Source organism: Dactylosporangium sp. CA-092794 (genome assembly GCF_050948465.1).
GTDB lineage: Bacteria > Actinomycetota > Actinomycetes > Mycobacteriales > Micromonosporaceae > Dactylosporangium.
Map to the genome: position 1 here is coordinate 5553939 of NZ_CP192044.1, position 56478 is coordinate 5610416.

The window sequence follows — 56478 nt, forward strand, 5'->3', positions numbered from 1 at the left end:
GCTACACCGGGGACGACGGCAGTTTCGCCCGGGCCGCGCTGCGCTGCCGGGGTCGGCGAGTGCCGCCGCAGCGGCCCGGACGGCGGGGTCATGTGCGGCTGCGGCCCCGCGAGCACTACTCGCTCCCCTGGCTGCCGCTCCTCGCCCGCGGCCGCCCTCGCGCCGGACCTCACCGCCCCCGGCCACGGCCTGACGTTCAAGGCCGCCGACGCGGAACGCTTCCTGGTCGCCTCGGCGAGCTGAAATCGGATGCGGGCGTGTCGGCCCCGCCGCTATCGTGTGGGCCGTAGTCCGGGTGTGAAGGGAGATCGACAGATGAGGCAGTTCCGCACCGTCTCGTCCACTCGATCTCGCCCCGGAGGAAGTGCTTGTTCAGGAGTGTCGATCCATTCCGTCCTGCGGTAGCCGAAGCCCCGCCGGCCACCGTTCCCCGCTATCTGCGGCACCTGCTGCGCCCCCTGTGCGGCGTCGTCGCCGCCAGTCTGACGCTCGCCGTGGTCAATGCCGCCATCGACCTCTGGCTCATCGCCTACGCGGGCCGGCTGGTCGACCTGCTCGGCGCCGGCTCGCCCGGCACCTTCTGGACCGGCCACGGCCGGGAGCTGCTCGGCGCCGCGGCGCTGGTGCTGCTCGTCCGGCCGGTGACCCACCTGCTGCGCGAGGCGATCGACGACATCGCCCTGAAGCCGCACGCGCTGACCCTGACCACGTGGCGGGCCCACCGGTACGTCTCCCGGCAGTCGGTCGGCTGGTTCCGCCGCGACCTGGCCGGCCGGATCGCCACGTTCGTCCGCGACGGCGGCGCGGCCGCGACCGGCTGCGTGTACAACACGGTGCACGCGCTGGCGTACATCGCGGCGTACATCGCCGGATCGGCCTGGCTGATGGCCGCGTCCGACCCCCGGCTGCTGCTGCCGCTGGCCGTCTGGCTCGGCTGCTACGCCGCCCTGATGTGGTACGTCGTCCCCCGCTACCGGCGCGCCTCCGCCCGGTATCAGGCGGCGAACTCGGCGCTGACCGGCCTGCTGGTCGACTCGTACGCCAACGTCGACACCCTGGCCCTGCTCGCCGACGGGGCCGCCGAGGAGCGCACCGGCCGGCGGATCTTCGCCGCCGCGCGCCAGGCCCAGCTCGGCGTGCAGCGGCTCGAGGTCACGATGAACGCCGCCATGGTCGCGCTCAGCGGCATCCTGCTGGTCGGCCTGGCCGGATACGGCATCGCGCTGTGGCGCTCCGGCGCCGCCCCGCTGGGCCTGGTCGCCGCCGCGCTCGCGCTCAGCTTCCGGATCACCTCGCTGGCCGAGTGGCTGCTCGACGCCGTCTCGTCGCTGTTCGGCGCCGTCGGCGCGCTCCGCCAGGCGCTGGGCACCATCGCCCAGCCGCTCGACGTCGCCGACCGCCCGGACGCCGCCGCCCTCACCGTGACCGCCGGCGCGATCACCTTCACCGGCGTCAGCCACCACTACGGCCGCGGCGCCGGCGGCCTGGACCGGCTGTCGCTGCGGATCGCCCCCGGCGAGCGGGTCGGCCTGGTTGGCCGCTCCGGTGCCGGCAAGTCCACGCTGGTCAACCTCCTGCTGCGGTTCTACGACCCGGAGTCGGGCGCGATCGAGATCGACGGCCAGGACATCGCCGGGGTGACCCAGGAGAGCCTGCGCCGGCAGATCGCCATGGTGACCCAGGAGGCGGCGCTGCTGCACCGCACGGTCCGCGAGAACATCGGCGGCGGCTCCACCGCCGCCGTCGACGCCGCGGCCCGGGCGGCCGCCGCCGACCGGTTCATCGCCGCCCTCCGCGACGCCGACGGCAACACCGGCTACGACGCCTTGGTCGGCGAGCGCGGCGTCCGTCTCTCCGGCGGGCAGCGGCAGCGCATCGCCCTGGCCCGGGCCCTGCACCGCGACGCGCCGATCCTGATCCTGGACGAGGCGACGTCGGCGCTGGACTCCGAGACGGAGGCGGTCATCCAGGAGTCGCTGGACCGCGTGATGGCCGACCGGACGGTGCTGGCCATCGCCCACCGGCTGTCCACCATCGCCCGCATGGACCGCATCGTGGTCCTGGACGCCGGCCGGATCGTCGCCGAGGGTACCCACGAGGAACTGCTCGCCCAGGGCGGCCTCTACGCCACCCTCTGGACCCACCAGTCCGGCGGCTTCCTCGGCGCGGCCCAGTGATCCGCTACGGGCTTTCACGCCGGGTGAGCACCAGGGGGGCGTCCTCGGTGATGGCGACCGTGTGCTCGGAGTGGGCCGTGCGGGAGCCGTCGGCCGACCGGATGGTCCAGCCGTCGGGGTCGTAGACGATCCGGTCGGTCGTGCGGGCGAACCAAGGCTCGAGCGCCAGGGTCAGGCCCGGCCGGAGCGTGAGGCCGCGCCCGGCCCGGCCCTGGTTCGAGACGTGGGGGTCCTCGTGCATGGTGCGCCCGATGCCGTGGCCGCCGAACTGGGTGTTGACCGGGTAGCCGTAGTCGTGGGCGACCGCCGAGATGGCCGCCGAGATGTCACCCAGGCGGTTGCCCGGCCGCGCCATCCCGATCGCCGCCTCCAGCGCTTCCTCCGTGGCGCGGACGATCCGCACGTCCTCCTCGGCGGCGGTCCCGACGATGACCGTGCGCGCCGAGTCGGCCGCCCAGCCGTCGATGCTGACCGCGAGGTCCGCGCTGAGCACGTCGCCGTCCTGCAGCGTGTAGTCGTGGGGCAGGCCGTGCAGGACGGCGTCGTTGACCGACAGGCAGATGACGTTGTGGAACGGGCCGCGCCCGAAGGACGGCGCGTAGTCCCAGTAGCACGACTCCGCCCCGCGCCGTTTGATCATGCCGCGCGCGTGGTGCTCCAGGTCCAGGAGGTTGACGCCCACGTCGGCGAGCCGGCCGACCTCGGCGAGCACCTCGGCGACGAAACGCCCGGCCACGTGCATGCGTTGGATCTCCGCAGGCGTCTTCAGCTCAATCACGGTTGGTATAGTAATACCAATCCTATCCTGAGGTCAGAGGTAGCTGACGCCGGTCAGTTCCTCGGCCGCCGCCCAGAGCCGCTTGCCGACGGCCGGATCGGCCGCCTCCTGGCTGCGCCGGGCCTCGGTGACCCGGCCCCGCGTTTCGAAGAGCCCGGAGGGACCGAAGAACTGGCCGCCGCGCACACCGGGCTCGGTCGCGGCGAGCAGCTGCGGCAGCGCGCCCTGCTCCACCGGCTGGGTGGCCAGGAGGCCGGCCCACGCGATCAGCCGGCCGAACCGGCCGCGGTGCTCCCAGGCGCGCGGGGTCAGGTTGGTGCGGGTGAGACCGGGGTGGGCCAGCACGCTGAGAATCGGCGATCCGGCGGCGCGCAGGCGGCGGTCCAGCTCGATGCCGAAGATCGTGGTGGCCAGCTTGGACCGGCCGTAGGCGGGAGAGGCCCGGTAGTCACGCTCGAACATCAGGTCGTCGAAGTCCAGGTGCGCGTTCTTGTGGGTGATCGAACTGAGACTGACCACGCGGGGTTTCCGCCCGGCGGTCAGGTTGTCCAGCAGCAGGCCGGTCAGCGCGAAGTGGCCCAGCAGGTTGGTGCCGATCTGCAGCTCGAAGCCGTCGGCGGTGGTACGGCGGGGACCGAGCAGTACCACACCGGCGTTGTTGACCAGCAGGTCGATCGCCGGGTGGTCGGCGGCCAGCTTCGCGGCGAACGCGCGCACCGAGGCGAGCGAGGCCAGGTCCAGCTCGCGCACCTCGACGACGCCGCCGATGCGGCGGGCGGCCTCCTCGCCGGCGGCGGTGTTGCGGACGGCGAGCACGACATGGGCGCCGTGGCGGGCCAGCTCGGTCGCGGTGACCAGGCCGAGGCCCGAGTTCGCGCCGGTCACGACGGCGATCCGGCCCCGCTGGTCGGGGATGCGGTCGGCGGTCCATGCGGTCATGTGCTGCTCCTGGGGACATCGTTGTGGTAGAACGACGACGTTAGGAGCGATACGGGCCGGTTCGGTCGTACTTGGTTGCCTAGGTCTGCCGGACCTACCGTGGGCGCCGAGCGAGGCGGCACACTTGCGGGTATGACCCATCCGTATGCCCGTGAGCTCGGCGATTTCCTGCGCGCCCGGCGCAGCCGGCTGCGTCCGCGCGACGTCGGCCTGGAGCCGGGCGGCCGGCGCAAGGTCTCCGGGCTGCGGCGCGAGGAGCTGGCCCTGCTGGCCGGGCTGAGCACCGACTACTACCAGCGGATGGAGCAGGGCCGGGAGGTACGTCCGTCCGACGACGTCCTCGACGCGCTCGCCGACGCGCTCGGCCTCGACGACGAGGAGCGCCGGCACCTGTTCGCCCTGGCCCACGCCGCCCGCCGGCCGATGCCCGCCCGGGTGGACCACGGCCCGGAACGGGTGCCGGACAGCACCCGGCGGCTGCTGCGGGTGATGGACACGCCGGCGGTCGTGCTCGGCCGGCACCTCGACGTGCTCGACTGGAACCCGATGGCGGAGGCGCTGCTCGGCCACCCGGACGACTACCCGCCCGACCGGCTCAACATGCTCCTGCTGCTGTTCGACGACCTGCTGACCGACGAGCGGCGCTGCCCGGACTGGGAGCGGCAGGCCTTGAACTACATCGGCATGCTGCGCGCCGCCGTCGCCGTCGACCCCACCCATCCCCGCGCCACCGCGATCGTCGGCGAGCTGAGCATCCGCAGCGCCGAATTCCGGCGGCTGTGGGCCCGGCACGACGTCCGCGAGTCGGTCAGCGGCACCAAGACCTTCCGGGTCCCCGAGGTCGGCGACATCCTGCTGGACTGGGACACCTATCCGCTACCCGGCAACCCCGGCCCGGTCATGCTGGTCTTCACCGCCGAGCCGGGCACCGCCGACGCGGACCGGCTGCGGCTCCTGGGGTCGTTGCACGCGACCCGCTCGGCGCTCGCAACCAACGGGCGGGGAGACCGCCTGGACCAGAGCGCCCGCCCCTACCGTACGGTCTAGCGCAGCTCCGCCGCCCGGCCCGTCACGGGCGCTCCAGCGTCAGCGTGCCGGTCGCGATGCGGCGGCTGGCGACGTCCACCTCGAGCTCCAGAAGGTCTTGCCGTTGGCGCCGGTAGGCCCGGTCGAGCGCGGCGCGCCGACCGGCGAGCGCGGACGCCGCCGCCGGGTCGGACTCGGCGCCGAGGCGTTCGGTGAGCAGCCGCGCGCGCCGGTGGGACACCGCGCTGAGGCGGGCCAGGCGACGCTCCGCCAGCGCCGCGTGGGCCTCGGCCGCGGCGTCCGCCGCCTCCCGCCGTGGTCAGCGCCGCCGAACTCGGCGATCCGATCGACGGCCTCGACTACCTCGGCGGCGGCCGGCTCGTCACCGAGACCGACTCGCAATGCTGCTGGCGCTGGGCCGTGCGGCTCCGACGGCCACGATACGACGGCGAACCGCTCTTTGACCTACCAGACGCACTGCCAACCGGCCTCGACGAAGACCCACTGAGTCTGGATCATCGACCCTGACGATCAGGATCCGTCCGAGAAGCTGTACGCCGACCGCTTCTCCGCGTACGTTCTGACGTCGGTCTGGACGGCTCAGGCGTTCGGCAAGGACTCGTTCTTCACGGACGACTTTCGCTTGCCACGACAGGCACTCGATACGCTGCGACAGCGCTACGTCGAACTTCCCACGACATTCGCCTGGGCCGGCAACCAGCCCTGCGACGCGGTGTACCGCTTCACCGGCTCCGCTAGTATCATGATCGCAGTTCGGGACGAGACCGCCCTGTACACCTTCGTGACCACGGACAACAAACAAGAGCTTGCCAAGATCCGAGCTGTCCTCGAATGGTGATCCCGGCCGCCACTGAGCATCCGGACGAGGCCCCCGTTCGCGCGCCCTGGCCGGCCCGGCCGATCGGCTTCGGCCAGCCCGCAGGTCCACCGATGGCTACGCTCTGGCGGTGATTTCCGTAAACCGCGCGACGGGTGGAGGGCAGGTGACGGAGCCGCCGGTATGGCTGCTCGACGTCGACGGTGTTATCAACGTCGAGCGGCCCGGCTGGGGTGGCGCGCCGCGGAACGGTCGAGCCGTCGCCGAGGGTATCGAGTGGCCGATGCGGTGGGCTCCGGCGCTGCGTGCCCGAATCCGGCGGTTGCATCGCGACCGGATCGTCGAGGTGCGCTGGTGTTCGACGTGGTGTGCGTGGCCGGGCGAGTTGGAGCGGGTGTTCCGGCTGCGGTTTGCCCGGGCGTTCGGGGTGGTGCCGGACGCCTCGGCGGCGAAGCTTGCCGCGGCGCGTGCGGTGCTTGCCGGCGGGCGCCGTCTCGTGTGGACGGACGATGCCGAGGTGCCCGAGCAGGGTGCGGTGTTCGAGGAGCTGACCGCTCACGGGCGCGGGTTGCTGATCCGCCCTGACGAGGAGTGCGGGTTGCTGCCGGTGCACCTGGACGAGATCGCGGCGTTTGCCCGTTCGGGGCCGGATGCGCCAGCGACGCGGCGGCCGCAGGAATCCTGACCACGGAGGAGTTCCAAGCCAAGCAGCAGACCGGCGGACACAAAGTCTCCGTGATCATGATGCTTGCGATGGCCGCGGGGCGGGTTCTTCATGATCGCGGAGAGCTGTGGTACCTAGGGGTACATCAACGCTCCGTGATCATGAAAAACCGTTGGTGCCGGCGGTGAGTTGTGCATGATCGCGGAGACTTCTCGTCGCTGCGCCGCGGGCGGCGTGGTGCCCTATGGGCGGCGCACGCCCATGGGGCGCACGCATCTGCCGCATCAGCCGTCGCCGGATGTGTGGATTCGTTTGGGTTCCGCCCCGAGGTGTCGCCGGTGGGATTAGATCCAATTCGGTCGATACATGGGAGGTAGGGGATGACGACGAGATTCTGGCGGCGTGCCGGGGTGGTGCTGGCGGCGGCGGTGCTGACGCTCGGCGGCTCGCTGTTGAGTGCCGGGCCGGCGCAGGCCGCCAACCCGCCCGGCTGGGACGTCTGCGCGGAGGTCGACACCGGATCGGACCTGTGCATGTTCAACTACAACCCGCCGGAGAGCTGGCCGGACGGCTTCGCGCCCGGCGGCTCGAGCTACCGGGGGCGGTGCTGGAACGCCGGCACGGGGTTCATGCCGGGGAACAACACCACCAGCTACGTGGTGAACCACAGCAGCTTCACCTTCTTCATCTTCGACGGCGCGAACTGCACCGGCAGCGTGCTCACCGCCTTCCCGAACTCGGCCTTCGGCATGCCGGCCGGCTGGAACGACAAGCTTTCCAGCGTCGAGTTGTGCTGCCCGATCGAGGCTGTCACGCCGGCCGGCGTGGTTGCGCCGGCGTCGCTGCGACCGTAGGAGAGGAACACCATGAAACTCGGCAAGACCGCGATTGCGGCGGCCGTCGCTCTGGGCGCCATCGCCGCGGGCGCCCTGGACGCCTCGCCCGCGTCGGCCTCCATGGCCGACTGCACCAACTATCCGGAGACCATCTGCATGGTGGAGAACGCCGACTGGACCGGGCGGGTCTGGCGGCAGTACCCCGCTCAGATCATGGGCTGTCGCCCGATGAGTAACGACAACTTCGACAACAAGGCGTCGATCATCTACAACAGCGTCACGTACGAGGTCGGCCTCTACGTCTACGACCGGTCGGACTGCACCGGCACCAACCGGTACTTCGGGTCCAACTCCGGCGCCACCCTCACGACCGACTGGTGGAACGACAAGGTGAGCTCCATCCGGATCGTGCTGTTCTGAGCTCCATCCGCGCCGCGCGCGGCCGTCCCGTCGTGCGTGGACAACACGAGGTGCCCCCTCCGGCATGGAGGGGGCACCTTCGCGTGGGGTCTTCCGCTCCGCCAACCGAGCCTGTAGGTTAGCCTAGCCTAACTTAGCGGGCAGGGGTTCACGTCGCGCGGGCCGTTTGGTCCGGAACCCTTGCACCGCATGTCTTTTGCCGTTCGCGACACGGGAGAGCCGCCACGATGAGCGCCGTTCCACGCCGGGCTGTGGTTGTCGTCGCGGCCGTGCTGGCGCTGGCCGGGTGCACGGCACACGCGGCGCCGGGGCCGGGGCGGGCGTCGGACGCCGGGGTCGATACCGCCCGGGTCGCCGAGCTGCCCTGGTCGCAGGTGACGCCGCTGGCCGACCCGAAGGCCTACAGCGGTCCGTCCACCGCGCACCTGACCGACGCCGACATCGTGCCGATCACCGCCGACGCGAGGCCCGTGCTGCCCGCGACGGTGACCGACAACCAGGGCACCCGGGTCACGGTCACCAGCGTCGAGCGGATCCTCGCCCTGGACCTCTACGGCACGCTCGCCGCCACGGTGTACGGCCTGGGCCTCGGCGACCGCCTCGCCGGGCGGGACCAGTCCACCGGGTTCCCCGCCGCCCGTCACCTGCCGCTGGTCACCGGCGGGGCGCACGTGCTCAACGCCGAGGCGATCCTCGCGCTGCACCCGACGGTCGTCCTCACCGACACCACGCTCGGGCCGTGGGACGTGATCCTGCAGCTGCGCGACGCCGGCGTGCCGGTCGTGGTCACCTCGTCGCGGCGCGGCCTGGCCGGCGTCGGGGAGCTGACCGGCCAGGTCGCCGCCGCGCTCGGCGTGTCCGCGGAGGGGGAGCGGCTCACCGCCCGGATCGGTGCCGAGATCGACGCGGTACGCGCCCAGATCGCCCGGATCGCGCCCGCCGCCCCGGACCGGCGGCTGCGCGTCGACTTCCTCTACGCACGCGGCCAGGCCGGCGTGTTCTACCTGTTCGGCCGCGACTCCGGCGCCGACTCGCTCATCGACGCCCTCGCCGCCGTCGACGTGGCCACGCAGGCCGGGCTGGCCGGCTTCACGCCGCTCAACGCCGAGGCGCTCGCCACCACCCGGCCCGACGTGATCCTGATGATGACCGCCGGCCTGGAGTCCGTCGGCGGGGTCGACGGTGCGCTGAAGCTGCCCGGCGTCGCGCAGACCCCGGCCGGGCAGCACCGCCGGATCGTCGACATGAGCGACTACCAGATCCTGTCGTTCGGGCCGCTGTCGGCCCGGGTCCTCGACGCGCTGGCCCGCGCCCTCTACGCGCCCGCGTCGGTGACCGTCTCGGGAGCCGGGCAGTGACCGCCGCCGGCCCCACCACAGACTCCGGGACGGTCGGCACCGACCTCCCGGCGCAGACCCCGGGCGGGTTCGAAGCGACGCGGCCCGCCCGGGCCAGACCCAGCCGGTCCGCCTGGACCCGGACGATGCTGTTCACCGCCTTGGCTTTCGCGCTGGTACTGGTGAGCCTGCTCTCGGCGGCCTCCGGGCAGTACCACATCCAATTCGGCGACGTCGCCGCGTCGGTGCTGCACCGGGCGAGCGGCCCGCTCGGCCTCGGCCACCCGATCCCGGACCCGTTCGCGGAAGCGACGCTGTGGCAGGTCCGGATGCCCCGGGTGGTCATGTCCCTGCTGGTCGGGGCGGCATTGGCGGCCGCCGGCGCGGTCATGCAGGGCGTGTTCGGCAACCCGCTGGCCGACCCGGGCATCATCGGCGTCTCCTCCGGCGCGGCACTGGGCGCGGCGGCCACCATCGCGGCCGGCGTCACCGTGCTCGGCGAGTTCACCGTCGCCGGAGCCGCGTTCGTCACCGGGCTGGTGGCGACGCTGCTGGTGTACCGGCTGTCCCGGGCCGGCGGGCGGGCCGAGGTGGTGACCCTGGTGCTGACCGGCATCGCGGTGAACGCCGTGACCGGCGCCGGGCTCGCGTTCTGCACGTTCTTCACCAGCTCCTCGGCCCGGGACCAGATCGTGTTCTGGCAGCTGGGTTCGCTCAACGGCAGCCGGTGGACGTTCGTGGCCGCCGCGGGCCCGTTCGTCGCCGCGGGCGTGGCCGGGGCGCTCGTCTGCGCGCGCCGGCTCGACCTGCTCGCGCTCGGCGACCGGGCCGCCCGGCACGTCGGCGTGCACGTCGAACGGCTGCGGCTGGTGTGCATCGTGCTGGTCGCGGTGATGGTGGCCGCCGCGGTCGCCTTCTGCGGGATCATCGGCTTCGTCGGCCTGGTGGTGCCGCACCTGATCCGCATGGTCACCGGCCCCGGCCACCGGGTCCTGGTTCCGGCCGCCGCGCTGGGCGGTGCCGTGCTGCTGGCCGCCGCGGACCTGGCCGCGCGGACCGTGATCGCCTACGCGGACCTGCCGATCGGCATGCTCACCGCGCTCGTCGGCGGCCCGTTCTTCTTCTGGCTGCTGCGCCGCACGCGCAGCCGGGCCGGGGGCTGGGCATGAGCGGCACCGGCCGCGGGCGGCGAGAGCGCGCGGCTGCTGCGCCGCACCCGCAGCCGGGCCGGGGGCTGGGCATGAGCCTTCCGGTAGCGGTCGATGTGGGCGAGGTGGCGCTGCGCGCCCGCGGGCTGGGCGTGCGGGTCGAGGGCCGCTGGCTCCTCCGCGACGTGGACCTGGACCTGGCCGCGGGCGAGGTGCTGGCCGTGATCGGCCCCAACGGCGCCGGCAAGTCCACGCTGCTGTCCCTGCTCGCCGGTGACCTGCCGCCGAGCGCCGGTTCGGTGGATCTGGCCGGTTTGGTGGTACACCGGGCAAGCCCGCTGCGGCTGGCCCGGCGCCGGGCGGTGCTGCCCCAGCGGCCGAGCCTGTCGTTCCCGTTCACCGTCGCCGAGGTGGTCGCGATGGGCCGGGCGCCCTGGGCCGGCACCGGCGCGGAGGACGACGACGAGGAGCTGATCGACCGGGCGATGGCCGCCGCGGACGTGACCGCGCTCGCGCATCGGCGCTTCCCCACGCTGTCCGGCGGCGAGCAGGCGTGCGCGTCGTTCGCGCGGGTCCTGGCCCAGCACACCGGGGTACTGCTGCTGGACGAGCCGACCGCCGCGCTGGACCTGCGGCACCAGGAGCTGATCATGTCCACGGTCCGGGCGTGTGCCGACGCCGGCCTCGCCGTGCTGGCCGTGCTGCACGACATCCCGCTCGCCGCCGCCTACGCCGACCGGATCGCCGTGGTGAGCGAGGGCCGGCTGGTGGCGCACGGCGCGCCCGCCGAGGTGCTCACCGAGTCCCTGCTGGAGCGGGTCTACCGGGTGCCGGTCGACGTGTTCCACCACCCCACGACCGGCGGGCTGATCGTCGCGCCCCGCCGGGCCCACGCCGCGCCGACGACAGGAGCGCCCCGATGAATCTCGTCCGCTCCGGGCTCGTGGCCGCCCTCGCCGTGCTCGCCGTGGCCGCGCCGCCGGCCGGGCCGGCGTGGGCGGCCGGCGCCCGGGTGGCGTTCTCGCCCGCGACCCTCGACCCGGACTACGCGACCACCCTGCAGCTGCAGGGCAGCGGCTTCCAGGCCGTCAAGGGCGGGTTCGGCGGCGTGTACGTGCTGTTCGGCACCGTCAGCGGCAGCTGGCAGCCCAGTAAGGGCGGCACCAGCGGCGCCGACTTCCGCTACGTGCAGGACGAGGAGACCAAGGACAACCACGGCTACCAGCGGTTCGTCTCCTTCGAGGACGGCGGCACCCTGTACGCCGCCAACGGCGGCATCGTGCACCCGGACGGCACCTGGTCCACGACGCTGATCGTGCCCGGCGCCACCTTCCCCGCCCGCGGCCGCAACGGCGCGGTCGAGCAGATCGACTGCCGGAAGGTGAGCTGCGGCATCATCACCATCGGCGCCCACGGCGTGGTCGAGCCGCGGAACGAGACGTTCACCCCGGTCACCTTCGCGGCCCCCAAGCAGCCGGCGCCGCCCGCCACCACGCAGGCGCCGGCCGCGGCCCCGCCGCCGGCCGCCGCTTCCGCGGAGCCGTCCGTCCCGGCCGCGGCGGATCCGTCTCCGGTCGCGACGAGCGGGACGTCCGGCACGGCGGGCTGGTGGTTCGCCGGCGCCGCGGCCCTGGTCCTGCTCGGCGTCGCCGGTGCCCTCCGCCTGCGCCGGCGCACGCCACCGGCCGGGAGTACCACCCCATGAGGCGGGCCGGCCCGCTGGCCGTGGTGGCGCTGGTCGTCGCCGCGACCGTCGCCGTCGCCGCCGCGGCCTCGCGGGCGGCGGATGCCCGGGCGATCACCGACGCCACGCTGACCTGGGCGCTCAACGACACCGCCAGCGCCGGGGCCCACTTCGGCGGCTGCAACTTCCTGTCCGCCGGCACGGCCGGCGACGCCGGCTCGCCCGGGCTGTGGACGCGGGCCGACCCGGCGCCCGGCTACGCGACCCAGGCGGGCCACGTCGTGGTCGAGAAGCCCGACACCGCCGGCGCCTACCGCCGGCCCACCTGGGACACCCGGTGCACCGGCCCGGACGGCGCCACCGCGCTGACCACGACCACCAGCAGCAAGACCCGGGTCCGGATCGGCGGCGGGAGCGGCACCCTCGACCCGTCCGCGCACACCGCCACCATCGCCTGGACGGGGTCGTTCACGTCGGTGCTGTACGGCGGCCTCGTCTACTGGACCGCCAGCGACCCGGTCCTGACCGTGCGCGCCGACGGCACCGGCACCCTGCGGGCGACCCTGAGCGGCTACGGCACCTCGCCGGCCGACCCGAGCCGGTGGGTGGCGCTGGCCCCGGCGACCGTCACGCTGGCCACCCTGACCGGCATCGGGCTCGCCGGCAGCGGGTTCACCGCGAGGCCGGACTACCGCGGGGTCGCGGTCACCACCGACCCCGCCGACAACGCCCAGCTGCGCACCGGCGCGGACTGGGGATCGTTCCCGCAGGACTTCGTCGACTTCCAGCACCGCACGGGGGAGTCCTCGTACTGGTACTCCTCCGGACTGAGCGATGCGACCAAGGTGGCGGCTCCGCTCACCGTCTCCTACTCGGTTCCGGCCGGCCCGAGCCCGAGCCCGAGCCGGTCGCCGTCGCCGAGCCGGTCGCCCAGCGCGGCGGTGACCACCGGCCCGGCCTCCTGCGCGCTGACCGGCGGGGTGCGCGGCGGCAGCCTGACGTGGGGGTTCAAGAAGAGCTTCCGGGCGTACGTCGCCGCCGGGTTCCCGGCCAACCGGATCGCGGCGAGCGGCGGCGCGACGATCCTGGACGAGGACCTCGCGGTGAACGGGGCGGCGGGCAGCGGCGCCTACCGGTGGCCGTTCGTGTCCAGCTCCGCCTACACGTCGCCGGACGTCTTCAGCGTGCAGTACGGCGGGTCGGTCGAGTTCTCCTACCCGGCGCACTTCTTCGACGTGACGATCGCCAACCCGAAGGTCGTCGTCAGCGGCGCGGCCGGGGTGCTCTACGCGGACGTGTCGCTGACCGTGACCCAGCCCGGGCAGCCGCCCGCCACCAGCGCCCACGCCGCCGAGGCGCTGGCCACGATCGACCTGGCCGGCACCGGCCCGGTCAGCGACGGCACCGGCATCCGGCGCGTGCTGCACACCGCGATCGCCGACGTGGACTCGTTCTCCTTCAACGGCACGCCGTTCTACACCGCCGGCGAGGCGCTCGACGACGCCACCGTGCTGCTGTCCGGCTGTACCACCGCCACGGGCACCGCCGGTACCCGATCCGCGGGAACACCACCCAGCGCCACCCCGGGCGCGACCGGCCTGGTCCCCGCGCTCAAGCGGAGGCCCACCCCGTCGGCCACCGGTGCCCCCGCCGCGGTGCCGAGCACCGCCGACCCCGGCCCGCAGCCGCTGATCCCGTCGCTGAACCCCCGCCCGGACGCCCGCGGCGCCGACCGGCCCGCCGCCGGAACGCCGGCCTGGCTGCCGTGGCTGGTCGGCGGCGTGCTGCTGGCCGGCGCGGGACTGCTGATCGTGCGGGCCGGCCGCCGTGGCCGCCCATCGGGAGAAGGGAGCGCCGAATGACCGTCACCGGCATCGTCGACGAGGGCCACGGGATGCGCCTGTCCGCCGCGCTGCGGGCGCGGACCCAGGCGGTCCACGACCAGGCCGAGACCGCACCGTACGTGCGGCAGCTGCTGGCCGGCGCGCTGCCGCTGCCCGCCTACACCGCGCTGGTGGTGCAGAACCACGCCATCTACACCGCGCTGGAGGCGGCCGCCGACGGCTGGCGCGGCCATCCGGTCGCCGGGGCGTTCGTGTTCGACGAGCTGACCCGGGTGCCGCACCTGGAGGCCGACCTGGCCCACCTGCTCGGCCCAAGCTGGCGCGCCGAGGCCGACCGGCGGCGGGTGCCCGCGACCGACAGCTACGTGGCCCGGCTGGAGTCGGCCGCGGCCACCGAGCCGGCCGCGTTCATCGCCCACCATTACGTGCGCTACCTCGGCGACCTGTCCGGCGGGCAGATCATCCGGACCACCATCGCCCGCGTCTACGGCACCGACGGGTACCGCTCGACCGGCTTCTACACCTTCGACCGCATCGAGAAGATCAAGCCGTTCCGCGACCACTACCGCGACCTGCTCGACCGGGCCCCGCTCGGCCCGGACGGTCACGACCGCGCCGTCGAGGAGGCGGTCATCGCCTTCGAGCTCAACCGGGCGGTCTTCACCGACCTCGCCGAGCGGCACCTGCCGCCGGCCGCGGCGCTCGACCGGCCGTAGCCACCGGCGGCCCACAGCGGCGGGGACCGGGCCTTGCCCGCCCGGTCCCCACCAGGGCGGCGCCCATCCGGGCGTCACCGAACGGTTCCACGAAAGGGAAGAACCACATGCATCAAATCACTGCCCGCAGCTCACCGCCAGGGAACGGAGGAACGCGGCGGCGCCTCATCGCCGGCGCCGCGATCGCCGCCCTGGCGGTGCCGGGTGCGAGCCTGCTCGGCACCCGGGCCGCGTCGGCGGCCGCCGCCTTACCGGTGAGCGACGCCGGCCTGACCTGGGCGCTGGACAACGAGGTCGGCGCCGGCGCCCACTTCGGCGTCTGCAACTTCCTCTCCGCCGGGGTGGCCGGCGACACCGGCTCGTCGACGCTGTGGACGCAGACGACGCCGGCGCCGGGCTACGCGACGCAGGCCGGCAACGTCACCGTCGAGAAGCCCGACACCACCGGGACCTACCACCAGCCCACCTGGGCCACCCGGTGCAAGGGCCCGGACGACACCACCACGGTCGGGCTGACCACGACGACCGCGAACCGGGTCAGGTTCTCGGGCGGCACCGGCACCGTCGACCCGGACGGCAACACGGCCACCATCCACTGGACCGGCGGGTTCACCGTCGTGTTCTACGGCGGCCTGACCTACTGGTCGGCGAGCGATCCGACGCTCACCGTCAACGGCGACGGCACCGGCACGCTGACCGCGACCCTGTCCGGGTTCGCCGCCTCGATGGCCGACCCCACGGCGTGGAGCCCGATCACGCCCACCACCCTGACGGTGGCGACCCTGCACGGCGTGACCGTCACGCCGAGCGGGTTCACCGTCACCCCGGACTACCCCGGTGTCACGGTGACCACCGGGGCCGGGGACGCGAGCCAGTCCACCGGGCCGGGCTCCGGCGCGTGGCCGCAGGCGTTCGTCGACTTCCAGCACCTGACCGGGCAGTCGTCGTACTGGTACAGCTCCGGCGGCAGCGAGGACCCGGCGAAGGTGCCCACGCCGATCGGCGTGGCCTACACCACGTCGGCGCCGGCGCAGTCCGCGCCGGTGATCACCACCCAGCCCGCCGCCGCGACCGCGACGGTCGGCGGCACCGCCACCTTCACCGCGGCCGCCTCCGGCGACCCGGCCCCGACGGTGCAGTGGCAGCTGCAGGCGCCGGGCTCGCCGGCGTGGCAGGACTACCCGGGCGCCACGGCCACGACCTTCACCCTGACGGTCCACGCGGCCGGCTACAACGGGTCGAAGGTGCGGGCCGTGTTCACCAACGCGGCGGGTACGGCGACGACCGACGCGGTGACCCTCGCCGTCACCACCACCCCGCCCCCGGCGGACAGCGACAGCGAGACGATCACCGCCACCGTGCCGGAGCAGACCCCGGCGGGGTCGTTCACCTGGACGATCAACGGCACCGGCCGGGCGGTCACGCTGAGCCAGGCGACCAGCCACGGCGCCTACCTGCAGTCGACCGGCGCACTGCTGCCGGTGACCGTCACCGACACCCGCACCGGCGGCCCGACGTGGTCGATCGCCGGCCAGGCCGGCGACTTCAACGGCGGCGCGCTGTCCGGCAAGTACCTCGGCTGGACCCCGCAGGTCACCACGGCCGGCGCGGGCGCGGTCGCCGGTGCCTCGGTGACGCCTGGCCTGACCTCCGGTAACGGCCTGACCGACGCCTCGACGCTGGCGTCGGCCGCGGACGGCCACGACCCGGGCAGCGCCACCGTCGGCGCCGACCTGGACCTGCAGGTCCCGGCCGCCACGCCGGCCGGCACCTACACGGCGGTGCTCACCCTGACCGCCCTCAGTTAGCCCGTTCCCCCGAACCGATCGGGTCCCCGCGACCGCCCGCCGGGCGCGGGGACCCGTCGCCACGACAGCCGAGGCACGATGACCATCACTTTCCCCAGGCCCGTAGCGCGATTGAGCGGCATCGTGCTGCTGCCGGCGGTGCTCGTGGCCGTTGCCGCAACGGCGGCCCGGGCCGAGCCGTCGCCGGGCACCGCCGACAACGTCACCTGGGGCGCCGCCCCGGCCAACACCAACCTGGGCGCGAACCGGGCGCACTTCACCTACACGCTGCCGGCCGGCACCGCCATCACCGACGCCATCGCCGTGGCCAACTACGGCAAGGCGCCGATCAGCCTGAAGGTGTACGCCAGCGACGCGTTCACCACGTCGACCGGCGCCATCGACCTGCTCGCCGCGAACCGCCGCCCGGTCGACGCCGGCGCCTGGATCACGATCAAGACCCCGCAGGTCACGCTCCAGCCGCAGGAGTCGGTCGTCGTGCCGTTCACGCTCACCGTCCCGGCCGGCGCCACCCCCGGCGACCACACCGCCGGGATCGTCACCTCCCTCGCGACGGGCGGGCCGGGCAGCGTCAACCTCGACCGGCGGCTCGGTTCCCGGGTGTACCTGCGGGTGCCGGGCGCCCTGAGCCCCGCGCTGGGCGTCGGCGGCGTCCGCGTCGGCTACCGCGGCACGCTCAACCCGGTCGAGCCGGGCACCGCCACCGTGACGTACACCGTCACCAACACCGGCAACGTCCGGCTCCGGGCGCGGCAGACGCTGCGCGTCGCCGGACCGTTCGGACTGCTGGGCCGCGCCGTGGACCTGGGCGAGCTGCCCGAGATCCTGCCCGGCGGCTCGCTGACCCGCACCGTCGACGTGCCCCGGGTCTGGCCGGCGGTCCGCCTCACCGCGACGGTCGAACTGCGGCCGGTCGCCGGCGCCGAGGCCCCCACGGTCAGCCTCGCGCCCGTCTCGGGCACGGGCGCCGCCTGGGCCGGGCCGTGGGGCCAGGCGATCGTGCTGATCATCGTCGCCGCCGCGGTGGCCGGCTGGCTGTGGCAGCGCCGCCGCAGCAGGCGCAAGGTCGCCACCGCGATCTCCACCGCGGTCACCAAGGCCCTGGAGGGGGCGTCGCCGCCGGCCTGAGCCGGCGGTCAGCGGACCTCGAGCTGGAGCAGCACCAGCTTGCTGCCGTGGGTCTCGACCTCGAACAGGCCAGCGGTGTCGGCCCGGAACCGCACCGAGGCCGGCACGCCGGGGGAGAGGGTGGCCCGGCGGTCGTAGCCGTGCACGTGCAGCTCGTCCGGGGCGTCCGAGGTGACGGTGATCCGGATGGTGCTGCCGCGGGCGATCTCGGCCCGGCTGGTTGGCGGGCTGGCGACCCGGTTGGCGATGGTGAACCGGAACTCCCGGTCGACCGGCCCGGTGCCGGCGTCGGCGGCCGGCGTGACGGTGCTCTGGCCCGTGCCGCCGCTGTCGTTGCCGCGGCCGAGCAGCACGACGGCGACGGCCGCGGCGATCACGACGACGGCGACCGCGACGGCCCGGTAGACCACGTCGCGGGAGCGCATCCGGGCCGGCGGGGCCGCGGTGTCGCCCGGTTGGCCGGTGGCGGTGGATGGCACGGCGGCACTCCTTCGACGATGGCCCGGCCGGTGCGCCGCCACCGGATGCCGTGTGGGCGAGCGTACCGGCCGCACGCCGCGCGGTACACCCTCGGGTGTTTCGGTGCCGGACGGCACGGGAACTACAGCGGGCGGATGTGAGGAGATGCTGATGCGTTGGTTGACGTTGGCGGCCGGTGTGGCCGTCGGTTATGTGCTCGGTACCCGCGCGGGCCGGGCGAAGTACGAGCAGATCGTCGACGGGGTCCGCCAGGTGCGCGCCAACCCCACGCTCGACCAGCTGCAGAAGTCGGTCAAGCACGTGGCGGGCACTTCCGCGCCGGCGGACACCGCGACCCTGGTGGCCGGGCACCCGCAGCCCTGACCGGACCGTCCCCCGGCGGGGCGGGTGCACGGAAGCGTGCATCCGCCCCGCGCCGCGTTCAGTGCCGCCTCGGGCGTCTCTGGATGCCATGGCAGGTGGCAGGACCGACGGTAGAACCTGACATTGACGTCAGCGTCAAGCATCGTGCGGCACGACACGCTGCGCCCGTCCGGAGGCGCGGATCCGCCTCCGTGCTAAATTGGGGGTGTTGCAGTCTTGATAGCCAGACACGTTCTTGATTTCCACATAATGTTGTCCGCGCCCGTGGGTCCCCGCACCTGCGGGCGCTGTCAGTATTGCCGGGGTTCCGGAGCAGGGTCATCAAAGCGGCGACGCAGAAGATCGCACGGTGTGGTCTTCATCTGCCTTGCGAAGGAGCAAGCACATGACCGTCGGTACTGTGAAGTGGTTCAACGCGGAGAAGGGCTTCGGCTTCATCACCCCTGACGGCGGTGGTTCCGACGTGTTCGCCCACTACTCCGCGATCTCGGCGGGCGGCTTCCGCAGCCTGGAGGAGAACCAGCGGGTGGAGTTCGAGATCACCCAGGGCCAGAAGGGGCCGCAGGCCTCCAACATCCGCGTCATCTGAGACGCGCCGTCCGAGCCGTGCCCGCGCGCTGAGCGGCGCGCGGGCCCGGCCGCGGCACACGTTCCGAACGCCCCGCGGTCCTGCGGGGCGTCCCAGTAGACGCATGCGTGCCGCCGGGAGGCCAAACCATGTCACTGCGGCAGCCGACGCCGCTCACCGTCCGATCCGGGCACGGTAGCCAGTACGCCCACCTCCTGCGCCTGGTCAAGGCCGCCGGACTGCTGGATCGCCGGCCCCGCTACTACCGGTGGAAGATGGCCGTCACCGCGGCGCTGTTCCTCGGCGGTTGGGCGGCCTTCGTCGCGATCGGCGAGTCCTGGTGGCAGATGGCGACCGCCGTGTTCCTGGCGTTCGTCTTCACCCAGCTCGGTTTCCTGGGCCATGACGCCGGGCACCGGCAGATGTTCGGCTCGAGCCGGGCGAACTACGTCATCGGCATCCTGCACGCCAACCTCGCCATCGGGCTCAGCTACGGCTGGTGGATCGACAAGCACAACCGGCATCACGCCCACCCCAACGAGGAGGGCAAGGATCCCGACATCGAGATCGGGGCACTGGCGTTCACGACCGCCCAGGCCCGCGGGCGGGGCCGGTTCGCCGCGGCCGTGTACCGCTACCAGGCGTACCTCTTCTTCCCGATGCTGCTGCTGGAGGCCCTCAGCCTCCACGTGGCGAGCCTGCGGGCCCTCGGCCGGCGCGCGATCCGCCGTCCCGGCTGGGAGACCGTGCTGTTCGCCGTCCACGTCATCGGCTACCTGACCGCCGTGTTCGTGATCCTGTCCCCGCTGCAGGCCGTGGGATTCATCCTGCTCCACCAGGGACTCTTCGGGCTCTACCTCGGCTGCGCCTTCGCGCCGAACCACAAGGGCATGGCGATGCTCGGCCCGGACGATCGCACCGACTACCTGCGCCGGCAGGTGCTCACCTCGCGCAACGTGCGCGGGCACTGGTTCACCGACTTCATGCTGGGCGGCCTGAACTACCAGATCGAGCACCATCTGTTCCCGAGCATGCCGCGCCCGAACCTGCGCCGGGCGCAGGCGCTGGTCCGGCAGTTCTGCCAGGCGCACGACCTCGCGTACTGCCAGACCAGCCTGCTGGCCTCGTACGCCCAGGCGTTGCGGCACCTGCACGCCGTCGGGCGGGCCCCGCACCCGGCCGCCGTCTGAGGCCGCCGGCGGCTCAGCGGCCGTCCCAGGTGAAGGCGCCGCCGACGAGGGTCGCGGCGACCGGCATGGTGCGCAGCTCGTCGCGCGTGGCGGTGGCGGGGTCACGGTCCAGCACGGCCAGGTCGGCCGGGCCGCCCGCGGCCACGGCGATCCGGCCGCGGGCGCTGGCGGCGAGCGCGGCGGCCAGCGGCAGGCACTGTTCGGGGTGCCAGGGCTCGCGGTCGTCGCGGCTGCGGCTGGTGGCCGAGGCGATGGCGAGCCAGGGGTCGAGCGGTGCGACCGGGGCGTCGGAGCCCAGCCGCAGGGTGACGCCGGCGCGGTGCAGCGAGCCGTAGGCGAACGCCGCCCCGGTCCGGCCGGCCCAGTGGTGCTCGGCGATGTCGCGGTCGTCCATCGCGTGCTCCGGCTGCACGCTGGCGACCAGGCCCAGCCGTGCGAACCGGGCGACGTCGCGGTCGCGGACGAGCTGCGCGTGCTCGATCGTGCCCGGCAGGCCGAGGGCCTCGAACACGTCGAGGACCTCCGCGTTGGCCCGGTCGCCGATCGCGTGCACGGCCGCGGCGATGCCGTGCGAGCGGGCCCCCTCCAGCAGCCCGCGCAGCTCCTCCGGCGGCACGATCGACGTGCCGCAGGCGTCCGGGCGGGCCGGGTCGAGCCCGGGGTACGGGTCGAAGCACAGCGCGGTGCGGGTGTTGAGCGACCCGTCGACCACGACCTTCAGCGGTCCCATCGTGACCAGGCCCGCGGTGTCGAGCGCGGCGCCGGTGCGCAGGCCGGCGGCGATGGCGGCGTCGAGGCGGTCGGGCCAGACGGAGGCCGCGACGCGCAGCTGGGTGACCCCGGCCGCCACGCGCGCGGGCCACTCGGCGATGTTGTCGGCGTTCTCGAAGTCCACGATGCCGACCACCCCGCGGCGGGCGGCGGCGAGCGCGGCCTCCCGGTAGTCGGCGGCGGTGATCAGGCGGCCGGACTCCAGGTCGCGGGAGGCGTCGAACCATGGTCCCTCGCGCAGCACGCCCGTGTCGCCGACGGTCACGCCGAGCAGGGCGGCGGCCGGCGAGTTGAGCCAGGCGCAGTGCAGGTCGCCGCTGATGAGCACGACCGGCACCGCGGGCGCGACCGCGTTCAGGGCCGCGAGCGTGGGTGCGTCGGGCCACAGGGCGTCGCGGAAACCGTAGCCGGTGAGCGGGCCGGGTGTCGTGGCCAGGTGGGCGCGGACCCGGTCGAGGACCTGCGCGGCGCTGGTCGTGCCGGACAGGTCGAGCCGCCGGCGAGCGATCACCCACTGGGTGAAGTGCACGTGCTCGTCCCACAGCCCGGGGATCACGAACCGCCCGCCGAGCGGCACCACCTCGGCGCCGCCGGCCTCGAACGTGCCCAGCGGGGCGACGGCGGCGATCCGCCCGTCCCGCAGCAGGATGTCGTGGCGCTCGTCCGCCGGCCCGAGCCGCGCGTCGCGCAGGAGCAGCATGCCTCTCCGATCCCCAACCGTTGACAAGAACTGAGGTTAGGCTAGCCTAACCACCCATGGTGAGGGGTACCTGGATCGGTGTGTGAGCGATGGAACTGCCCTACCTGACCTTCCGCGCCCGGGTGCGCGCGCTGCACCGGCTGAGCCCGTCGTTCCTGCGGGTCACCTTCGCCGGGGCGGACCTTTCGCGGTTCGCCGACCACGGGCGCGACCAGCGTATCAAGATCATCTTTCCGGCGCCGGCGGGCGGGTTCGCGCACCTGCCCGAGGGCGCGGACTGGTACACCCGCTGGCGCGAGCTGCCGGACGAGCGGCGCCCGCCGCTGCGCACCTACACGGTGCGGGCCGTGCGGCGGGCGGTGGGGGAGGTCGACGTCGACGTCGTGCTGCACGGCGACGGCGGGCCGGCCGCCCGCTGGGCCAACCGGGCCGCGGTCGGCGACGACCTGCGGCTGCTCGGGCCGAACGCCGACTACCTCGGCGACTCCGGCGGCGTCGAGTTCCGCCCGCACCACGCCGGGGGGCCGCTGCTGCTGGCCGGGGACGAGACCGCGGCCCCGGCGATCGCGTCGATCCTGGCCGGCCTGCCGGCCGAGGCGCGCGGTGAGGCGCTGCTGGAGGTGCCGCACACCGCGGACGCCCTGCGGCTGGCCGCCCCCGCCGGGGTGCGGGTGACCTGGCTGGCCCGGGACGGCGCGGCGCACGGCTCGCGGCTCGTGCCGGCGGTGGCCGCGGCCGCCGCCCGGCTCGCGCCCGCGCCGCGCCCGGCCCCCGCCGGGGACCTGGACGACGACGATGACCTGTGGGAGGTCCCGGAGCACCCGGAGGCCGGGGTCTACGCCTGGCTGGCCGGCGAGGCGGGCGTGATCCGGACGCTGCGCCGGCACCTGGTCGCCGAGCGGGGCTGGGACCGCCGCACGGTGGCGTTCATGGGCTACTGGCGGATGGGCCGGGCGGAGCCGACGTGAGCGTGGTGGCCAGACCGGCGAGGATGCTTTCGATGGTGTACCGGTAGAGGGCGGTCCGGCTGGCGTCGGGATCGCCGGCCCAGGCGCGCAGCCACGGCTGCAGGGCGGCCCAGCCCGCGCCCGGATCCGGTGGCGCCATACCGAGCAGGCCGGCGGCGCCGTCCCCGCGGCCGTGCCCGGCGAGGGCCCGGTCGTCGTCCAGGGCGACGAGCAGCATGGCGCTGTTGAGCAGGGCCGCATAGGCCAGCGGGGCCCGGTCGCCGAACCCGGCGGCGACCAGCAGGCCGATGCCGCGGTCCATGATCGGCAGCGCGGCCGGCACGGTGGCACCGTCCCGGCACAGCCGCCGGGCCACCCCGACGTACTGCGCGACGACCTCCCGGCCGGGGTAGAGCAGCTCCCGGAACCAGTCCTGCCAGCCGAGCGCGGCCGGCGGGTTGGGCATCATGGCGACGACCCGCTCCACGACCGCGTCGAGGACCGCCTCGCGGTCGCCGACGTGGTAGGCGATCGTGTTGGGCCAGGTGTCCAGCGCGCCGGCCAGGTCGCGGATGGTCCAGCCGTCGAGGCCCCGCTCCCGGGTGAGCCGCACGGCGGCGTCGACGACGAGGCCGGGGCTGAGCCGGGGCCGGTCCTTGCTGCGCTCCACCCGACAACGGTCGCACATCGCCCGGAACCGGGCGCTCAGGCGTCGACGGCGGCCGGGCCGGGCCGGCCGAGGCGCCACCCGAGCGCGTCGCGGCGCTGCCGCCAGAACGCGGCGTACCGGCCGCCGGCGGCGAGCAGGTCCTCGTGGGTGCCGCGCTCGGCGACCTGCCCCTCGTGCAGCACGAGGATCTGGTCGGCGCGGGTGACCGTGGACAGCCGGTGGGCGACGACGATGACGGTCCGGGCGACCGTGAGCGCGGCGAGGGCGCCGGTGATGGCCGCCTCGTTCTCCGGGTCGACGGCGGCGGTCGCCTCGTCGAGCAGGATGATCGGGGCGTCCTTGAGCAGCGCGCGGGCGATGGAGACGCGCTGGCGCTCGCCGCCGGACAGGGTGGCGCCGCCCTCGCCGACCTGGGTCTCCCAGCCGTCGGGCAGCCGCTCGACGACCTCGTCGACCCGGGCCAGCCGGGCGGCCTCGCGCAGCTCGGCGTCGGTGGCGCCGGGCCGGGCCAGCCGGATGTTGTCGGCGATGGTGCCCTCGAACAGGTACACGTCCTGGAACACCGGGGCGACCAGGGCGCCGCGTTGCTCGGTGGACAGCTCCCGCAGGTCGGCGCCGCCGACGCGGACGGCGCCGGACCCGGTGCCGGGCTCGAGGTCGAGGAAGCGGGCCAGCAGCCACAGCAGCGTGGTCTTGCCGGCCCCGGACGCGCCGACCACGGCGGTGGTGGTGCCCGGCTCGGCGGTGAACGTGACCTCGCGCAGCACCGGCCGGCCGGGCCGGTAGCCGAACGTGACCCGGTCGGCCTCGATGCGGTGCCCGTCGGGGGCGGCCGGGGTGGCCGGCTCGGGCAGCGGCGGGGTGGCCAGGACCTCGGTGATCCGGGTCAGGCTGTGGCGGGCGGTGCGCAGCTGGGCGCCGTACTCGGCGGAGGCGGCCAGCGGCTCGGCGAACCGGGCCAGCAGCACCAGCAGGGCCACCAGCTGCGGGGTGTGCGCCGGGTCGCGCAGGGCGAGGCCGGCGCCGGCCGCGATGAGCGCGGTGAACAGCAGCTGCACGGTGAGGGCGTTGGCGCCCAGGGCGGGCAGGCTGCGCCGCAGCTGCCGGCGCCCGGCCGCGTGCTGGGCCCGCAGCGCCGCGGCCAGCTCCCCGTGCGCGTCCCCGGTGCGGCCGGCGCCGCGCAGCACCGGCTGCAGCCGGGCGTACTCCACGATCCGGTCGGCCACCTCCGCCCCGGTGGCGTGCAGCTCCTCGTCCACGCTCGCCGCGCGCCGGGCCGCCCAGGCGAACACCACGGCGACCAGCGGCGCCGCCGCGAGGGCGCCGAGCCCGAGCCGCCAGTCGAACAGCAGCATCCCGGCGGCCACGGTCAGCGGGGTGACCACGGCCGAGACCAGCGGCTGGAACATGTGCGCCGGCAGGCCCATGATGTCGACCACGCCCTTGCTGGCCAGCTGCCCGACCCGGCCGGTCCGGTCGCCGGTGAACCAGCCGATCGGCAGCTCCGCGAGGTGGTCGCCGAGCCGGTGGTGCAGGGTGCGGGCCAGCAGGTGGCCGAGGGCGAAGCCGCGCTGCTGGGCGGCGTAGAACACCACCCAGCTCACGACCACCACCGCGGCGAGGGCGGCGAACCAGCGCGCCGCGGCGGCGGTGTCGCCGCGCAGCAGGCCGGCCAGCACCGGCACCAGCAGCACGTAGGCGACGCCCTGCAGCAGGTTGTAGCCGGCCAGGCCGGCCAGGTAGCGCCGGTACGCGCCGCGGTGCTCGCGGCCGAGCAGGACGCCGAGCTGACGGATCATGCGTTCACTCCAAGCTGGGCGGTCCAGAGCTGTGCGTAGCGGCCGCCCTCCGCGAGCAGGTCGGGATGGCGGCCGCGCTGCACGATCCGGCCGCGGTCGAGCACGAGGATCTGGTCGGCGTGGGTGACGGTGGGCAGCCGGTGCGCGATCACCAGCAGCGTCCGGCCGGCCGCCAGCCGGGACAGGGCCCGCTGGATCGCCGCCTCGGACTCCGGGTCGGCCCACGAGGTGGCCTCGTCGAGCACCAGCACGGGGGTGTCGGCGAGCAGGGCGCGGGCGATGGTGACCCGCTGCGCCTCGCCGCCGGACAGGTGCGCGTCCTCGCCGATCACCGAGTCGTAGCCGCGGGGCAGCGCGGCGATCACGTCGTGGACCTGCGCCGCCCGGGCCGCCTCGGCCACCCGCTCCCGGTCGGCGCCGGGCCGGGCGAGGGCGATGTTGTCGTGGACGCTGGCCCGCAGCAGCCCGACGTCCTGCAGCACGAAGCCGATGCGGCGGTACACCGCTTCGGTGCCGATCTCGCGCAGGTCGACCCCGCCGAGGCGGACCGTGCCCCGGTCCGGGTCGATGAAGCGGGGCAGCAGCGTGGCGAGCGTCGACTTGCCGGCCCCGGACGCACCCACCAGGGCGGTGACGGTGCCCGGCTCGAGGACCGCGCTCACCCCGTCCAGGACCGGGGTGCGGCCGTCGTAGCTGTACGACACTTCCCGCAGCTCGATCCGGTGCCCGTCCGGGGTCCGCGGGTCGGCGGGCTCGGCGACGACCGGCGTGGCGAGCAGGCCGCCGATGTGCTCCGCGGCGCCGCGGGCCAGCTGCAGCGCGGTGCCGCTCTGCTCCAGGTTCAGCAGCGGCCCGGCCAGCCCGATGGCGAGCACGACGAACGGCACGACGTCGAGCGGGCCGGTCCAGCCGGCCCGGGCGAACCCGATGCCCGCGCCGAGGGTCACCAGCAGCATCGTCGGGCCGGACACCGCGGCCGCCGCGATCGCGTACGGCCGCAGCATCGGCCCGGTCCAGGCCAGGAACGCGTCGGCGAACGCGTCGGTCTCCCGCAGGAACCGCGCGTGCGCCCGGCGGGCCTGCCCGAACGCCTTCACCACCGCGATGCCGCGCACGAACTCGACCGCGGCGGCGTTGATCCGGCCCAGCGCGGCGACGTAGGCGCCCATCTGCTCGCCGTAGCCGCGGGCGATCCGCGAGTACGACACCGCGAAGAACACCAGCGGCAGCAGCGTGACCACGGCCAGCCGCCAGTCGACCCACAGCAGGTAGCCGAGCACGGCGAGCGGGGTGACCGCGGCGGCGACGAAGTCGTTGACGGCGTGCGCGACCAGCGTGTGCAGCGCCGACACCTCGTCCTGCACCGCGGTCTTGACCAGGCCGCTGGAGCGGCGGTCGAACCAGCCCAGCGGCACCCGGCCGAGCCGCTCGGCCAGCCGGGCGCGCACCCGGTAGGTGAGCTCGACGTCGGCGAAGTGCGTGATCGCGCCGGCCGCACCGACCAGCGCGAAGCGGGCCACGAACGCGGCCACCGCGACCGCCACCACCGTCCACACGTGCCGTTCGTCGACCGGCGCGCGCAGCAGGGCGCGCGCCAGCTCGCCGATGCACGCGTACGGCACCACCGCCGCGACGGCGCCGAACAGCGCGCAGACCGCCCCGGCGGCCAGCCGTCCCCGCACCGGTGCCAGCAGTTCGCCCATCGCAGCCCCTCCCGGTTCGCCCATTCGCTCCAGAGGATGGTTAGGCTAACCTAATTGGACACAGTCCAACAGACCCTCCGACGAAACGAGGAGCGCGATGGCCAGGACCAACCTCAACGCCGCCCGGATCAAGCCCGAGGTGGCGGCGCTGCTGACCCTGCGGGTGCTGCGCAGCGAGCGGCTCTCGCCGCACTTCCAGCGGGTCACGCTGGGCGGCGGGGACGCCGAGCGGTTCCGGCCGATGGGGTTCGACCAGTGGTTCCGGCTGTTCATCCCGGTCGCCGAGGACTCCCTGTCCCGCCTGCCGAACAAGCTGGACATGATGGCGTACCTCAAATTCCTCACCATCGCCAAGGCGTCCCGCCCGGTGCTGCGCAACTACACCGTGCGCGCCCACCGCGCCGACGGGCCGGAGCTCGACGTCGACGTGATCCTGCACGAGCCCGCCGGCCCGGCCGCCACCTGGGCGCGGACCTGCGCGCCCGGCGACCCGGTCGCGATCCTCGACGAGGGCGTCGGGTTCAACCCGCCGGCCGCCGTGGAGGAGGTGCGCCTGGTCGGCGACGAGAGCGCGCTGCCGGCCATCGCCGGCATCCTCGCCTCGCTGCCGGCGCACCAGCGCGGTCACGCCGTCATCGAGATCCCCGCCGACGAGGACCGCCAGCCGCTGACCGGGCCGGCCGGGGTCGAGGTGACCTGGCTGGCCCGGTCCGGCGCGCACGCCACCCCCGGGGTCGCCGCCCTCGAGTTCGCGCGCGGGCTGCCGCCGGCGGCCGGGCCCTGCTACGGCTGGGCCGCCGGCGAACAGGCGCTCGCCACCGGCATGCGCCGCCACTGGGTCGCCGCGGGCCTGCCCAAGGACCACATCATGTTCTGCGGGTACTGGCGCGCTTAGGATCTCGATGTGTCCACGTCACCCCCGTTCACCGGCGTCGTGCTGGAGGCGGTGCTGGAGCGCGTCACCTACGTCAGCGAAGAGACCGGCTACACCATCGCCCGGGTGGCGACCGAGCGCTCCGGCCAGGACCTGCTCACCGTGGTCGGCGCGCTGCCCGGTGCGCAGCCGGGGGAGAGCCTGCGGCTGGTCGGGCGGTGGGGGTCGCACCCGAAGTACGGGCGGCAGTTCGAGGTGCACTCCTTCACCACCGTGCTGCCCGCCACCATTCAGGGCATCGAGCGGTACCTCGGATCCGGGCTGATCAAAGGCATCGGGCCCAAGATGGCGGGCCGCATCGTGGAGCACTTCGGCGTCGACACGCTCCGCGTGATCGAGGAGGAGCCGGGCCGGCTGATCGAGGTGCCCGGCCTCGGGCCGAAGCGCACCGGGATGATCGGCGCGGCCTGGGAGGAGCAGCGGGCCATCAAGGAGGTGATGGTCTTCCTGCAGGACGTCGGCGTGTCCACGTCGGTCGCCGTGCGCATCTACAAGCAGTACGGCGACGCCTCGATCTCGGTGGTGCGCCACCAGCCGTACCGGCTCGCCGCCGACGTGTGGGGCATCGGCTTCCGCACCGCCGACACCATCGCCCAGGCCGTCGGCATCCCCAGCGACAGCCCGCAGCGGGTGCAGGCCGGCATCCAGTACACGCTGTCCGAGGCCGCCGACAACGGCCACTGCTACCTGCCCGAGCCCAACCTCGTCGCCGACGCCGCGCAGATCCTCGGCGTGCCGCCCGAGCTGGTGCGCACCTGCCTGGACGAGCTGGCCGCGGCCGAGGGCGTGGTCCGCGAGGCGGTGCCCAACCCCAGCTCCGAGGGCGGCACGATCCCGGCCGTCTACCTGGTGCCGTTCCACCGCGCCGAGACCTCGCTCGCGGGCGGCCTGCTGCGGCTGCTGAACACCCGCGCCGACCGGATGCCCGCCTTCGCCACCGTCGAGTGGGACAAAGCCCTCGCCTGGCTGCGCACCCGCACCGGCGCCGACCTGGCCGAGGAGCAGGAGCAGGCGGTGCGCCTCGCGCTGACCGCGAAGGTGGCGGTGCTGACCGGCGGCCCCGGCTGCGGCAAGTCGTTCACCGTCAAGTCCGTCATCACCCTCGCCGCGGCCAAGAAGGCCCGGATCGTGCTGGCCGCGCCGACCGGCCGGGCCGCGAAGCGGCTGACCGAGCTGTCCGGGCACCCGGCCACCACCGTGCACCGGCTGCTCCAGCTGCGCCCGGGCGGGGACGCGACCTACGACCGGGACAACCCGCTCGACGCCGACCTCGTCGTGGTGGACGAGTCGAGCATGCTCGACCTGATCCTCGCCAACAAGCTCGTCAAGGCCGTCCCCGACGGCGCCCACCTGCTGCTCGTCGGCGACGTCGACCAGCTGCCGTCGGTGGGCGCCGGCGAGGTGCTGCGCGACGTCCTCGGTGCCGAGACCATTCCCCGGATACGGCTGACCAAGATCTTCCGGCAGGCCGCCCAGTCCGGCGTCGTGGTCAACGCCCACCGCATCAACGCCGGCCAGGCGCCCCTCTTCGGCGAGCACCCCGACTTCTTCCTGTTCCCCGTCGAGGACGCCGAGGCCACCGCCGAGACGGTGGTGGACATCGTGGCCCGGCGGGTGCCGCGCCGCTTCGGCATCCCGCCCCGCGACATCCAGGTCCTCACCCCGATGCACCGCGGCCCGGCCGGCGCCGGCAGCCTCAACACCCTGCTGCAGCAGGCGATCGCACCGGCCCGCGACGACGTGCCGGAGCGCCGGCAGGGCGCCCGCGTGTTCCGCATCGGCGACAAGGTCATCCAGATCCGCAACAACTACGAGAAGGGCGCCGCCGGCGTGTTCAACGGCACCGTCGGCGTCGTCACCGCCCTCTCCCCGACCGACCGCAAGCTGACCGTGCGCACCGACGAGGACGAGGACATCGACTACGACTTCGACGAGCTCGACGAGCTGCAGCACGCCTACGCCATCACCGTGCACCGCTCGCAGGGCAGCGAGTACCCGGCGGTCGTGGTGCCGGTGGCGATGAGCGCCTACACGCTGCTGCAGCGCAACCTGCTCTACACCGCGGTCACCCGGGCCAAGCGGCTGGTCGTGCTCGCGGGCAGCCGCAAGGCCCTGGCCATCGCGGTGCGCACCGCCGGCACCGGCCGCCGCTATACCGCGCTGACCTACCGGCTCATCGCGGTTCGTTCACCAAGCCGAGGCTGAACAGGCTCTCGGCCGTGTCCACGATCGTCGTCTCGGCGGCGCGCGGCCGCCAGCCGAGCCCCTTGGCCCGGTCGTTGTGGATGATCGGCCGCGGCGGTTCGTTCCCCGGCGCCTCCTCGGTGGGCGTCCGCTCGCCGCGGGCCCCGAGCCGCCGGCGCAGGACCTCGGCCACCTCCAGGTAGCTCAGCGCCGGCCCGTCGGCGAGGGCCAGGAACCGCTTGCCCGCGGCCTCGGGCGTGTCCATCACCCGCACGTGCAGGTCGGCCACGTCCCGCACGTCGGCGACGCCGAACCGCTGGCGCGGCGCGACGCTCATCGTCCCCTCCAGCATCGCCTTGATCAGCTGCGTCGAGGAGCCCGCGGCGGTCGTCAGGGTGGGCCCGAGGATGAACGTCGGGTTGACCACGACCAGCTCGGTCTTGCCGCCCTCGTCCCGCATGAAGTCCCAGGCGGCCCGCTCGGCGATCGCCTTGGAGCGCGGGTACGGCGCCAGCCCCGGCGTGTCCGGGTCGGTCCAGTCGTCCTCGGTGTATTCGGCGCCCGGCTTGGGCGTGTAGCCGATCGCGGCGAACGACGAGGTGAGCACGACCCGGCGGGCGCCCGCGTCGCGTGCGGCCCGCAGCACCCGCAGCGTGCCCTCGCGGGCCGGGACGATCAGCTCGTCGGGGTCCTTGGGCTGGGCGTACGGGATGGGCGAGGCGACGTGATGCACCTCCGCGCAGCCGGCGACCGCGGCCGCCCAGCCGTCGTCGGCGCTCAGGTCCGCGGCGACGAGCTCGAGCCCGGCGTCGTCGGCGCCGCCGCGGCGCACCGCCTCGCGGATCTCGGCCTCGCGCGCCGTCGAGCGCACCGTGGCGCGCACGTCGCGCCCGCCCCGCAGCAGCGCGACGATCAGGTGGGTCCCCAGGTAGCCGGATCCGCCGGTGACCAGCACCGGGCTCGGGCTTTGGGAGGGTACGTCCCCATTGGCGAATGTTGTCATGAACCTAGCGAATCATGCCTCAAGCGCTTGAAGTCAAGTCCGCTCTCCCCGTCACGAAGCTCTCGCATCCACGGATGCGGCGCCTCGAGGTCCGCCCAGTGCTGCCCTCCCGTTCTGCCGGGATGCGCGACGGGCGATCATGCGTCACCGAGATCGAGGCCGGCCTTCGGGAATTCCGTCACGCGGATCCGCGCGCTGCCGTAGGGGACGAGCCGCGCATGGCCGGCGGCGCCGAGGTCGAAGACCGGGCTGGGGGGCGGGGCCGCCGCCTCCGCGCCGTCGAGCCGCCACTGGGTGGCAAGGGCCGCGGGCACCGTCACGGAAACGGGTGGATGGCCGCCGTCGAACGGCACCGCGCCCGGTCCCGGCGTCTCGACTCGCCATTCCTCGGCACGGCTGATGTCGAGTGCGTAGTTCCAGCTCCGCCGCGGGCGCACCTCCCACTCGCCAAGCCCGGGAGCGCCCGGGACGGCAACCCAGTTCTCAGGGATGCCGAGGGTGAGCTGGAGCGGCCCGACCCGCACGCCAACGGCCTGACCGCTACGGTGCAGGATTCGGGGACGCAGTGGCAGCCGCAGCACGACGACCTCGCCACTGGACCAGCGCCGGTCGAGGGTGTGGTACCCGTCGATGGCGAGGACGGGCTGGCTCTCGCCCGCGACCTCGAGCCGCGCGTCCTCGCACCACTCCGGGATGCGCAGCCGGAGCGTCAGGTCGACAGCCTCGGCCGCGTCGACGCGGATGCGCACGATGCCGTCGAACGGATACTCCGTCTCCACGTGCAGCGACACGGCGATGCCGCCGACGTCTGTCCGGACGACAGCCGGCGCGTAGGCGACGCTCCGCAGCGCCCCGTCGGCGTCGGCGAGCCAGAGCGCGCGCACGAATTTCGGCCATCCCTGATGAAGATTGGCGGTGCAGCAGCCATAGTTGGGCTCGAGGCCGAAGATGTTGGCGTCGTCGCCGGCGAAGGTCCAGCCTCGGCGCGCGACCGAGACCTGCACCTGGTTGGCCTGCTGATGGTACTGATGTGCCAGCATCCGAGGATCGCAGCTCGCCGCGAGCAGATTGAACGCGAGCGACTCGAGGCGGTCTCCGTATACCCCGCCCCCGAACACGCGGGCCTGCACCTCGGTGGTGAACATCATCTCGACCACCTGGCAGGTCTCGATCCCGGCCGTCGCGGCCGGTCCGCCGAGCCACTCGTCACCGGAAAACCAACCGTGCACCTGTCCGTGCCAGCGATCGAGGGCCGCGAATCCGCGCTCGGTCCGATCGCGGTGGACGGGATCGCCGTCGGCGAGCATCGCCACGGCGCCGGCCTTGAGCCCCATGGCCACGTTCGGCCCATGGGTGAAGGGAGAGAAGAACCGCGCGGGTCCCGTGATCAGGTCGCGCTCGAGGTAGGTCTCCCAGTCGAGGGCCTGCCGGCGCAGGAGCTCGACGAGGTCGAGCAGCCAGCTCTCGCCGGTCCGGTCGTGCAGCCACCACACGCTGAGGGCGTTGTCGGCGGCTCGGGCCGCGCCCCATGATTCGAGCGGCCGCCGCGGCAGCTCGTCCAGCTGGAAGCGGAAGTAGCGCCGCAACAGTTCCTCGACGCGTTCGTCGCCGGTGGCGTCCGCGTGCGTCGTGAGCACCTTGAGCGCGACCATCCGCGGCCACCAGTCGCGGTTCGCGGCCGGGCCGAAGAACCCGGTCTCGTCCTGCGAGGCGATGATCCACTCGATCCACGGCTCCGCCTTCGCGCGCAACCTCTCGTCGTCGAGGACATGCGCGAGCGGTACCAGCCCGTCGAGGTAGTAGGGGCCACGCTCCCAATTCTCGCCCGGGCCTCCGCGCCAGCCGCTGTCCGGCCCGACGTCGGGCCAGATCTCCTCGAGCTGGCCGGTCAGGCCCTCGGCCTGGAGGCGCAGCTGCCGCTCGAGCCATCCGCGCGGACGGATGGCGCCCGGCGGCAGCTCGCGCGACGCTCGCGCACGGGAGACGATGAGATGATCGGTCATGAAACGCCGTTCTTTCTCGAAGGGGCGGAGCGGGTCGGGTGCTCAGTTCTTCAGCGAACCGGCGGCCAGACCTTGGACGTAGTAGCGCTGGAACGTGATATAGACGATCACGCACGGCAGGAGCGAGATGACGCTTCCGGCGAGCACATAGCCGAAGCGCAGCTCGCCGAACCCGCCCTGGATGAGGTTGAGCAGGCCCACGGGGAGCGTTTGCTTGTCCTCCGAGCTGAGAAACAGAAACGCGCCGATGAACTCGTTCCAGCAGGCGAGGAACGTGAAGATCATCACCGTCGCGACGCCGGGCAGCGCGAGCGGCCGCAGCACATGGAAGAGCGTGCCCACCACCGAGTCGCCGTCGACGTAGGCGGCCTCCTCCAGCTCACGCGGCACGGCGGCGAAGGTGTTGCGCATGACGAAGACGCCGAACGGCAGGTTGAACGTGACGTAAAAGATGATCAGGCCAAGCCGGCTGTCGGTGAGGCCGAGCGCATCGAATTCGAGGTAGATCGGGGTCAGGAGCGCCTGGAACGGCACCATGAGCGCGAGGAGAATGACCCCGAACGCAATGCCCGCACCGCGGAAGCGGAACCTCGCCAGCCCGTAGCCCGCCAGGCTCGCGATCGCCGCGGTGGCGACGGCGCTGCCGAGCGAGACCAGGAGGCTGTTGCCCAGGAACTCGACGAACGGCAGCTTCGTGAAGATGTCGACGTAACTCTGGGGGCCGGCGCCGTCGAAGCTGTGCGGGTTCGGCGGTTGGACGATCTGTGCCTCCCGCTGGAAGGAGCGGATCACCGCCAGCACGAGCGGCCCGGCGAAGAGCAGTGAGAGCAGGCACCCGACGGCGATGAACACGACGTTCGCGCCGGAGCCGCGGCGAGGCCCGGCATCGGATGTGCGGATGTCGCTCATCAGTCCTTCTCCCGGAGCAGGAACAGCTGCACGGAGGTCAGGATCGCAACGACGATCATGACGACCACGCCCATGGCCGTCGCGGCGCCGACCTGCTGGGCGACGAACGCCTTGTGGAAGACCGACATGACGACGGTCGTGGTCTCGGTGCCCGGCCCCCCTCGGGTGAGGATGAGGAACTGCTGGAAGCCGAGGAAGGAACCGATCACCGAGAGCACGAGCGCCATGGCGACATTGCGGCGCACCAGGGGGAGCGTGATCCGCAGCTCGCGCTGCCAGGCGTTCGCGCCGTCGATTCGCGCGGCCTCGTAGATCTCGGCCGGGATCGCCTGCATGCCGCCGAGCAGGAGCATCATCGTCGTCCCGGCGGCGAACCAGATGACGAGGGCGCTGACCGCCAGCAATCCGGTCACCCAGCTGAGCGACCACGCGGTCTGGCCGTTCGTCAGCCCGATCGCGCGCAACCCGACGTTCACGAGCCCGAACTTCGGCCGGAGCTCGACGTAGAAGAGGAACGACAGGGTCGAGAGGCCGACGACCGTCGGCAGGAAGAACAGGGTGCGGAACACGGGCGTTCCCGGTCGGCTGCCCCGCACGAATGCCGCGAGCAGATAGCCGATGACGAGAATCGGCACGGTGACAACGGCGGTGTACACGAGCGTGAAGCCGATGGACCGCAGGAACGTCGTGTCGTGCACCAAGGCCGTGTAGTTGTCGAGACCGATGAAGGTGATGTCGCCGAACAGCGGCCAGCGGTTCAGCGAGATCCACAGCGCGAAACCGAGCGGCACCAGCACGACCCCGGTGACGAGCACCAACGCCGGGAGCGTGAGGACGAAGCCGATGCGGGCCCGCCGGCGGGCGAGTGCCGAGTTCCGGCGCCCGCCCGTCGGTAAGGTCACGGCCGCGTCCGGAGATCGGAGCGTGGCGTCGTGAGCGGACATGGAATCATCTGCCGTTCCCCGAGAGCACCTGCGTGAAGCCGCTCTGCCCGTCCTTGATGGCGCCGTCCACGTCACCTTGGAAGACCGCCTTCTGGAACATCGTGAGCCACGGACCCGTGCTGTCGTTGAACAGTGCGGCCTGGTACTTCGTCCTGAGCCCGAAGCCGGTCTGGGCGGCCTGGATCTCAGGCAGCACGTACGCATACTTGCTCGTGAACGACGCGTCGTTCAGCAGGTCCGAGCGGACCGGGGCGAAGCCCGTCTCCGGCAGACTCGCCTGCTTTTCCTTGCTCAGGGCGTACTGGATGAACTCCCATGCCCCGGCCGGGTTCTTGGCCTTCTTCGAGATGCCGAAGTTGCCGCCGCCGATGTAGGTGCTGATGCCGCCGTCGACAGTGGGCAACGGTGCGACGGCCAGGTTCGCCTTCACGTCCGGAGGCGCTGACGTATAGCTACCGAGACCGGCCGGCGCCATGCCGATGTTGCCGCCCTGGAAGTCCTTGTTCCACGTCGTGCCGTTCTCGGACTGGGCACCCTTGGGCGCAAGACCGTTCGCCCACACCTCCTTGTAGAACTCGAGCGTGGCCTTGAGACCCGGGTTGTCGGCGACCCCGGCCTTCTGGCTGTCGAGGTCGTCGCCGCGGATCAGCGAGCCGTCATTGCCGACCCAGAAGTTCGGCAGGGCGGTGAAGGCGAGGCAGCCGGCACAGGCGCCGCCGAACGTGATCCCGTAGGTGTCGCCGCCGAGCGCCTTGACGGCCTTGGCGTCGGCGAGCATCTCGTCGAGGTTCTTCGGCGGCCCGCTGATGCCCGCCTTCGTGAACAACGTCTTGTTGTAGAGCAACACGGAGGCGTCGAGGAACGCCGGCGTGCCGTAGTACGCGCCCTGCCACTTGGCCTGCTCGAGCTGGGGCCCCGCGATCGCCGACTTGTCCGGGAACGCATTGATCTGCTTGGTGATGTCCAGGAAGTTGCCGCTCGTGATGTAGTTCACCGCCTGTCCCGGGTCGACGACGACGAGGTCCGGCACGTTGTCCGTCCGGAACGCCGCGGCGAGCTTGGTCGGGAGCTGATCGTCGGTGATGGAGGTGAGCTTGACCTGCAGGTCCTTGTGCGACTGGTTGAAGTCGGTCACCACCTGCTTGGCCCAGTCGCCGAGCACCGACCGGGTCCAGAACTGCACGGTCCCGGTGGGGTTGGCCTTGTCGATGGAGTTGTCCGAGCTCGAGCCGCCGCCCGAGCATGCCGCGGTCAGGAATAACGCTGACGCGGCGACCGCACCGGTCGCGTACCGCATGCGCTTCGCAAACATGATCCTCCCTTGATCGCTTGTTGGCCGGGCCGGCCGCTCCCGGGCTCAGGTTAAGCTAGAAATTCGGAAAGGTTTCCGCAAGTTTTCCGCCGCATGTTGGTGCATGGACGCACCTTGACCTACTGTGTGCCTACGTCAACGACGGTAGTTTCCGGAAAGTATCGGGCCGAGGAGAGGAAACCGATGCCGGTCCGCCGAACCCACGCCACCATCGCCGAGGTCGCTCGCCGCGCCGGCGTATCGCAGAGCACCGTCTCGAAGGCGATCAACGGCACGGGCCAGCTGAGCCCCGAGACGCGGCGGCGGGTAACCCAGGCGGCCCGGGAGCTTGGTTACCAGGCCCGTGGGCTCCCGAGCACGAGCCGGGGCACGCGGACGTACACGGTCGGAGTGCTGAGCACCGATCCCTACGGCAGGTTCACCATGCCGATCCTTACCGGCGCCGAGCATGCCCTCGCCGCCGGCGAGATATCGATGCTGCTGTGCGCCAGCCTCGGCGATCCGATCCGGGAGGCCCACTATCTGCGCACGCTCGTCGGACGACGCGTCGACGGCATCATCGTCACCGGCGCGTCGAGCGATGCACGGGCGCCGGTCGAGCGCGACCTGCACGTGCCGATCGTTTACGCGCTCGGAGCCTCGGCCGACCCCCGCGACCACTCGGTCGTGCCCGACGACCGCGGCGGCGCTCGGCGCGCCATCCAGCACCTGATCGCCCGCGGCCGGCGCTCGATCGCGGTCGTTGCCGGACCCAGCCGCCACCTCGCGAACCAGCACCGCGTCGACACGGCCCTCGCGGCGATCTCGGAGGCCGAGGGCGTGTCCGCGGCCTCGGTGCTCTACGGCGACTGGACCGAGGCCTGGGGGCGCGACGCGGCGGCGATCCTGCTTGCGCAGTTCCCGGAGGTCGACGCCGTGTTCTGCACGAACGACCAGATCGCCCGCGGCGTGCTCGACCACCTCCGCGAGGCTGACATCGACGTGCCCGGCCGCGTCGGCGTGGTCGGCGTCGACAATTGGGACGTCATCGTCGACGCGTCGCGCCCCGCGCTCACGAGCGTCGACCTCAATCTCCATGAGGTCGGCCGCGTTGCCGCCACGCGCCTCCTCGCCGCCGTCGGCGGCGAGGCCCTCCCGGGCGGCATCGAGTACGTCGACTGCCACCTGGTCGCCCGCCAGTCGAGCTAGGGTCTTCGTCGAAGTCGGCGGTGGTGGCGGACCGCTCTGAGGTTCGGGCGTGTCGAGCTCGGCAATGAGCGAGGTCGCCGGTCGTTGGCGTACCGACCAAGAACCGCGAGGGGCCCCTGGCGGCGCTTTCTTTCCGTGATCATGCCGAGGAGCGTCCCGAATGGCGGGATCTCCATGATCGTGGAGCGATGATGTACCAGGAGCGGCACTATCACTCCGGGATCATGAGGATCCCAGCCAGTGGACGCGTCCGGTGCATGATCGCGGAAGCAAAACGCCGCACCGGCCGCACGCCGCACCGGCCGCAGGGGCCACCAGCGCCGCGGGCGGCGTGCTGTGCGACTGCGGCCCCCGGCAGGGCCCCCGGTCACGGGCAAGGCGGCCGGTATGCCACGCCGGGAAAGTAGGTCGCCCACTGGTCCCGGGTGATCGCCGGATCGGCCCACTCGCACACGTGGTCGGCGACCGCCGCCGGGTCGAGGTCCCACAGGCGCGCCGACCGGTCCTCGCTGGTCGTCACCAGCGTGCGTCCGTCCGAGCTGAACGTGGCCGAGTGCACCCGGTCGGTGTGCGCGTTGAGGGTGGCGGTCAGCGCGGGGGAGCGGGGGTCCGTGACGTCCCACAGCCGGGCGGAGTGGTCCAGGCTCGCGGTGGCGAGGGTGTGCCCGTCCGGGGAGAACGTCACCGACCCCACGGCCGCGGCATGGGCGACCACCGACGCGAGCAGGAGTGGGCGGCGCGGGTCGGCGATGTCCCACAGCTTCACGGTACGGTCCTGTCCCGCCGTCGCGAGCGTGCGGCCGTCGGGGCTGAAGGCCACGGAACGGACCTCGTCGGTGTGGCTGTCGAGCTCGGCCAGGCGGATCGGCCGGGACGGGTCGGTCACGTCCCACAGCTGTGCCTGCGCGCCCCGGGCATCGGCGAGGGTACGGCCGTCCGGGCTGAACGCCACGGCGGGCTTGCTGATGTCGTCGGCCGGCAACGCCCCGGCCGGCTTGGGGGCGCGCGGATCGGACAGATCCCAGAACCGGATCTCCGGATCGTCGCCGCTGACGGCCAGCAACGGGCGGCGGGGGTGGAACGCCACGGCCCGGGCGCTGCGCGCGGAGTAGACGATCGGCTCCAGCCGGATCGGGGCCGGCGGATCGGTCACGTCCCACAGCCCGACCCGGCCGTCGATCCCGGCGGCGACCACCGTCCGGCCGTCCGGGCTGAACGCCACCGACTTCACCTGTCCGTCCAGCCCGTCCAGCACGCCGAGCGCGCGTGGATGCCGGGCGCCGCCGACCTCCCACAGCCGGGCGGTGAAGTCCTCGCTGCCGACCGCCACGACGCGCCGGTCCGGGCTGAACTGGGCGGTGGACAACGCCGCGGGGAGCCCGGACAGGATCGGCCCCGGCAGGTCGGTCAGCAGCATCGAGTGGTCCGCGCCGGCCGACGCGAGGGTGTGCCCGTCCGGGCTGAAGACCACGGAATAGATGGTGTTCGTGTGTCCGGTCAGCACCATGCCGGGAGCCGGGGACCGCGGATCGGCCACGTCCCACAGCCGTACCGTGTCGTCCCACCCGGCGGTCGCGACCGTCCGGCCGTCCGGGCTGAAGGCGGCGTTCTGCACCGGCGCGACGTGCCCGGCGAGGACACCCAGCTGCTGTGGCCGATCCGGTGCGGTCACGTCCCACAGCCGGGCCGTGTGGTCGAAGGAGGCGGTGACCAGCGTCGATCCGTCGGGGCTGAAGTCCACCGCGGTGATTTTCTGATCCTGTACGCCGAACTCGCTGACGGGTTGCACGGCCCGCGGATTGACGACGTCCCAGAGCCGGGCGGTACCGTCGTCGCTGCCGCTGGCCAGCAGCCGCCCGCCGGGGGCGAACTCCAGCGACTGGACGACGTCCGTGTGCCCGGTCAGCACGCTGAGCCGGGCCGGCCGGCGGGGATCCACGATGTCCCAGAGGGTGATCCGGCCGGACAGGCCCGCGGTGGCCAGCACCCGGCCGTCCCGGCTCGGCGCGGCGACGAGCAGCGGATCGTCGGCGTCGGCGCGAAAGGATCCGAGCAGCCGCGGTGAGCCCTCGTCGGCCAGGTCCCACAGCCCGACCGAGCCGTCGTACGCGCCGCTGACCAGCAGCTTCCCGTCCGGGGTGATCCGCAGTGACTCGACGTCCTCGTCCTGCGCGGGCAGCGTCGTCGCGATCCGGGCGCGGTGCGGCGTGGTGAGGTCCCAGACCCGGATGGTCCGGTCGTCACCGCCGGTCATCAGGAAGCGCCCGTCCGGGGTGAAGGCCGAGGTGTTGATGTCGTGGCCGATCCGGGTCGCGAAGGGCACGGTGAAGGCGCTGAGCAGGCTGCTGCGCGCCTGCGTCGTCGGCACGAGCCGGTAGGCGGCCAGGCTCAGCTGGGCCGCCAGCGCCGGATCGACGGTTCGCAGCTCCACGGCGTCGGCGGCGACCTTCTGCGACAGGGCGATGTTGCGTTGCCGCGTCGCGTCGCGCTGCGTGGTCACCGCGTAGGCCGTGGATCCGCTCGCGACCAGCAGCAACACGCTGAGCAGGACGACCAGCTGCCGCAGCCGGTTGGTGCGCCGGCGGGCCAGCGCGGCCTGACGCTCCTCGGCCGCCGCGCCCGCGTCGAGGAACCGCCGTTCGCGCGGGGTGAGCGCGCCGTCGTTGCGGCCGGCCCAGTCCCGGGCGACGGCCAGCCGGCTGCCGCGATACAGCGCGCCGGGGTCCTCGTCGAGCTGCTCCCAGGCGGCGGTGGCCTCGGTGACCTGCCGGTGCACCCGCAGGCCCTCCCGGTCCTCGGCGAGCCAGTCGCGCAGCCGGGGCCAGGATCGGATCAGCGCCTCGTGAGCGATCTCCACGCCGGTCCGGTCGAGGGTCAGCAGCCGGGCGGCGGCAAGGTGCTCCAGCACCAGCCGCATGCGCTCGTCTTCGGTGTCCAGTTCGTCGCGCCGGATCCGCCGTTTGGTGTCCTCGGTACCCTCGCCCGGCGCGGTCAGTCGCAGGAACAGCTGGCGCGCCAGCCCGCGATGGGTCTCGTCCAGCGCGCCGTAGGCCTGCTCGGCGGTGCGGGCGACGGCCCCGTCGATGCCGCCGGCCGCGTCGTACCCGGCCAGGGTGAGCGCGTTGCCCCGGCGGCGGTGCCAGGTCTCCAGCAGCGCGTGCGAGACCAGCGGCAGGACGCCGGACTGCCCGGTCGCATCCGCGATCAGCCGGCTCACCAGGGCGGACTCGACGGTGCAGCCGGCCCGGCCGGCCGGCGCCACGATCGCCTGGCGCAGCTCGTCGCTGGTCATCGGCGCCATCGCCAGCTGGGCGTCCCGGAGGGCGTCGACCAGGTCCGGGTGAGCGGTGCAGTGGCCGTAGAAGTCCGCGCGGACGCCCAGCACCACCCGGCACCGGCTGTCCGGCGACCGTGCCGCGGTCACCAGCAGCTCGATGAACCGGGCCCGCACAGCCGGGTCGGCACAGAGGGTGAAGACCTCTTCGAACTGGTCGACGACGATCAGCAGATCCTGGTCGTCCGGGAGCGCCGCCATCGCCTGCCGGGCGGCGAGGTGCAGGCCGCGCGGGTCGCTCTCGAACGCGGCGACCAGCGCGGCCGGCGTCGTGCCGGTGAGCGTCGCGAGGGAGATCGCGCACTCCTCCAGCGGATGCGATCCCGGCGTGAACAGGACCGCGGGCCGGATGCCGGCCACCAGGCCCGCTCGCAGCAGCGAGGACTTTCCCGCGCCGGACGCGCCGAAGAGCCCGACCAGCCGCCGGCGCGACAGAGCGGTCGTGAGCTCCTCGACGAGGCGTTCCCGGCCGAAGTACCGATCCGCGTCCTCGGTCTGGAACGCCGCCAGTCCGATGTACGGCGCCGGGCCGGCCGGCTCGTCGCCCTCGGCGGGGTCGGGCGCGGCGGCCAGTTCGCGCCACCGGCTTTCCCACTCCCGCACGTCACCGTCGCAGGCCCGGACGTAGGCCAGCGTGACGGCGAGGGTCGGCAGCTTGCGACCGCCCGCCGCGTCGGACAGGCTCGCCGCCGAGAAGTGCGCCCGGCGGCTCAGCTCCCGATAGGGCGGGTTGCCGGCCTTCTCCCGCAGGGCCCGCAGATCCTGGGCGAACAACAGCAGCGCGGAATCCCCGCCTTCGAGCGGGCGTTGCCGACGGGTCACTTGCTTTCCCCCCATGTTTGCGCAGCGCCCATTGTTCAATCTTTGTCGTTCGATGTCCACGCCCCCGACGCCGAACACCGGACAGGCGGTAGACAACGAGGTCAGTACGCAGAACGGAGGACGATCTGAAGTGGACTCGACGTATCGGTTCCGGGTGCTCGGACGGTGGGAGGCGGCCGGCCCGGACGGCATGATCCCGGTCCCGCCCGGCAGGCTGCGAATCCTGCTGTCCGCGTTGCTGCTCACCAGCGGCGGACCGACCTCGGTTCCAGCGCTGACCCGGCAGCTGTGGCCGGACCGGGCCCCGGAACGCCCGCGCGGCGCGCTCTACACCTACATCACCCGCCTGCGCAAGCTGCTCGGCCGCGACCTCATCAGGACATCGTTCAGCGGCGGGTACGAACTCGCGGTACCGGTGGATGTCGATCTCTTCCGGTTTCGTGACCTGGTCCGGCGTTCCGCGACGGCGGACTCGGCCGAGGCCGAGCTGGACCTGCTGCGCTCCGCGCTGCGGTTGTGGCGGGGCCGGCCGTTCGCCGATGTCGACTCCGCCTGGCTGGAGCTCGAGGTCGTCCCCCGGCTGACCGAGGAGTGGCTGGCCGCCACCGAACGCCGCCAGGACCTGGAGCTCGCCGCCCACCGCCACGTCGGCCTGATCCCCGAGCTGCGCGAGCTGACCGCCGCCCACCCGACCAGAGAGTCGTTGTGGGCGCGCCTGATCACGTGCCTGCACCGGGCCGGCTGGCGCGCCGAGGCACTCGAGGCATTCCACCAGGCCCGCATCACGCTGCGCGACGAACTCGGGCTGGACCCGGGAACGCAACTCCGCGAGGCACAGCGTCTCGTCCTGCTGGACACCCCTGCCACCGGCGGCGACCACCGTTGACCGTCCGGCACGCCGCCACCGACGGGCGGAAGCCGGCGTGTCTACGCCTGGTAGGCCGGCACGCCGAGCAGTTCGTCCACCGTGACGAACCGGTAGCCTCGGGCCAGCAGACCCTCGATCGTCTCCCGCATCGCGACGACCGTCTCGGCGCGGTTGCCGCCCCGGCTGTCGAATCCGTCGTGGAAGATGAGGATCGAGCCGGGGCGCGTCTTGGCGACGGCGCGGCGGGCCATCCGTACACCGGACGGCTGAAACACCTCCAGCGGGTGGCAGAACTCACCGGCGACCGGGTGCAGGCCGCTCCGGCGCAGCATCCGTAGCAGGGCCGGCTGGCGCCACAGCCAGGGTGTGCGAGCCAGCGCCGGAGTTCGGCCGGTGATGCGGACCAGGATGCGTTGGGTTCGCTCGACCTCCCGCTCGTACGCCCTCGGCCGCAGGTATGTGCCGAACCGATGGCTCATCGAATGGTTGCCCAGGACGTGGCCGGCCTCGATCGCGCGCAGGGCGACCTCGGGGTGGCGCTCGACGCACTGTCCGACGTGGAAGAAGGTCGCCCGGATGCCGTGTTCCGCCAGGATGTCGAGCATCTGTGAGGTGTACGGCTCGTTCGGGCCGTCGTCGAACGTCAGCGCCACCACCCGTTCGGCGGCCGGGCCGCGGTAGGGGTAATCGCGCGATGACGGTGCGAACGGCGACATCAGCAGCCAGTACGCCGCGGCGCCGAGCAGGGCCAGCAACGCCAACCCGATGAGAACGATCACCGGGCCGCCTCGCGTCCGGCCGCCAGGGTCGCCTCGAACGACCCCGCGGCGTCGCGGAACGCCGGCGCCGAACCGAGCACGCGCCGCCCCGCGATCCGGTTCACGGCGTACGTCAGCAGGTAATGCACGGGCAGGGTCACGAACAGGTTGTACCCGAGCCCGCGGGTGAGCCTCCGAGCGGACGTGTGGGTCGGGTTGGCGTGGTCGTAGACGACCCGGCCCCGCTTGCGCAGCCGGCGCAGCTGGTCGAGTTCGTCGCCGCCCTGGGTCAGGCTGGTGTCGTAACCCGTCCAGGCCTCGCGGCGGAACGCGATGTTCGTCGCGCTCGCGTACACGGCCCGGCCGGTTAGCCGGTAGACGCCGTTGACCGCTCCGAACAGCAGCCGGGCGTAGAACCGCCCCCACCGGGGGCCGTCGGCGTACCGGCAGGGGCCGACGACCGCGACGATGCGCCCGTCGCCACGAAACCGCGCGTCGATGCGGCTGAGCCAATCACGGCCGTAGACCGTGTCGGCGTCGGCCGAGACGACGATCTCACCACGCGCCGCGTCCGTGCCACGCTGGCGGGCGTTGCACACCCCGGGCACCGGCTCGACCACGACCCGCGCGCCAAGGTCCCGAGCGATGTCCGCGGTCTCGTCCGTGCAATTGTTGTCGACCACGACGACCTCGAACACCCCGTCGAAGTCCTGCTTCTGCAGGGAGAGGAGCGCGTCGGTGAGATAGCCGGCCTCATTGAAGCACGGGATGACGACGCTGAATCTGATTCTCTCTGCCATGCGGATCAGTATTGGGCGGTGGATCCGCCGAAACGATCCGGAATTCCCCCGACTTCAACCGGGGGCTATCCCCCCAAGAGCGCATTAGGCTTTCCCCCTAAGCTTCGGCCGCGGTGCCGCCCGCTACGGCAGGTGGGCGAGGATTTCCGCGACGACGTCCTGCGGTGCCGGCCTCACCGGTCGGTTCGCAACGAAATCGTGCCGCGAACTCGTCCGGCAGCGCGCCGGGGCGTTGCGGGCGGGTCCAGATCCGTTCCGCCGAGACCACGCTCCCGGATCCGTTGCATCAACGCCGGGCCGATGCCGGTTACAGCAGGTGAGGCAGCAGCGCCCGGCGTTGTGGCGGGTAGGTGGAGAAATTTTCGTGGTACCAGCGGTGGTTGGCCAGCGCGCGGGGCGCGAGGTTGGCGGTGGTGTAGAGCGCGAACGCCAGCCCGGGCAGTGACCAGGTGGCCAGCGCCCAGCCGAACCACTCGACGATCTCGCCGAAGTAGTTGGGCGAGGACACCCAGCGGAACGCGCCGCCGTGCGGTATCCGGTAGCCGGTCTCGCCCGGGCCGCGCAGCCGGCGGAGCCGCCGGTCGGCGTCCAGGTTGATGGCCAGGCCGCCGAGGAACAGCACGGTGCCGGCGAGGAAGCGCGGGTCGGCCAGCCAGCCGGTCGGGTAGTCGCCGAGGTCGCCGATCCAGCGTGCGTTGACGTACCCGTTGAGCAGGTTGAACGTGAACGCCATGGCCATGATGCTGACCGGCATCCGGGTGCCGCCGCGCATGAGCATCGGGTACACGAACGCGCGCTGAACGTAGTGCAGTTGCCACAGGGCCAGCAGGACCAGCGGCACGGTAGCGGTCTTGTGCGCGCCGGTGAGGTACACGGCGAGGAACCACAGCGCGGCCGGCGACTCCATCACCAGCCAGCCAACCCGCGCGGGCACGGTCGGGCCCCAGCCGGAGCGGCCGTGGCGCCCGTAGGGCGCGGTCAGGAACCGCAGCCCGACCATCGTGGCCACGGCGAGGGCCAGCTCCAGCAGGACGAGCCACAGGTACACGCCGGGGGCAGGCACGGGGTCGAGTGTAAACCAGGAGCAGGCTACGCCCGCCCCGCGTCGTCGGCAGTCAGTTGCCGCGTCAGCCGCTCCAGGCCGCTCCTGATCAGCTGCCCGTACCCGTCATCGCCGAGCGCGCCGATCCCGGCCTGCGCTTGCCGGAGGTGCTCCCGGGCGCGGCCGAGATCGTCGAGCCTGCGGTAGCACTCGGCCAGGTTGAGGTGCAACGACGGATACAGGCCGGCCACGGACAGCGTTACCCCGGCCTGCGCCACCCGGTCATCGGTGAGCAGGCCGGCCGCCGCCAGGGCCCGCTGGTCCCAGACCAGCTCCTGATGCACATCGTCCTGCACATCGGCCATCGAGTGAGCGAGCACACAAACGTGCAGCGGATCGCCTTGCTCCCCGCCGATCTCCTCCCAGATTTCCGCGAACAGATGGCGAGCAGCCCCACGCTGCCCCCGGCCGTGGTGCAACTCGACGGCCTCGCCGATACGACCGAGCACGTGATCGACAATCATCAGTGTCTCCTTCACCCCGGTGGCGGTGAGCGCGCGCGGGGAGCATTGTCGTGGTTATGAGATGCTCTCATCGTTGGCGGTTGGCGGTACTGCTGCTCGCGCTCGGCCCGGGGCTGGCGGCGTGCGGCGGGGGCTCGCCGGAGGCTTCGTGGCAGTCGGCGGCGCCGGGTGCGTCGGTCCAGCCGTCGGCCGGCGGCGCGTCGCCGTCGTCCTCACCAGCGCCGGCCGGCAAGCCGGTGCACGTCCGGCTGTACGAGAAGGACGGCACGACGTACGGGGTGGGCATGCCGATCATCGCGTACCTGTCGGCGTCGATCACGAGCGCCAAGGAGTTCGCCGCGGCGACCCAGGTCACCGTCAACGGGACGCCGGTCCAGGGTGCGTGGTACTTCGAGAAGTCCACGATCTACGCCGGGTACCCGCTGGAGGCACACTACCGGCCGGCCGAGTACTGGCCGGCGCACGCCTCGATCAAGATGGACCTGGCCGTGAAGGGGCGGTCGGCGGGGCCCGGTCTGGTGTTCGACAACAGCCTGACCCTGGACATGGCGACCGGGGCCGCGAACATCGGCAAGGTCGACGGCAGTACCTTGCGCATGGTCGTGACCTCCGACGGCAAGCAGGTCTTCGACTTTCCAGTCTCGCTGGGGAAGGCGAGCACACCGACGTTCAACGGCGTCAAGGTCGTGATGGAGAAGGACGCGGTCGAGCGCATGGTCGGTGCGGACTACGACGAGCAGGTGCCCTGGTCGGTACGGATCACCAACTCCGGCGAGTTCGTCCACTCGGCCAGCTGGAACGGGGGCAACATCGGGCAGCGCAGCACCTCGCACGGGTGCACCAACCTCACCGAGGCCAACGCGAAGGCCTACTTCGACTTCGCGCAGGTCGGCGACGTGGTCAGCTACACGAATACCGGTGGACCGACCATGCCGACCTGGGACGGGTACGGCGACTGGAACGTGGCCTGGAGCACCTGGCAGGCCGGCGGCGCGGTGCCGGCCAGCTGAGCCTCGTGCCGCCGGAACATAATCTCGGCATGACAGCCTTGGCTCCACTACCGGCGTCGCGCGACGAGCTCGCCCGCGACGCCGCCGGTCTCGCGGTGATCGACCAGCGGTTCGACCTGGTCGCGGTTCCCCGCCCCGGCGCACTTCCTGCGCGTGTTCCGGGAGCAGTACGGGATGTCGCCGCGCGAGTTTCGCCAGCAGTAGCATTCCCCTGCCCGGCGTTACGCCGTCGTTGCGGGGAGCGCTTCATTCAGCTGAGGATGTTCGGGGGCGGGACCAGGCGGCGGAATGAGGCGGCGGCGGCCCGGATGGTGTCGGCGGCGTGGTGCAGGACCGGTTCGCCGTGGCCGGGCAGGAGGACGTCGACGTCCCGCTCGGCAAGGCCGATCACGGTGTTCGCGTACTGGTCGAGGCGGCAGTCGGGGATCGCCTGGATGCTGACCCGGCCGCCGGCGAAGAGGCAGTCTCCGCTGAAGAGCAGGCTCCGGCCGCGGGTGTGCACGAGGACGACCAGGTGGCCGTCGCAGTGTCCGGGTGCGGGCAGGAACTCGATTCGCAGGTCGCCCGCCGCGAGGGTCTCGCCGTCGAGGAGTACCCGGTCGATGGTCGCCGGGGTGAGCCGGTAGCCGGGCGGGTAGGCGCCGGCGGCGCGGGCCCGGGCGAGGCTGGTGCGCTCCTCGTCCGCGGTGGCGAGGGCGTCGGCGGTGACGGCGCTGGCGAGCAGGGGGATGCCGGCCGACCGGGCGGCGGCGGCGCCGCCGGCGTGGTCGGCGTGGTAGTGGGTGAGCGCCACGCCGGCCAGCGCCCGCGGGTCGCAGACCTCCGCCACGGCGGTGAGCCACCGGTCGGCGCCGAGGCCGGTGCCGGCGTCGACCAGGATGCCGCCGGCGCCGTCCCAGACCAGGTAGCAGTGGCAGTCGTGGGTGTCGGTGTACGCGCCGGGATGGGTGCCGCTGCCGACCAGCCACACCGAGTCGAGGATCGGGACGGCGCCCATGTCAGCGCCCCTCCGGGCGGACTGCGGTCCGGGTCATTGCGGCTCCAGGTCTGCGGCGGGTCGGCGGTGCAGGTCGGACATGACCTCGTAGCGGTCGGCGCGGTAGCGGGAGTGAGAGCGTTGCACCGCCCGGCCGTTGGTGTCGTAGAAGATGTCGATGATCTCCAGGGCGGGCGCCCCGGTCGACAGGCGCAGCAGTTGGGCGTCGCGGGAGGGTGCCGCGGCGGCTCGCACCCGGCGGCCGGCGGAGTCGACGATGACACCCGCCGAGGCGAGGATGCGGTGCAGCGAACCCTCCAGGTCGGCTCCCTCCAGCAACCGCTCGAAGCGGATCGGCAGGTGCCCCTCCTCCAGGCACATGGGCTCGTCGTCGGCGAAGCGCAGCCGCTCCAGGCGCATGACCGGGGTGCCGGCGGGCACGCCCAGGTCGTCGGCCACGTCGGCGGGCGCGGCGACCTGCTCCAGGGCGATGAGCCGGGAGCTGGGCCGCAGCCCGCGGCGGCGCATGTCTTCCGTGAACGAGGTGAGCCCGGGGCCCATCGCCACGGTCGGGCGGCGCACGAACGTGCCCAGTCCGGGGGCCCGCTCGACCCGGCCTTCGGCGGCGAGCGCGTCGAGCGCCTGCCGGACGGTCATCCGGCTGACCCCGAACCTCGTGGCGAGCTCCTTCTCGGCGGGCAGGCGCGAGCCGACGGGCAGGTCCCGGCATTCCTCGCGGAGGGCATTCGTGATCGCCACGTGTTTCGGCGTCGGCATGGTGTGATCATCCCGTATCAGTGCGTGTCTGCGACCACCGCGTCCCTCGATGGAAGCGCGACCACCCGTCCGGCGCGCCGTGAACCCCATGCTCACCTGCCCATATACCGGCTTGTGACCTTCGGGCCGTTGACCCGGTCTAGACCGCAACAGTACTCTCCGAAACAAGCTTCCGAAGCCCTAGCACCCGACTAGTCCGCTGGTCGAGATCTGTCGAGCTCCCTGGACACCCCAGGTCGCGACAATCACCATGAAAAGGTCGCGAAAGGAGAATATTCCGTCATGAGGTTCCATAAGCTGAGAAGAGCGGCATTAGGGGCGCTCGCCCTCGCGGTCGTCCTGCCGGCCGCCGCCTGTGGCGGATCGAGCGGCCCCGGTGGCGGCGGCGACAAGACGCTGACGCTCTGGCACATGGAGCAGCCGCCCAACCGCGTCGCCGCATTCCAGAAGATCATCGACGCCTACAACGCGACGAACCCCGAGTACAAGGTGCAGGCCCAGGTCCAGGACTGGAACCAGATCTACACCAAGATCTCCGGCGCCGTGCAGTCCAAGACCCAGCCGGACATCCTGTTCACGATCCCCGACTTCACCACCTACGTGCGCCCGCTGGGCGCCGTGCGGCCGGTCACCGCGCTGGTCAACGAGCTGGACAAGGAGCACACGTTCGGCGAGGCGGCCAAGGCGGCCTACCACGACAACAACGAGTACTGGGCGGTGCCGCTCTACGGCATGGTGCAGATGCTGTGGTACCGCAAGGACCTGTTCGCCAAGGCGGGCATCGCCGACGCGCCGAAGACCTGGAGCGAGCTGCTCGCCGACGCGCAGAAGCTGTCCAGCGGCAGCCAGAAGGGCATCGCCGTGCCGGCCGGCAAGAACCTCGCCACCGACCAGGTCATCTACAGCCTCATGCTCACCAACGGGGCGGGCAACTTCTTCACCGGCAGCGGCGAGGTCGCCTTCGACAAGCCGCAGACGGTGGCCGCCGTCAGCCTCTACGCCGACCTGCTCAAGCTGTCCCCGAGCGACGCGGGCAACTACTCCTGGGGTGAGCCGCAGGCGGCCTTCAACAGCGGCGGCGCCGCGATGGCGATCGAGAAGGGGCAGTACCTGGCGCCCTTCGAGAAGGAGTCCGGCCGGCCCGCGAGCGACCTCGGCTGCGCGCCGATCCCGCAGCCGGACACCGGCGGCAAGCCGGGCAGCATCTACTACTCCAACGCCGCGATGGTGCTGTCCCGGGACGACGCCCGGGCCAAGGGCGCGGAGGACTTCCTGCGGTTCGTGCTCAAGCCGGAGAACTACGGCCAGTTCCTCAACGCGGAGCCGGGCCTGTTCCTGCCGCTGACCGCGGACGGCGCGAAGGCCACGTCGTGGACCGGCAACGAGGTGATCAAGAAGTACCAGGGCTGCGTCGACGCGATGCTCGAGCAGTCCAAGTCCGGTGGCCTGTTCGGCTTCGTGGACGGCCAGTACGTCGGGTCGATCGGCAAGATCTCGGGCCAGAACATCCTGGCCCAGGTCGTGCAGCGGGTGTACAGCAACGGCGAGTCACCCGCCGCCGCCGTCAAGTGGGGCGACCAGCAGATGCGGGAGGCGGTCGCGCGGTGAGCACGCACTCGGTCCCGGGGGCGCGGGCGGTCCGCCTGCGCTCCCGGGCCGCCGGGCGCCGGCCCTGGAGCCGGCACCTGCTGGGGTACGCCCTGGTCGCCCCCCTGGTGGTCCTGATGGTCGGCGTCATCGGGTATCCGCTGCTCAACACGGTGCTGCTGAGCCTGCAGAACCAGGGCGTGGTGGGCAGCGGCTCCAGCTACGTCGGCCTGGAGAACTACCGGCGGGCCCTGTCCGACGGGGAGTTCTGGGCCTCGATCGGGCGGTCCGGCATCTGGCTGGCCGGCAACCTGGTGGTCCAGACGGTCGTCGCGTTCGTCACCGCGCTCGTGATCGGCGGCAACGGTCGCTGGGCCCGCGGCGCGCGGACCTGGACGCTGTTTCCGTGGGTCATCCCGACCGTGGCGGTCGCCGTCATCTGGCAGTGGCTCAGCAACAGCAGCTACGGCATCGTGCCCAAGGCCGCATCCGCGGTCGGCGTCGACGGGCTGGGCAGCCCGTTCGGCGACCGTGCGCTCGCCATGCCCGCATTGATCCTCATGAACAGCTGGCACTGGTTCCCGCTCGGCGCGGTGGTGATCTACGGCGCGCTACGCACCATCCCGGTCGAGGTCTACGAGGCGGCCCGGGTCGACGGCGCCAACGCCTGGCAGCTGTTCTGGCGGATCACGTTCCCGCTCCTGCAGCCGATCCTCTTCGCGCTGGGCCTGGTGGGCTCGCTGTGGTCGTTCAACATCGTCGACTCGATCTACCTGGTCACCAAGGGCGGGCCGGCGGACGCGACGACGACCGCGCCGGTCTTCATCTACAACAAGGCGTTCAGCGAGTTCCGGGCCAGCGACGCCGCGGCCGTCAGCGTCATCACGATCGTCCTGCTCGCCGCGGTCGCATTCTTCTACATCCGCGTCGCCCGGCCGAAGGAGGACCAGTGACATCCGTGTTGAACCGCCTGCCGCGAACGGTCGCGATGGCCGTGCTGGCGGTGGTGGTCCTCGGTCCGCTGTACTGGATCACGGTGTCCGCGTTCAAGGACCGCCAGGAAATCCTGCGCAGCACGCCGACGCTGATCCCGCAGCACCCGACGCTGGACAACTTCCGGGAGCTGTTCACCGCCACCGACTACCCGAGCTACCTGACCAACAGCTTCATCGTCGCGGTGCTCACCGCCCTGTTCACGATGATCGTCTCGTTCGCCGCCGCGCACGGTCTCTACCGGCTGCGCATCCCCGGCGCGGACAAGGTGGCCGGCCTGATCCTGGCCGCCTACATGATCCCCGGCACGCTGCTGCTCGTCCCGCTGTACCAGGTGTTCGCCGCGTTCGAGCTGATCGACACCCGCAACGCGCTGGTCATCGTGAACGTCGCGTTCACCGCGCCGTTCTGCACCTGGCTGCTGCGCGGGTTCCTCTTCGCGATCCCGCGCAGCCTCGACGAGGCCGCCGCCGTCGACGGCGCCGGGCCGGTGCGGATGATGCTGCGGATCATCCTGCCGCTGCTGGCTCCCGGACTGTCCACCGTGGGCGTGTACGCCTTCGTGTTCTCCTGGACCGAGTTCGTCTTCGCCTCACAGCTGCTGGTCAGCGACGACCTCAAGACGTTGCCGATCGGACTGAGCGCCATCATGGGCCAGTACACGGTCAACTGGGGCCTGCTCATGGCCGGCACACTCTGCACGATCGTCCCGGCGATCGTTCCGTTCCTGTTCGCCGGCCGGTACTTCGTCAGCGGCCTCGTCGCGGGGGCGGTCAAATGACGGCCAACGGATCCGGGCCGGCCGGGGCGGCGGTGACCGGCGCGGCGTACGCGGCCCGCGTGCAGCAGGTCCTCGCCGCCGCGATCGAGGCGGAGATGCAGCCGATCCGGCGGGCGGCCGAGGCGGTCGCCCGGTCGTTCGCCGCTGATGGCATCCTCTTCGTCTTCGGTAGCGGGCACTCGCACATGTTCGCCGAGGAGGCGTTTTACCGGGCCGGTGGCGCGGTGCGGGTGTGCCCGATCCTCAAGGGCCCGCACATGCTGCACGAGGGTGCCGTGCACAGCACGGAGCTGGAACGGCAGACCGGCCACGCCGAGGAGCTGTTGAAGGGGTACCGGCTCGACGGCGACCGGGACGTGCTGCTCATCGCCTCCAACTCGGGCGCCAACCCGCTGCCGAACGAGGTCGCCGAGGTGGCGCGCGGCCGGGGGGTGCCGCTCATCGCGATCACCTCCCGGCGCTACGCGACCTCGATCGACCGGCCCGGGCCGCGGCTGCACGACCTCGCCGACGTTGTGGTCGACAACCACTGCCCGCCAGGCGATGGCCTGGTCGAGCTCGGGCCCGGGCTGCCGGCCTGCGGGCCTTCGTCCACAGTGGTCGGTATGGCGCTGCTCAACGCCATCATCGTGGAGGCGCTGGGCATCCAGCTGCGCCGCGGCGAGACCCCGCAGGTGTTCATGAGCGCCAACATGACCGGCGCGGCCAGCCACAACAGCCGCTCGGTGCGAGCGATGTCCGCGCTCGTACCACACCTGTGACAACGCTTGAGAAGGGAGCACATCGTGAAGCTCAGTTTCGAGGTCTGGCCCAACATGCCGTGGGGGCGGCTGGAAGCCGCGGGCCCCGCCTGGAACTCCTGGGGTAACAAGCCGGCCGCCTGGTGCGTCGAGCAGACCGCCAAGTACGGCTACGACGGCGTCGACTTCATCTTCGCCAAGCTCCTGGAGATTCCCAAGGCGGAGTACGACGAGCAGCTACGGCAGGTGCGGGCGACCGCCGAGCGGGTCGGTATCGACATCGGCTACCTCGGGCACCACACCACGTTCGTCAGCCCGCGCGAGTTCGACCGCGAGCGGGGCATCGAGTCGTTCAAGAAGGCGCTGGACGCGGCCGCCGTGCTCGGCGCGAAGTCGGTGTGCACGCTGATCGGCGACGGCTACTACGACCCGCCGCTCAACGTGCTGCTGACCCGCAAGGAGGCGTGGCGGCAGTGCCGCGAGGCGATCACCGAGGTCGCCGCGCACGCGAGCAAGCTCGGGCTCAACGTGAGCATCGAGCTGCTGCAGGGCACCATCCTCAACCGGGTCGAGCTGATCGAGCGGATGTTCGACGAGATCGGCGCGAGCAACCTGCGGATGACCATGGACACCGGCGCGTTCTACGTCGCCGTCAAGCCGTTCATGAACGTCAAGGAGGCGATCAAGCGGCTCGGCCCGTACATCGACATCGTGCAGATCAAGGACGAGGTGGGCCTGCCGACCATCGTGCACTGCAACCACATCTGGTTCGGCGGCGGGCTGGTCGACTTCCGCGAGACGTACGAGGCCCTCGCGGAGATCAACTTTGCCGGGTACGTCAGCGTGGAATGGGAGGGCTGGCAGGTGGGCGGCACGATCGGCGTGGGCGAGCCCGCCGGTGTCGGCCTGGCCGACTTTGACCGGGTGGCCGAGGAGTCGCTGGAGTTCCTGGGCGAGTTCGGCTTCGTACCGCGGCGGGGCCGGTAGCGGTGGCAGGCGGCCTGCTCGTCGGCCTCGACCTCGGCACCACCGGAGCCAAGGCGGTCGTGGTCGACACCGCGGACGGTGCGGCGGTGGCGCGCGGCTACCGCGCGTACCCGTCGGCCACCACCCACCCGGGCTGGCACGAGCAGGACCCCGCCGACTGGTGGACCGCGTCGGCCGGCGCCCTGCGCGACGCGCTGGCAGCGGTGCCCGCCGGCGCGGTCGCCGGCATCGGACTCAGCGGCCACATGCACGCGCTGGCCCTGTTCGACGCCGCCGACAAGCCGGTGCGCCCGGCGATGACCTGGGCCGACCGGCGGGCCGAGGCGGAGGTGGCCCGCCTGCGGCGGCACGCCGAGCTGTTCCGCGAACGCTGCGGCAACCCGGTCGTCGAGGCGTTCACCGCGCCCAAGCTCGCCTGGCTGGCCACCCACGAGCCGGACGCGCTGCGCCGGGCCGCGCGGCTGGCGCAGCCCAAGGACGTCATCCGCCACCATCTCACCGGAGGCTGGGGCACGGATCCCTCGGACGCCGCCGGCAGCCTGCTGTTCGACGTCCGCCACGGCCGCTGGGATCCGCGGCTGTGGCAGCTGTGCGGCGCCGACCCGGACCTGGCCCTGCCGGTCGCAGCGTCCACGGCGGTGGTCGGCACGGTCGGCGCCGCCGCGGCCGACGTGACCGGGCTGCCCGCCGGGACGCCCGTCGTCGCCGGCGGCTCGGACGTCGCCTGCGCCGCGCTCGGCGGCGGGGCGGTCACCCCCGGCCGGGTGTACGTCAACGCCGGCACCGCCGCGCAGGTCGTCACCGCGCTGGGCGAACTGCGCACCGGCGGGCACTTCGTCTTCGCGCGGGCCGGCGCGGACGGGTTCCTCGGCATGGTCTCCGTCTACGCGGCCGGCCTCGGCATCCGCTGGTGCGAGGAGAACCTGCTGCCCGGACCGGCTGCCACGCCGGAGGGCCGGGCCGAGGCGCTGGCGGCGCAGAGCCCGCCCGGGGCGCGGGCGCTGACGTTCGTGCCGTACCTGCTCGGCACCAGCACGCCCACCCACGAACCCCGGGTCCGGGCCGCGCTGCTCGGCGCCGGACCCGCGCACGGCCCCGGTGACGTCGCCCGAGCCGCGCTCGAAGGCGTCGCGTACGCCTGCGCGGACGCGGTCGACCAGCTCGCCGCGATCACCGGCGAGGTCACCGAGGTACGCGTCGGCGGCGGTGTCGCCCGGTCGGCGATCTGGTGCGAATGCCTCGCCGCCGCCTTCGACCTACCCGTGCGGCGGATCTCGCACGACGCGTCGACGCGCGGCGCGGTGGCCCTGGCCGGCGCGGGCATCGGCGTGTGGCCCGGCATCGACGCGGCCTGCGCCGCCCTCGACGACAGCGAGCCGGTCGTCGTGCCGGAGCCGCACCGCGCCGCCTACCGGCGCGCCCGCGAACGGTACACCGCGGCCGCCGGGGCCGTGACCGCGCTCGGCCGCGACCCCGCGTTCGCCGAAGGGGTAGCGCCGTGACCGGCCTGCCGCTGCGCGTCGGCCCGGACGCGCTGCTCGCCGACGCCGCCCGGCTGATCGCGGTCGAAGGGCACGAGGACCACCCGAGGGCCGAACGGGCGGTCGCCGACCACCTGGCCGAGCGGCTCACCGCGCTCGGTGCCGCCGTCGCGCTGCAGCCCGTCGAGGGCGAACGGTGCAACGTGCTCGCCCGCGTCCGGGGTGCACGCCCCGGTCCCACGCTGATGCTCAACGCGCACCTGGACACCGTGCCGCCGTACGGCATGCCGGAGGCACTGTGCCCACGGATCGAGGACGGGCGGCTGTACGGCCGCGGCGCCGCCGACATGAAGGGCGCCCTCGCCGCGATGACCGCGGTCGTCGCCGCCCTCGCCGCCCCGGACGTATCCTTCGCCGGCGAGCTGCTGCTCACCGCGGTCGCCGGCGAGGAGAGCGGCAGCGCCGGCATGCGGGCGCTGGTCGCGGCCGGCGTCCGGGCCGACTTCGCCGTCGTCGGCGAGCCCACCCGGCTCAGGGTCGCGCGGGCGCACAAGGGCGCGCTCTGGGCCGAGGCGGCGTTCCGCGGCCGGGCCGCCCACGGCAGCGTGCCCGCCGAAGGCGTGAACGCGATCCACCACGCCGCCCGTTTCGTCAACCGGATCGAACGCGGACTCGCACCCGAGCTCGCCGGGCGCAGCCATCCGCTGCTGGGACCGGCGACCGTCAACGTCGGCGTCGTGACCGGCGGTGACCGCCCGCCCATGGTGCCGGCCGCGTGCCGGGTCCAGCTCGACCGCCGCTGGCTGCCCGGTGAACGCCACGAGGACGTGCTGGCCGAACTGCGGGCCATCGTGGACGACCTGCACCGTGACGATCCGGCCGTGGACGGCACGGTGAGCGAGATGCCGGGCACCGCCGCGTTCGTGCACACCCCGCTGGACACCCCGGCGGACGACCCGTACGTGCGGTTGCTCTGCGACGTCGCGCACCGGCACACCGGTGCAGGCGCCGAGCCGGTGGGCGTCCAGTTCTGGACCGACGGTGCGCTGCTGGCCGCGGGAACCGGTACCCCCACCGTCGTCTGCGGACCCGGTGACATCGCCCAGGCGCACACACTGTCGGAATGGGTGGCCGTCGAGCAGTTGCACCGGGCGGCCGAGGTCTACTTGTCACTGGCGGCGCGGATGCTGCACGTCCAGGCCGCCTGACATCGCAGCAGACAGGGAGGAACTGACCGTGGCCAGTACCGAACGCGGACCCGGCGGACTCCGCGCGGTCGAACGGACGGTGGCGGTGCTGAACGCGCTGGCCGAGAGTCCGGGCGGCGCCTCATTGACCGACGTGGTCCGGGTCACCGGCATCCCCACCACCACCTTGCACCGGATGCTCCGGATCCTCCGCGGCACCGCCCTGGTGCGGGAGACGCACGACGGCAGGTACGCGCTGGCGGCCGGCACGATGGTCCTCGCCCGCGCCTTCCTGGACGGCCTCGACCTGCGTCAGGAGGCCCGTGAGGTCATGCGCGACGTGGTGGACAGGACCGGCGAGACCTGCCACCTTGGCGTGCTCGCGGCCGCCCACGTGGTCTACATCGAAAAGATCGACAGCCCGCACCCGGTGCGCATGCACTCCCGGGTCGGGGGCAGCAACCCGGCGCTGACCACCGCGATCGGGCGGGCGATTCTGGCGTACTCGCCCGAACACATCCTGACCGAGGCCATCCGGGCGTCCGCGACGCTCGGCGGGCAACCCGTGCCCGAGCCGGGCCTGCAGGCGCTGCTGGCCGCCGTGCGGCAGGACGGCTACGCCAGTGACCTGCAGGACAACGAGCCGGGCATCTGCTGCGTCGGCGCGCCGGTCTTCGACCACGACGGCCGGGTGATCGCCGGGCTGAGCGTCTCCATGCCGGCCACCCGCTACGACCCGGAAGAGCATGTGAAGCACGGTGCGCGGATCCGGGCCGCGGCCGACGAGCTGTCGCACCGTC

Annotated in this window: 53 protein-coding genes (1 of these 53 cut by a window edge); 33 read left to right on the plus strand and 20 right to left on the minus strand. The window is 72.8% G+C overall.

Annotated features, from left to right (window positions below):
• Positions 1 to 90: 90 nt before the first annotated feature.
• Both ACQPXD_RS23830 and ACQPXD_RS23835 read left to right on the plus strand, forming a co-directional pair.
• Positions 91 to 243 carry a hypothetical protein gene (locus ACQPXD_RS23830; protein WP_432842069.1) on the plus strand — a complete coding sequence of 51 codons (153 nt, stop codon included), beginning with the start codon at positions 91 to 93 and terminating at the stop codon, positions 241 to 243.
• A 125-nt stretch (positions 244 to 368) separates the two neighbouring features.
• Positions 369 to 2177, plus strand: a complete 1809-nt coding sequence (locus ACQPXD_RS23835) for an ABC transporter ATP-binding protein (protein WP_432842071.1) — start codon at positions 369 to 371, stop codon at positions 2175 to 2177.
• Between the two features lie 4 nt (positions 2178 to 2181).
• Here the strand turns inward: ACQPXD_RS23835 and map are convergent, their stop codons facing one another.
• Positions 2182 to 2955, minus strand: a complete 774-nt coding sequence (map, locus tag ACQPXD_RS23840; RefSeq protein ID WP_432842073.1) for a type I methionyl aminopeptidase — start codon at positions 2953 to 2955, stop codon at positions 2182 to 2184.
• Between the two features lie 33 nt (positions 2956 to 2988).
• Positions 2989 to 3894, minus strand: a complete 906-nt coding sequence (locus ACQPXD_RS23845) for an oxidoreductase (RefSeq protein WP_432842075.1) — start codon at positions 3892 to 3894, stop codon at positions 2989 to 2991.
• Positions 3895 to 4026: 132 nt separating this feature from the next.
• Between ACQPXD_RS23845 and ACQPXD_RS23850 the strand changes: the two genes are divergently transcribed.
• On the plus strand, positions 4027 to 4941 hold the full coding sequence (locus tag ACQPXD_RS23850; protein ID WP_432842077.1) for a helix-turn-helix transcriptional regulator: 915 nt from the start codon (positions 4027 to 4029) through the stop codon (positions 4939 to 4941).
• Between the two features lie 22 nt (positions 4942 to 4963).
• Here ACQPXD_RS23850 and ACQPXD_RS23855 read toward each other — a convergent pair whose 3' ends face one another.
• Entirely contained in the window at positions 4964 to 5161 is a 198-nt protein-coding gene (locus ACQPXD_RS23855; protein ID WP_432842079.1) for a hypothetical protein, read from the minus strand.
• Between the two features lie 74 nt (positions 5162 to 5235).
• Between ACQPXD_RS23855 and ACQPXD_RS23860 the strand changes: the two genes are divergently transcribed.
• The 13 genes from ACQPXD_RS23860 (at position 5236) to ACQPXD_RS23920 (ending at position 17343) form a co-directional block, all read left to right on the plus strand.
• Positions 5236 to 5448: a hypothetical protein gene (locus ACQPXD_RS23860; RefSeq protein ID WP_432842081.1), complete on the plus strand. Its 213-nt coding sequence runs from the start codon at positions 5236 to 5238 to the stop codon at positions 5446 to 5448.
• A 115-nt stretch (positions 5449 to 5563) separates the two neighbouring features.
• Positions 5564 to 5779 (plus strand): hypothetical protein, encoded by a 216-nt coding sequence (locus ACQPXD_RS23865; RefSeq protein ID WP_432842083.1) that lies wholly within the window; start codon positions 5564 to 5566, stop codon positions 5777 to 5779.
• A gap of 109 nt (positions 5780 to 5888) precedes the next feature.
• On the plus strand, positions 5889 to 6443 hold the full coding sequence (locus tag ACQPXD_RS23870) for a hypothetical protein (protein WP_432842085.1): 555 nt from the start codon (positions 5889 to 5891) through the stop codon (positions 6441 to 6443).
• A 359-nt stretch (positions 6444 to 6802) separates the two neighbouring features.
• Positions 6803 to 7276 (plus strand): hypothetical protein, encoded by a 474-nt coding sequence (locus ACQPXD_RS23875; protein WP_432842087.1) that lies wholly within the window; start codon positions 6803 to 6805, stop codon positions 7274 to 7276.
• Positions 7277 to 7288: 12 nt separating this feature from the next.
• Positions 7289 to 7678, plus strand: a complete 390-nt coding sequence (locus ACQPXD_RS23880; protein ID WP_432842089.1) for a hypothetical protein — start codon at positions 7289 to 7291, stop codon at positions 7676 to 7678.
• 227 nt (positions 7679 to 7905) lie between these two features.
• Positions 7906 to 9036, plus strand: coding sequence for a heme/hemin ABC transporter substrate-binding protein (locus tag ACQPXD_RS23885; protein WP_432842091.1), 1131 nt, complete (start codon positions 7906 to 7908; stop codon positions 9034 to 9036).
• Positions 9033 to 10184 carry a FecCD family ABC transporter permease gene (locus ACQPXD_RS23890; protein WP_432842093.1) on the plus strand — a complete coding sequence of 384 codons (1152 nt, stop codon included), beginning with the start codon at positions 9033 to 9035 and terminating at the stop codon, positions 10182 to 10184. The genes ACQPXD_RS23885 and ACQPXD_RS23890 overlap by 4 nt, the downstream gene beginning before the upstream one ends.
• A gap of 71 nt (positions 10185 to 10255) precedes the next feature.
• Positions 10256 to 11086 carry a heme ABC transporter ATP-binding protein gene (locus ACQPXD_RS23895; RefSeq protein ID WP_432842095.1) on the plus strand — a complete coding sequence of 277 codons (831 nt, stop codon included), beginning with the start codon at positions 10256 to 10258 and terminating at the stop codon, positions 11084 to 11086.
• The gene (locus ACQPXD_RS23900) at positions 11083 to 11868 is read left to right on the plus strand and encodes a hypothetical protein (protein ID WP_432842097.1); all 786 of its coding nucleotides are present in this window, start codon (positions 11083 to 11085) and stop codon (positions 11866 to 11868) included. Before ACQPXD_RS23895 ends, ACQPXD_RS23900 begins: the two co-directional genes overlap by 4 nt.
• The gene (locus tag ACQPXD_RS23905; RefSeq protein WP_432842099.1) at positions 11865 to 13709 is read left to right on the plus strand and encodes an HtaA domain-containing protein; all 1845 of its coding nucleotides are present in this window, start codon (positions 11865 to 11867) and stop codon (positions 13707 to 13709) included. Before ACQPXD_RS23900 ends, ACQPXD_RS23905 begins: the two co-directional genes overlap by 4 nt.
• Positions 13706 to 14407 carry a heme oxygenase (biliverdin-producing) gene (locus ACQPXD_RS23910; protein WP_432842101.1) on the plus strand — a complete coding sequence of 234 codons (702 nt, stop codon included), beginning with the start codon at positions 13706 to 13708 and terminating at the stop codon, positions 14405 to 14407. The genes ACQPXD_RS23905 and ACQPXD_RS23910 overlap by 4 nt, the downstream gene beginning before the upstream one ends.
• 107 nt (positions 14408 to 14514) lie before the next feature.
• A complete protein-coding gene (locus ACQPXD_RS23915; protein ID WP_432842103.1) occupies positions 14515 to 16215 on the plus strand; it encodes a hypothetical protein in 1701 nt (566 codons plus the stop codon).
• A gap of 111 nt (positions 16216 to 16326) precedes the next feature.
• Entirely contained in the window at positions 16327 to 17343 is a 1017-nt protein-coding gene (locus ACQPXD_RS23920; RefSeq protein ID WP_432842105.1) for a WxL protein peptidoglycan domain-containing protein, read from the plus strand.
• Between the two features lie 8 nt (positions 17344 to 17351).
• On the opposite strand, the gene ACQPXD_RS23925 is transcribed toward ACQPXD_RS23920, so the two are convergent.
• Positions 17352 to 17822: a hypothetical protein gene (locus ACQPXD_RS23925; RefSeq protein WP_432842107.1), complete on the minus strand. Its 471-nt coding sequence runs from the start codon at positions 17820 to 17822 to the stop codon at positions 17352 to 17354.
• 151 nt (positions 17823 to 17973) lie between these two features.
• Here ACQPXD_RS23925 and ACQPXD_RS23930 point away from each other — a divergent pair, with 151 nt between their 5' ends.
• The 3 genes from ACQPXD_RS23930 (at position 17974) to ACQPXD_RS23940 (ending at position 19944) form a co-directional block, all read left to right on the plus strand.
• Positions 17974 to 18186, plus strand: coding sequence for a hypothetical protein (locus ACQPXD_RS23930; protein WP_432842109.1), 213 nt, complete (start codon positions 17974 to 17976; stop codon positions 18184 to 18186).
• A gap of 385 nt (positions 18187 to 18571) precedes the next feature.
• The gene (locus ACQPXD_RS23935) at positions 18572 to 18775 is read left to right on the plus strand and encodes a cold-shock protein (protein ID WP_432842111.1); all 204 of its coding nucleotides are present in this window, start codon (positions 18572 to 18574) and stop codon (positions 18773 to 18775) included.
• Positions 18776 to 18903: 128 nt separating this feature from the next.
• Positions 18904 to 19944: a fatty acid desaturase family protein gene (locus ACQPXD_RS23940; RefSeq protein WP_432842113.1), complete on the plus strand. Its 1041-nt coding sequence runs from the start codon at positions 18904 to 18906 to the stop codon at positions 19942 to 19944.
• A gap of 13 nt (positions 19945 to 19957) precedes the next feature.
• Here the strand turns inward: ACQPXD_RS23940 and ACQPXD_RS23945 are convergent, their stop codons facing one another.
• On the minus strand, positions 19958 to 21415 hold the full coding sequence (locus ACQPXD_RS23945) for an amidohydrolase (RefSeq protein WP_432842115.1): 1458 nt from the start codon (positions 21413 to 21415) through the stop codon (positions 19958 to 19960).
• 89 nt (positions 21416 to 21504) lie between these two features.
• Here ACQPXD_RS23945 and ACQPXD_RS23950 point away from each other — a divergent pair, with 89 nt between their 5' ends.
• Entirely contained in the window at positions 21505 to 22383 is an 879-nt protein-coding gene (locus ACQPXD_RS23950) for a siderophore-interacting protein (RefSeq protein ID WP_432842117.1), read from the plus strand.
• Here ACQPXD_RS23950 and ACQPXD_RS23955 read toward each other — a convergent pair.
• The 3 genes from ACQPXD_RS23955 to ACQPXD_RS23965 are packed head-to-tail and all read right to left on the minus strand — an operon-like array spanning position 22343 to position 26534.
• A complete protein-coding gene (locus ACQPXD_RS23955; protein WP_432842119.1) occupies positions 22343 to 23032 on the minus strand; it encodes a TetR/AcrR family transcriptional regulator in 690 nt (229 codons plus the stop codon). The genes ACQPXD_RS23950 and ACQPXD_RS23955 overlap by 41 nt on opposite strands.
• A 35-nt stretch (positions 23033 to 23067) precedes the next feature.
• Entirely contained in the window at positions 23068 to 24831 is a 1764-nt protein-coding gene (locus ACQPXD_RS23960) for an ABC transporter ATP-binding protein (protein ID WP_432842121.1), read from the minus strand.
• Positions 24828 to 26534, minus strand: a complete 1707-nt coding sequence (locus ACQPXD_RS23965) for an ABC transporter ATP-binding protein (RefSeq protein ID WP_432842123.1) — start codon at positions 26532 to 26534, stop codon at positions 24828 to 24830. Before ACQPXD_RS23965 ends, ACQPXD_RS23960 begins: the two co-directional genes overlap by 4 nt.
• A gap of 97 nt (positions 26535 to 26631) precedes the next feature.
• Here ACQPXD_RS23965 and ACQPXD_RS23970 point away from each other — a divergent pair, with 97 nt between their 5' ends.
• Together ACQPXD_RS23970 and recD2 are read left to right on the plus strand one after the other, a co-directional pair.
• Complete coding sequence (locus tag ACQPXD_RS23970; protein ID WP_432842125.1) at positions 26632 to 27429, plus strand: siderophore-interacting protein; 798 nt, start codon at positions 26632 to 26634, stop codon at positions 27427 to 27429.
• Between the two features lie 9 nt (positions 27430 to 27438).
• Positions 27439 to 29673: an SF1B family DNA helicase RecD2 gene (gene recD2, locus ACQPXD_RS23975; RefSeq protein WP_432842127.1), complete on the plus strand. Its 2235-nt coding sequence runs from the start codon at positions 27439 to 27441 to the stop codon at positions 29671 to 29673.
• Here the strand turns inward: recD2 and ACQPXD_RS23980 are convergent.
• From ACQPXD_RS23980 to ACQPXD_RS24000, 5 genes are all read right to left on the minus strand, one after another.
• Positions 29642 to 30655 (minus strand): NAD-dependent epimerase/dehydratase family protein, encoded by a 1014-nt coding sequence (locus ACQPXD_RS23980; protein WP_432842129.1) that lies wholly within the window; start codon positions 30653 to 30655, stop codon positions 29642 to 29644. The two genes, recD2 and ACQPXD_RS23980, sit on opposite strands and share 32 nt — an antisense overlap.
• 137 nt (positions 30656 to 30792) lie before the next feature.
• Positions 30793 to 32658 carry a beta-L-arabinofuranosidase domain-containing protein gene (locus tag ACQPXD_RS23985; RefSeq protein ID WP_432842131.1) on the minus strand — a complete coding sequence of 622 codons (1866 nt, stop codon included), beginning with the start codon at positions 32656 to 32658 and terminating at the stop codon, positions 30793 to 30795.
• 42 nt (positions 32659 to 32700) lie between these two features.
• A complete protein-coding gene (locus ACQPXD_RS23990; protein WP_432842133.1) occupies positions 32701 to 33510 on the minus strand; it encodes a carbohydrate ABC transporter permease in 810 nt (269 codons plus the stop codon).
• 56 nt (positions 33511 to 33566) lie between these two features.
• Positions 33567 to 34469, minus strand: a complete 903-nt coding sequence (locus tag ACQPXD_RS23995) for a carbohydrate ABC transporter permease (RefSeq protein ID WP_432842135.1) — start codon at positions 34467 to 34469, stop codon at positions 33567 to 33569.
• A 46-nt stretch (positions 34470 to 34515) separates the two neighbouring features.
• Positions 34516 to 35823, minus strand: coding sequence for an ABC transporter substrate-binding protein (locus tag ACQPXD_RS24000; protein WP_432842137.1), 1308 nt, complete (start codon positions 35821 to 35823; stop codon positions 34516 to 34518).
• A gap of 183 nt (positions 35824 to 36006) precedes the next feature.
• Here ACQPXD_RS24000 and ACQPXD_RS24005 point away from each other — a divergent pair, with 183 nt between their 5' ends.
• Positions 36007 to 37011, plus strand: a complete 1005-nt coding sequence (locus ACQPXD_RS24005; RefSeq protein WP_432842139.1) for a LacI family DNA-binding transcriptional regulator — start codon at positions 36007 to 36009, stop codon at positions 37009 to 37011.
• Positions 37012 to 37378: 367 nt separating this feature from the next.
• Here the strand turns inward: ACQPXD_RS24005 and ACQPXD_RS24010 are convergent, their stop codons facing one another.
• Positions 37379 to 41167, minus strand: a complete 3789-nt coding sequence (locus tag ACQPXD_RS24010) for a hypothetical protein (RefSeq protein ID WP_432842141.1) — start codon at positions 41165 to 41167, stop codon at positions 37379 to 37381.
• Between the two features lie 130 nt (positions 41168 to 41297).
• Here ACQPXD_RS24010 and ACQPXD_RS24015 point away from each other — a divergent pair, with 130 nt between their 5' ends.
• The gene (locus ACQPXD_RS24015; RefSeq protein WP_432842143.1) at positions 41298 to 42053 is read left to right on the plus strand and encodes an AfsR/SARP family transcriptional regulator; all 756 of its coding nucleotides are present in this window, start codon (positions 41298 to 41300) and stop codon (positions 42051 to 42053) included.
• 41 nt (positions 42054 to 42094) lie between these two features.
• On the opposite strand, the gene ACQPXD_RS24020 is transcribed toward ACQPXD_RS24015, so the two are convergent.
• The 4 genes from ACQPXD_RS24020 to ACQPXD_RS24035 form a co-directional block, all read right to left on the minus strand.
• Positions 42095 to 42814 (minus strand): polysaccharide deacetylase family protein, encoded by a 720-nt coding sequence (locus tag ACQPXD_RS24020; RefSeq protein WP_432842145.1) that lies wholly within the window; start codon positions 42812 to 42814, stop codon positions 42095 to 42097.
• Entirely contained in the window at positions 42811 to 43593 is a 783-nt protein-coding gene (locus tag ACQPXD_RS24025; protein ID WP_432842147.1) for a glycosyltransferase, read from the minus strand. The genes ACQPXD_RS24020 and ACQPXD_RS24025 overlap by 4 nt, the downstream gene beginning before the upstream one ends.
• Positions 43594 to 43900: 307 nt before the next feature.
• Complete coding sequence (locus ACQPXD_RS24030; RefSeq protein WP_432842149.1) at positions 43901 to 44656, minus strand: DUF1295 domain-containing protein; 756 nt, start codon at positions 44654 to 44656, stop codon at positions 43901 to 43903.
• A 26-nt stretch (positions 44657 to 44682) separates the two neighbouring features.
• A complete protein-coding gene (locus ACQPXD_RS24035; RefSeq protein ID WP_432842151.1) occupies positions 44683 to 45159 on the minus strand; it encodes a hypothetical protein in 477 nt (158 codons plus the stop codon).
• Positions 45160 to 45239: 80 nt separating this feature from the next.
• Here ACQPXD_RS24035 and ACQPXD_RS24040 point away from each other — a divergent pair, with 80 nt between their 5' ends.
• Positions 45240 to 46169, plus strand: a complete 930-nt coding sequence (locus ACQPXD_RS24040) for a L,D-transpeptidase (protein WP_432842153.1) — start codon at positions 45240 to 45242, stop codon at positions 46167 to 46169.
• A 250-nt stretch (positions 46170 to 46419) separates the two neighbouring features.
• Here ACQPXD_RS24040 and ACQPXD_RS24045 read toward each other — a convergent pair whose 3' ends face one another.
• The gene (locus ACQPXD_RS24045) at positions 46420 to 47166 is read right to left on the minus strand and encodes an MBL fold metallo-hydrolase (protein WP_432842155.1); all 747 of its coding nucleotides are present in this window, start codon (positions 47164 to 47166) and stop codon (positions 46420 to 46422) included.
• Positions 47167 to 47199: 33 nt separating this feature from the next.
• Positions 47200 to 47922, minus strand: a complete 723-nt coding sequence (locus tag ACQPXD_RS24050) for a GntR family transcriptional regulator (protein WP_432842157.1) — start codon at positions 47920 to 47922, stop codon at positions 47200 to 47202.
• 282 nt (positions 47923 to 48204) lie between these two features.
• Here ACQPXD_RS24050 and ACQPXD_RS24055 point away from each other — a divergent pair, with 282 nt between their 5' ends.
• The 8 genes in view from ACQPXD_RS24055 to ACQPXD_RS24090 are tightly spaced (at most 28 nt apart) and all read left to right on the plus strand, a layout consistent with a single transcriptional unit that may run on beyond the window.
• Positions 48205 to 49530, plus strand: a complete 1326-nt coding sequence (locus tag ACQPXD_RS24055; RefSeq protein ID WP_432842159.1) for an ABC transporter substrate-binding protein — start codon at positions 48205 to 48207, stop codon at positions 49528 to 49530.
• Positions 49527 to 50462, plus strand: a complete 936-nt coding sequence (locus ACQPXD_RS24060) for a carbohydrate ABC transporter permease (protein ID WP_432842161.1) — start codon at positions 49527 to 49529, stop codon at positions 50460 to 50462. The genes ACQPXD_RS24055 and ACQPXD_RS24060 overlap by 4 nt, the downstream gene beginning before the upstream one ends.
• Positions 50459 to 51283 carry a carbohydrate ABC transporter permease gene (locus ACQPXD_RS24065; RefSeq protein WP_432842163.1) on the plus strand — a complete coding sequence of 275 codons (825 nt, stop codon included), beginning with the start codon at positions 50459 to 50461 and terminating at the stop codon, positions 51281 to 51283. The genes ACQPXD_RS24060 and ACQPXD_RS24065 overlap by 4 nt, the downstream gene beginning before the upstream one ends.
• Positions 51280 to 52044 carry a sugar isomerase domain-containing protein gene (locus tag ACQPXD_RS24070; protein ID WP_432842165.1) on the plus strand — a complete coding sequence of 255 codons (765 nt, stop codon included), beginning with the start codon at positions 51280 to 51282 and terminating at the stop codon, positions 52042 to 52044. Before ACQPXD_RS24065 ends, ACQPXD_RS24070 begins: the two co-directional genes overlap by 4 nt.
• Before the next feature lie 24 nt (positions 52045 to 52068).
• A complete protein-coding gene (locus tag ACQPXD_RS24075) occupies positions 52069 to 53010 on the plus strand; it encodes a sugar phosphate isomerase/epimerase family protein (RefSeq protein ID WP_432842167.1) in 942 nt (313 codons plus the stop codon).
• A gap of 2 nt (positions 53011 to 53012) precedes the next feature.
• The gene (locus ACQPXD_RS24080) at positions 53013 to 54512 is read left to right on the plus strand and encodes a xylulokinase (RefSeq protein ID WP_432842169.1); all 1500 of its coding nucleotides are present in this window, start codon (positions 53013 to 53015) and stop codon (positions 54510 to 54512) included.
• The gene (locus ACQPXD_RS24085) at positions 54509 to 55699 is read left to right on the plus strand and encodes a M20 family metallopeptidase (RefSeq protein ID WP_432842171.1); all 1191 of its coding nucleotides are present in this window, start codon (positions 54509 to 54511) and stop codon (positions 55697 to 55699) included. The genes ACQPXD_RS24080 and ACQPXD_RS24085 overlap by 4 nt, the downstream gene beginning before the upstream one ends.
• A 28-nt stretch (positions 55700 to 55727) precedes the next feature.
• Positions 55728 to 56478, plus strand: partial view of an IclR family transcriptional regulator gene (locus ACQPXD_RS24090; RefSeq protein ID WP_432842173.1) — the 5' portion only. It continues 56 nt past the right edge of the window; 751 of the gene's 807 nt are visible here — the first part of the coding sequence; its start codon is at positions 55728 to 55730; its stop codon lies off the right edge, out of view.

Excerpts from the sequence above, each read along its gene's own strand:
- ACQPXD_RS23830 (WP_432842069.1), top strand. The coding sequence starts at position 91 with ATGTGCGGCTGCGGCCCCGCGAGCACTACTCGCTCCCCTGGCTGCCGC.
- ACQPXD_RS23845 (WP_432842075.1), bottom strand. The coding sequence starts at position 3,894 with ATGACCGCATGGACCGCCGACCGCATCCCCGACCAGCGGGGCCGGATC.
- ACQPXD_RS23850 (WP_432842077.1), top strand. The coding sequence starts at position 4,027 with ATGACCCATCCGTATGCCCGTGAGCTCGGCGATTTCCTGCGCGCCCGG.
- ACQPXD_RS23875 (WP_432842087.1), top strand. The coding sequence starts at position 6,803 with ATGACGACGAGATTCTGGCGGCGTGCCGGGGTGGTGCTGGCGGCGGCG.
- ACQPXD_RS23880 (WP_432842089.1), top strand. The coding sequence starts at position 7,289 with ATGAAACTCGGCAAGACCGCGATTGCGGCGGCCGTCGCTCTGGGCGCC.
- ACQPXD_RS23885 (WP_432842091.1), top strand. The coding sequence starts at position 7,906 with ATGAGCGCCGTTCCACGCCGGGCTGTGGTTGTCGTCGCGGCCGTGCTG.
- ACQPXD_RS23895 (WP_432842095.1), top strand. The coding sequence starts at position 10,256 with ATGAGCCTTCCGGTAGCGGTCGATGTGGGCGAGGTGGCGCTGCGCGCC.
- ACQPXD_RS23900 (WP_432842097.1), top strand. The coding sequence starts at position 11,083 with ATGAATCTCGTCCGCTCCGGGCTCGTGGCCGCCCTCGCCGTGCTCGCC.
- ACQPXD_RS23905 (WP_432842099.1), top strand. The coding sequence starts at position 11,865 with ATGAGGCGGGCCGGCCCGCTGGCCGTGGTGGCGCTGGTCGTCGCCGCG.
- ACQPXD_RS23910 (WP_432842101.1), top strand. The coding sequence starts at position 13,706 with ATGACCGTCACCGGCATCGTCGACGAGGGCCACGGGATGCGCCTGTCC.
- ACQPXD_RS23915 (WP_432842103.1), top strand. The coding sequence starts at position 14,515 with ATGCATCAAATCACTGCCCGCAGCTCACCGCCAGGGAACGGAGGAACG.
- ACQPXD_RS23930 (WP_432842109.1), top strand. The coding sequence starts at position 17,974 with ATGCGTTGGTTGACGTTGGCGGCCGGTGTGGCCGTCGGTTATGTGCTC.
- ACQPXD_RS23935 (WP_432842111.1), top strand. The coding sequence starts at position 18,572 with ATGACCGTCGGTACTGTGAAGTGGTTCAACGCGGAGAAGGGCTTCGGC.
- ACQPXD_RS23940 (WP_432842113.1), top strand. The coding sequence starts at position 18,904 with ATGTCACTGCGGCAGCCGACGCCGCTCACCGTCCGATCCGGGCACGGT.
- ACQPXD_RS23945 (WP_432842115.1), bottom strand. The coding sequence starts at position 21,415 with ATGCTGCTCCTGCGCGACGCGCGGCTCGGGCCGGCGGACGAGCGCCAC.
- ACQPXD_RS23950 (WP_432842117.1), top strand. The coding sequence starts at position 21,505 with ATGGAACTGCCCTACCTGACCTTCCGCGCCCGGGTGCGCGCGCTGCAC.
- ACQPXD_RS23960 (WP_432842121.1), bottom strand. The coding sequence starts at position 24,831 with ATGATCCGTCAGCTCGGCGTCCTGCTCGGCCGCGAGCACCGCGGCGCG.
- ACQPXD_RS23965 (WP_432842123.1), bottom strand. The coding sequence starts at position 26,534 with ATGGGCGAACTGCTGGCACCGGTGCGGGGACGGCTGGCCGCCGGGGCG.
- ACQPXD_RS23970 (WP_432842125.1), top strand. The coding sequence starts at position 26,632 with ATGGCCAGGACCAACCTCAACGCCGCCCGGATCAAGCCCGAGGTGGCG.
- ACQPXD_RS23980 (WP_432842129.1), bottom strand. The coding sequence starts at position 30,655 with ATGACAACATTCGCCAATGGGGACGTACCCTCCCAAAGCCCGAGCCCG.
- ACQPXD_RS23985 (WP_432842131.1), bottom strand. The coding sequence starts at position 32,658 with ATGACCGATCATCTCATCGTCTCCCGTGCGCGAGCGTCGCGCGAGCTG.
- ACQPXD_RS24000 (WP_432842137.1), bottom strand. The coding sequence starts at position 35,823 with ATGTTTGCGAAGCGCATGCGGTACGCGACCGGTGCGGTCGCCGCGTCA.
- ACQPXD_RS24005 (WP_432842139.1), top strand. The coding sequence starts at position 36,007 with ATGCCGGTCCGCCGAACCCACGCCACCATCGCCGAGGTCGCTCGCCGC.
- ACQPXD_RS24025 (WP_432842147.1), bottom strand. The coding sequence starts at position 43,593 with ATGGCAGAGAGAATCAGATTCAGCGTCGTCATCCCGTGCTTCAATGAG.
- ACQPXD_RS24035 (WP_432842151.1), bottom strand. The coding sequence starts at position 45,159 with ATGATTGTCGATCACGTGCTCGGTCGTATCGGCGAGGCCGTCGAGTTG.
- ACQPXD_RS24045 (WP_432842155.1), bottom strand. The coding sequence starts at position 47,166 with ATGGGCGCCGTCCCGATCCTCGACTCGGTGTGGCTGGTCGGCAGCGGC.
- ACQPXD_RS24050 (WP_432842157.1), bottom strand. The coding sequence starts at position 47,922 with ATGCCGACGCCGAAACACGTGGCGATCACGAATGCCCTCCGCGAGGAA.
- ACQPXD_RS24055 (WP_432842159.1), top strand. The coding sequence starts at position 48,205 with ATGAGGTTCCATAAGCTGAGAAGAGCGGCATTAGGGGCGCTCGCCCTC.
- ACQPXD_RS24070 (WP_432842165.1), top strand. The coding sequence starts at position 51,280 with ATGACGGCCAACGGATCCGGGCCGGCCGGGGCGGCGGTGACCGGCGCG.